The organism is Rhizobium sp. CFBP 8762, assembly GCF_014841565.1.
Taxonomy (GTDB): Bacteria; Pseudomonadota; Alphaproteobacteria; order Rhizobiales; family Rhizobiaceae; genus CFBP-8762.
On sequence record NZ_JACYUD010000004.1, the window covers coordinates 115,344 to 170,857 of the forward strand.

General features: G+C 54.3%; 58 protein-coding genes and 8 pseudogenes (2 of these 66 cut by a window edge). 33 read left to right on the forward strand and 33 right to left on the reverse strand.

Annotated elements, in window-relative coordinates; translation table 11 throughout:
• Positions 1–176, reverse strand: partial view of a LysR substrate-binding domain-containing protein gene (locus IFT84_RS11130; protein ID WP_192119345.1) — the beginning only. 742 nt of this gene lie to the left of the window's left edge; the window shows 176 of its 918 coding nt (coding positions 1–176); its start codon is at positions 174–176; the stop codon falls past the left edge of the window.
• 256 nt (positions 177–432) lie between these two features.
• Between IFT84_RS11130 and IFT84_RS11135 the strand changes: the two genes are divergently transcribed.
• Genes IFT84_RS11135 through IFT84_RS11145 form a run of 3 tightly spaced genes read left to right on the forward strand, consistent with a single transcriptional unit; the run spans position 433 to position 2,406 of the window.
• Positions 433–1,260: an alpha/beta fold hydrolase gene (locus IFT84_RS11135; protein WP_192119347.1), complete on the forward strand. Its 828-nt coding sequence runs from the start codon at positions 433–435 to the stop codon at positions 1,258–1,260.
• On the forward strand, positions 1,257–1,862 hold the full coding sequence (locus IFT84_RS11140) for a malonic semialdehyde reductase (RefSeq protein ID WP_192119349.1): 606 nt from the start codon (positions 1,257–1,259) through the stop codon (positions 1,860–1,862). The genes IFT84_RS11135 and IFT84_RS11140 overlap by 4 nt, the downstream gene beginning before the upstream one ends.
• Positions 1,863–1,881: 19 nt before the next feature.
• Positions 1,882–2,406 (forward strand): flavin reductase, encoded by a 525-nt coding sequence (locus IFT84_RS11145; RefSeq protein ID WP_446737589.1) that lies wholly within the window; start codon positions 1,882–1,884, stop codon positions 2,404–2,406.
• 487 nt (positions 2,407–2,893) lie between these two features.
• On the opposite strand, the gene IFT84_RS11150 is transcribed toward IFT84_RS11145, so the two are convergent.
• Positions 2,894–3,628 (reverse strand): SDR family NAD(P)-dependent oxidoreductase, encoded by a 735-nt coding sequence (locus IFT84_RS11150; protein WP_192119351.1) that lies wholly within the window; start codon positions 3,626–3,628, stop codon positions 2,894–2,896.
• An 83-nt stretch (positions 3,629–3,711) separates the two neighbouring features.
• Between IFT84_RS11150 and IFT84_RS11155 the strand changes: the two genes are divergently transcribed.
• Together IFT84_RS11155 and IFT84_RS11160 are read left to right on the forward strand one after the other, a co-directional pair.
• Positions 3,712–4,137: a winged helix-turn-helix transcriptional regulator gene (locus IFT84_RS11155; RefSeq protein WP_192119353.1), complete on the forward strand. Its 426-nt coding sequence runs from the start codon at positions 3,712–3,714 to the stop codon at positions 4,135–4,137.
• Between the two features lie 227 nt (positions 4,138–4,364).
• Positions 4,365–5,009, forward strand: coding sequence for a hypothetical protein (locus tag IFT84_RS11160; RefSeq protein WP_446737592.1), 645 nt, complete (start codon positions 4,365–4,367; stop codon positions 5,007–5,009).
• A gap of 126 nt (positions 5,010–5,135) precedes the next feature.
• On the opposite strand, the pseudogene IFT84_RS11165 reads toward IFT84_RS11160, so the two are convergent.
• Positions 5,136–5,360: pseudogene (locus IFT84_RS11165) on the reverse strand (Atu4866 domain-containing protein); the annotation flags it as partial.
• 23 nt (positions 5,361–5,383) lie between these two features.
• Positions 5,384–5,932, reverse strand: coding sequence for a hypothetical protein (locus IFT84_RS11170; protein ID WP_192119357.1), 549 nt, complete (start codon positions 5,930–5,932; stop codon positions 5,384–5,386).
• 99 nt (positions 5,933–6,031) lie between these two features.
• On the opposite strand from IFT84_RS11170, the gene IFT84_RS11175 reads away from it, so the two are divergent.
• The 3 genes from IFT84_RS11175 to IFT84_RS21775 all read left to right on the forward strand — a co-directional run bounded on the left by IFT84_RS11175 (position 6,032) and on the right by IFT84_RS21775 (position 7,562).
• The gene (locus IFT84_RS11175) at positions 6,032–6,919 is read left to right on the forward strand and encodes a LysR family transcriptional regulator (protein WP_192119359.1); all 888 of its coding nucleotides are present in this window, start codon (positions 6,032–6,034) and stop codon (positions 6,917–6,919) included.
• Positions 6,920–7,125: 206 nt separating this feature from the next.
• Positions 7,126–7,470: a transposase gene (locus IFT84_RS21770; RefSeq protein WP_446737593.1), complete on the forward strand. Its 345-nt coding sequence runs from the start codon at positions 7,126–7,128 to the stop codon at positions 7,468–7,470.
• Positions 7,425–7,562, forward strand: a complete 138-nt coding sequence (locus IFT84_RS21775; protein ID WP_446737594.1) for a hypothetical protein — start codon at positions 7,425–7,427, stop codon at positions 7,560–7,562. Before IFT84_RS21770 ends, IFT84_RS21775 begins: the two co-directional genes overlap by 46 nt.
• Positions 7,563–7,608: 46 nt before the next feature.
• Here IFT84_RS21775 and IFT84_RS11185 read toward each other — a convergent pair whose 3' ends face one another.
• Positions 7,609–8,145 (reverse strand): GNAT family N-acetyltransferase, encoded by a 537-nt coding sequence (locus tag IFT84_RS11185; RefSeq protein ID WP_192119364.1) that lies wholly within the window; start codon positions 8,143–8,145, stop codon positions 7,609–7,611.
• 332 nt (positions 8,146–8,477) lie between these two features.
• Between IFT84_RS11185 and IFT84_RS21435 the strand changes: the two are divergent.
• From IFT84_RS21435 to IFT84_RS11200, 4 genes and pseudogenes are all read left to right on the forward strand, one after another.
• Positions 8,478–8,763 (forward strand): annotated as a pseudogene (locus tag IFT84_RS21435) (arginase family protein); the annotation flags it as partial.
• A 625-nt stretch (positions 8,764–9,388) separates the two neighbouring features.
• Complete coding sequence (locus IFT84_RS11190; protein WP_192119366.1) at positions 9,389–9,817, forward strand: response regulator; 429 nt, start codon at positions 9,389–9,391, stop codon at positions 9,815–9,817.
• A 61-nt stretch (positions 9,818–9,878) separates the two neighbouring features.
• Positions 9,879–10,049: a hypothetical protein gene (locus IFT84_RS11195; RefSeq protein ID WP_192119369.1), complete on the forward strand. Its 171-nt coding sequence runs from the start codon at positions 9,879–9,881 to the stop codon at positions 10,047–10,049.
• Positions 10,050–10,104: 55 nt separating this feature from the next.
• Positions 10,105–10,422, forward strand: a complete 318-nt coding sequence (locus IFT84_RS11200) for a hypothetical protein (protein WP_192119371.1) — start codon at positions 10,105–10,107, stop codon at positions 10,420–10,422.
• Between the two features lie 154 nt (positions 10,423–10,576).
• On the opposite strand, the gene IFT84_RS21440 is transcribed toward IFT84_RS11200, so the two are convergent.
• Positions 10,577–11,137, reverse strand: coding sequence for a LysR substrate-binding domain-containing protein (locus IFT84_RS21440; protein ID WP_192119373.1), 561 nt, complete (start codon positions 11,135–11,137; stop codon positions 10,577–10,579).
• Between the two features lie 37 nt (positions 11,138–11,174).
• Between IFT84_RS21440 and IFT84_RS11210 the strand changes: the two genes are divergently transcribed.
• The 5 genes from IFT84_RS11210 to IFT84_RS11235 all read left to right on the forward strand — a co-directional run bounded on the left by IFT84_RS11210 (position 11,175) and on the right by IFT84_RS11235 (position 19,347).
• Positions 11,175–12,266 (forward strand): MFS transporter, encoded by a 1,092-nt coding sequence (locus tag IFT84_RS11210; RefSeq protein ID WP_342212868.1) that lies wholly within the window; start codon positions 11,175–11,177, stop codon positions 12,264–12,266.
• A gap of 36 nt (positions 12,267–12,302) precedes the next feature.
• Positions 12,303–13,130, forward strand: coding sequence for an SDR family NAD(P)-dependent oxidoreductase (locus IFT84_RS11215; RefSeq protein ID WP_192119375.1), 828 nt, complete (start codon positions 12,303–12,305; stop codon positions 13,128–13,130).
• A gap of 71 nt (positions 13,131–13,201) precedes the next feature.
• Positions 13,202–14,218, forward strand: a complete 1,017-nt coding sequence (locus IFT84_RS11220) for an LLM class flavin-dependent oxidoreductase (protein ID WP_192119376.1) — start codon at positions 13,202–13,204, stop codon at positions 14,216–14,218.
• Between the two features lie 549 nt (positions 14,219–14,767).
• Positions 14,768–16,345, forward strand: coding sequence for an FAD-dependent oxidoreductase (locus IFT84_RS11230; RefSeq protein WP_192119380.1), 1,578 nt, complete (start codon positions 14,768–14,770; stop codon positions 16,343–16,345).
• Positions 16,327–19,347 (forward strand): ATP-binding protein, encoded by a 3,021-nt coding sequence (locus IFT84_RS11235; protein WP_274603602.1) that lies wholly within the window; start codon positions 16,327–16,329, stop codon positions 19,345–19,347. Before IFT84_RS11230 ends, IFT84_RS11235 begins: the two co-directional genes overlap by 19 nt.
• Here IFT84_RS11235 and IFT84_RS11240 read toward each other — a convergent pair.
• The 4 genes from IFT84_RS11240 to IFT84_RS11255 all read right to left on the reverse strand — a co-directional run bounded on the left by IFT84_RS11240 (position 19,344) and on the right by IFT84_RS11255 (position 22,463).
• Positions 19,344–20,060, reverse strand: coding sequence for a hypothetical protein (locus IFT84_RS11240; protein ID WP_192119383.1), 717 nt, complete (start codon positions 20,058–20,060; stop codon positions 19,344–19,346). The two genes, IFT84_RS11235 and IFT84_RS11240, sit on opposite strands and share 4 nt — an antisense overlap.
• A gap of 133 nt (positions 20,061–20,193) precedes the next feature.
• Positions 20,194–20,775, reverse strand: coding sequence for a hypothetical protein (locus IFT84_RS11245; RefSeq protein WP_192119385.1), 582 nt, complete (start codon positions 20,773–20,775; stop codon positions 20,194–20,196).
• A 99-nt stretch (positions 20,776–20,874) separates the two neighbouring features.
• A complete protein-coding gene (locus IFT84_RS11250) occupies positions 20,875–21,540 on the reverse strand; it encodes a hypothetical protein (protein ID WP_192119386.1) in 666 nt (221 codons plus the stop codon).
• A gap of 233 nt (positions 21,541–21,773) precedes the next feature.
• A complete protein-coding gene (locus IFT84_RS11255; protein ID WP_192119392.1) occupies positions 21,774–22,463 on the reverse strand; it encodes a Crp/Fnr family transcriptional regulator in 690 nt (229 codons plus the stop codon).
• Between the two features lie 134 nt (positions 22,464–22,597).
• On the opposite strand from IFT84_RS11255, the gene IFT84_RS11260 reads away from it, so the two are divergent.
• A complete protein-coding gene (locus tag IFT84_RS11260; protein ID WP_192119394.1) occupies positions 22,598–22,834 on the forward strand; it encodes a hypothetical protein in 237 nt (78 codons plus the stop codon).
• Between the two features lie 45 nt (positions 22,835–22,879).
• On the opposite strand, the gene IFT84_RS11265 is transcribed toward IFT84_RS11260, so the two are convergent.
• Positions 22,880–23,839 carry a DUF4214 domain-containing protein gene (locus tag IFT84_RS11265; RefSeq protein WP_192119396.1) on the reverse strand — a complete coding sequence of 320 codons (960 nt, stop codon included), beginning with the start codon at positions 23,837–23,839 and terminating at the stop codon, positions 22,880–22,882.
• Positions 23,840–24,158: 319 nt separating this feature from the next.
• On the opposite strand from IFT84_RS11265, the gene IFT84_RS11270 reads away from it, so the two are divergent.
• The 4 genes from IFT84_RS11270 (at position 24,159) to IFT84_RS11285 (ending at position 26,517) form a co-directional block, all read left to right on the forward strand.
• Positions 24,159–24,425: a hypothetical protein gene (locus IFT84_RS11270; protein WP_192119402.1), complete on the forward strand. Its 267-nt coding sequence runs from the start codon at positions 24,159–24,161 to the stop codon at positions 24,423–24,425.
• 22 nt (positions 24,426–24,447) lie between these two features.
• Positions 24,448–24,888 (forward strand): helix-turn-helix domain-containing protein, encoded by a 441-nt coding sequence (locus IFT84_RS11275; protein ID WP_197975534.1) that lies wholly within the window; start codon positions 24,448–24,450, stop codon positions 24,886–24,888.
• Positions 24,888–26,150 (forward strand): type II toxin-antitoxin system HipA family toxin, encoded by a 1,263-nt coding sequence (locus tag IFT84_RS11280; RefSeq protein WP_192119403.1) that lies wholly within the window; start codon positions 24,888–24,890, stop codon positions 26,148–26,150. Before IFT84_RS11275 ends, IFT84_RS11280 begins: the two co-directional genes overlap by 1 nt.
• A gap of 109 nt (positions 26,151–26,259) precedes the next feature.
• Positions 26,260–26,517: a hypothetical protein gene (locus IFT84_RS11285; protein WP_192119404.1), complete on the forward strand. Its 258-nt coding sequence runs from the start codon at positions 26,260–26,262 to the stop codon at positions 26,515–26,517.
• 616 nt (positions 26,518–27,133) lie between these two features.
• Here IFT84_RS11285 and IFT84_RS11290 read toward each other — a convergent pair.
• Positions 27,134–27,544 carry a PIN domain-containing protein gene (locus tag IFT84_RS11290; protein WP_192119405.1) on the reverse strand — a complete coding sequence of 137 codons (411 nt, stop codon included), beginning with the start codon at positions 27,542–27,544 and terminating at the stop codon, positions 27,134–27,136.
• Positions 27,541–27,804 (reverse strand): antitoxin, encoded by a 264-nt coding sequence (locus tag IFT84_RS11295; protein ID WP_192119406.1) that lies wholly within the window; start codon positions 27,802–27,804, stop codon positions 27,541–27,543. Before IFT84_RS11295 ends, IFT84_RS11290 begins: the two co-directional genes overlap by 4 nt.
• A 255-nt stretch (positions 27,805–28,059) precedes the next feature.
• Here IFT84_RS11295 and IFT84_RS11300 point away from each other — a divergent pair, with 255 nt between their 5' ends.
• The gene (locus tag IFT84_RS11300) at positions 28,060–28,302 is read left to right on the forward strand and encodes a type II toxin-antitoxin system VapB family antitoxin (protein WP_192119407.1); all 243 of its coding nucleotides are present in this window, start codon (positions 28,060–28,062) and stop codon (positions 28,300–28,302) included.
• Between the two features lie 104 nt (positions 28,303–28,406).
• Here the strand turns inward: IFT84_RS11300 and IFT84_RS11305 are convergent, their stop codons facing one another.
• The 3 genes and pseudogenes from IFT84_RS11305 to traA form a co-directional block, all read right to left on the reverse strand.
• The gene (locus IFT84_RS11305; RefSeq protein WP_192119408.1) at positions 28,407–29,249 is read right to left on the reverse strand and encodes a DUF6118 family protein; all 843 of its coding nucleotides are present in this window, start codon (positions 29,247–29,249) and stop codon (positions 28,407–28,409) included.
• Positions 29,221–29,901 carry a hypothetical protein gene (locus tag IFT84_RS11310; protein ID WP_192119409.1) on the reverse strand — a complete coding sequence of 227 codons (681 nt, stop codon included), beginning with the start codon at positions 29,899–29,901 and terminating at the stop codon, positions 29,221–29,223. Before IFT84_RS11310 ends, IFT84_RS11305 begins: the two co-directional genes overlap by 29 nt.
• 64 nt (positions 29,902–29,965) lie before the next feature.
• A pseudogene (gene traA / locus IFT84_RS11315) lies at positions 29,966–32,672 on the reverse strand (Ti-type conjugative transfer relaxase TraA).
• 245 nt (positions 32,673–32,917) lie between these two features.
• Between traA and IFT84_RS11320 the strand changes: the two are divergent.
• Complete coding sequence (locus tag IFT84_RS11320; RefSeq protein ID WP_192119411.1) at positions 32,918–33,223, forward strand: mobilization protein; 306 nt, start codon at positions 32,918–32,920, stop codon at positions 33,221–33,223.
• Positions 33,224–33,409: 186 nt separating this feature from the next.
• Here IFT84_RS11320 and IFT84_RS11325 read toward each other — a convergent pair whose 3' ends face one another.
• From IFT84_RS11325 to IFT84_RS11345, 7 genes are all read right to left on the reverse strand, one after another.
• Complete coding sequence (locus IFT84_RS11325) at positions 33,410–33,616, reverse strand: hypothetical protein (protein WP_192119413.1); 207 nt, start codon at positions 33,614–33,616, stop codon at positions 33,410–33,412.
• 104 nt (positions 33,617–33,720) lie between these two features.
• Complete coding sequence (locus IFT84_RS21335; protein WP_197975536.1) at positions 33,721–34,347, reverse strand: Eco57I restriction-modification methylase domain-containing protein; 627 nt, start codon at positions 34,345–34,347, stop codon at positions 33,721–33,723.
• Positions 34,265–35,104, reverse strand: a complete 840-nt coding sequence (locus tag IFT84_RS21340) for an N-6 DNA methylase (RefSeq protein ID WP_197975537.1) — start codon at positions 35,102–35,104, stop codon at positions 34,265–34,267. The genes IFT84_RS21335 and IFT84_RS21340 overlap by 83 nt, the downstream gene beginning before the upstream one ends.
• 21 nt (positions 35,105–35,125) lie before the next feature.
• On the reverse strand, positions 35,126–35,380 hold the full coding sequence (locus IFT84_RS21345) for a hypothetical protein (protein ID WP_197975538.1): 255 nt from the start codon (positions 35,378–35,380) through the stop codon (positions 35,126–35,128).
• Positions 35,377–35,853: a hypothetical protein gene (locus tag IFT84_RS11335; RefSeq protein ID WP_192119415.1), complete on the reverse strand. Its 477-nt coding sequence runs from the start codon at positions 35,851–35,853 to the stop codon at positions 35,377–35,379. The genes IFT84_RS21345 and IFT84_RS11335 overlap by 4 nt, the downstream gene beginning before the upstream one ends.
• Before the next feature lie 194 nt (positions 35,854–36,047).
• Positions 36,048–37,583, reverse strand: a complete 1,536-nt coding sequence (locus IFT84_RS11340) for a hypothetical protein (protein ID WP_192119417.1) — start codon at positions 37,581–37,583, stop codon at positions 36,048–36,050.
• 2 nt (positions 37,584–37,585) lie between these two features.
• On the reverse strand, positions 37,586–37,927 hold the full coding sequence (locus IFT84_RS11345; protein WP_192119419.1) for a hypothetical protein: 342 nt from the start codon (positions 37,925–37,927) through the stop codon (positions 37,586–37,588).
• A gap of 490 nt (positions 37,928–38,417) precedes the next feature.
• Here IFT84_RS11345 and IFT84_RS11350 point away from each other — a divergent pair, with 490 nt between their 5' ends.
• Positions 38,418–39,386, forward strand: a complete 969-nt coding sequence (locus tag IFT84_RS11350) for a hypothetical protein (protein WP_192119420.1) — start codon at positions 38,418–38,420, stop codon at positions 39,384–39,386.
• Between the two features lie 110 nt (positions 39,387–39,496).
• Here the strand turns inward: IFT84_RS11350 and IFT84_RS11355 are convergent, their stop codons facing one another.
• The 3 genes and pseudogenes from IFT84_RS11355 to IFT84_RS11365 all read right to left on the reverse strand — a co-directional run bounded on the left by IFT84_RS11355 (position 39,497) and on the right by IFT84_RS11365 (position 41,615).
• Positions 39,497–40,006, reverse strand: a complete 510-nt coding sequence (locus IFT84_RS11355) for a helix-turn-helix domain-containing protein (RefSeq protein WP_192119421.1) — start codon at positions 40,004–40,006, stop codon at positions 39,497–39,499.
• 289 nt (positions 40,007–40,295) lie between these two features.
• Positions 40,296–41,107 (reverse strand): annotated as a pseudogene (locus IFT84_RS11360) (NYN domain-containing protein).
• 304 nt (positions 41,108–41,411) lie between these two features.
• Positions 41,412–41,615, reverse strand: a complete 204-nt coding sequence (locus IFT84_RS11365; RefSeq protein ID WP_192119422.1) for a cold-shock protein — start codon at positions 41,613–41,615, stop codon at positions 41,412–41,414.
• A 145-nt stretch (positions 41,616–41,760) separates the two neighbouring features.
• On the opposite strand from IFT84_RS11365, the gene IFT84_RS11370 reads away from it, so the two are divergent.
• Entirely contained in the window at positions 41,761–42,147 is a 387-nt protein-coding gene (locus tag IFT84_RS11370; protein ID WP_192119423.1) for a type II toxin-antitoxin system RelE/ParE family toxin, read from the forward strand.
• Between the two features lie 30 nt (positions 42,148–42,177).
• Here the strand turns inward: IFT84_RS11370 and IFT84_RS11375 are convergent, their stop codons facing one another.
• Positions 42,178–42,501: a helix-turn-helix domain-containing protein gene (locus IFT84_RS11375; protein WP_192119424.1), complete on the reverse strand. Its 324-nt coding sequence runs from the start codon at positions 42,499–42,501 to the stop codon at positions 42,178–42,180.
• Between the two features lie 547 nt (positions 42,502–43,048).
• Between IFT84_RS11375 and IFT84_RS11380 the strand changes: the two genes are divergently transcribed.
• From IFT84_RS11380 to IFT84_RS11405, 6 genes and pseudogenes are all read left to right on the forward strand, one after another.
• Positions 43,049–43,228, forward strand: coding sequence for a hypothetical protein (locus IFT84_RS11380; protein ID WP_192119425.1), 180 nt, complete (start codon positions 43,049–43,051; stop codon positions 43,226–43,228).
• A gap of 175 nt (positions 43,229–43,403) precedes the next feature.
• Positions 43,404–44,339, forward strand: a pseudogene (locus tag IFT84_RS11385) (DUF3991 and toprim domain-containing protein).
• A 132-nt stretch (positions 44,340–44,471) separates the two neighbouring features.
• On the forward strand, positions 44,472–45,077 hold the full coding sequence (locus IFT84_RS11390) for a DUF1419 domain-containing protein (RefSeq protein WP_192119426.1): 606 nt from the start codon (positions 44,472–44,474) through the stop codon (positions 45,075–45,077).
• Positions 45,078–45,216: 139 nt separating this feature from the next.
• Positions 45,217–46,727, forward strand: a pseudogene (istA, locus tag IFT84_RS11395) (IS21 family transposase).
• Entirely contained in the window at positions 46,717–47,511 is a 795-nt protein-coding gene (gene istB / locus IFT84_RS11400; RefSeq protein WP_192119427.1) for an IS21-like element helper ATPase IstB, read from the forward strand. The pseudogene istA and the gene istB overlap by 11 nt, the downstream one beginning before the upstream one ends.
• Entirely contained in the window at positions 47,508–47,975 is a 468-nt protein-coding gene (locus tag IFT84_RS11405) for an HlyD family efflux transporter periplasmic adaptor subunit (protein WP_244651189.1), read from the forward strand. Before istB ends, IFT84_RS11405 begins: the two co-directional genes overlap by 4 nt.
• An 88-nt stretch (positions 47,976–48,063) precedes the next feature.
• Here the strand turns inward: IFT84_RS11405 and IFT84_RS21780 are convergent.
• A pseudogene (locus tag IFT84_RS21780) lies at positions 48,064–48,174 on the reverse strand (type II toxin-antitoxin system VapC family toxin); the annotation flags it as partial.
• A 2-nt stretch (positions 48,175–48,176) separates the two neighbouring features.
• Between IFT84_RS21780 and IFT84_RS11410 the strand changes: the two are divergent.
• Positions 48,177–48,570, forward strand: a pseudogene (locus IFT84_RS11410) (transposase); the annotation flags it as partial.
• A 110-nt stretch (positions 48,571–48,680) separates the two neighbouring features.
• Here the strand turns inward: IFT84_RS11410 and IFT84_RS11415 are convergent.
• The 5 genes from IFT84_RS11415 to rfbD all read right to left on the reverse strand — a co-directional run.
• Positions 48,681–51,662: a class I SAM-dependent methyltransferase gene (locus IFT84_RS11415; protein ID WP_192119428.1), complete on the reverse strand. Its 2,982-nt coding sequence runs from the start codon at positions 51,660–51,662 to the stop codon at positions 48,681–48,683.
• A gap of 3 nt (positions 51,663–51,665) precedes the next feature.
• A complete protein-coding gene (locus IFT84_RS11420; protein WP_192119429.1) occupies positions 51,666–53,024 on the reverse strand; it encodes an ABC transporter ATP-binding protein in 1,359 nt (452 codons plus the stop codon).
• On the reverse strand, positions 53,014–53,832 hold the full coding sequence (locus tag IFT84_RS11425; RefSeq protein ID WP_192119431.1) for an ABC transporter permease: 819 nt from the start codon (positions 53,830–53,832) through the stop codon (positions 53,014–53,016). Before IFT84_RS11425 ends, IFT84_RS11420 begins: the two co-directional genes overlap by 11 nt.
• Before the next feature lie 115 nt (positions 53,833–53,947).
• Positions 53,948–54,811 (reverse strand): glucose-1-phosphate thymidylyltransferase RfbA, encoded by an 864-nt coding sequence (gene rfbA / locus IFT84_RS11430; RefSeq protein ID WP_192119433.1) that lies wholly within the window; start codon positions 54,809–54,811, stop codon positions 53,948–53,950.
• A 17-nt stretch (positions 54,812–54,828) separates the two neighbouring features.
• On the reverse strand, positions 54,829–55,514 hold the 3' portion of the coding sequence (gene rfbD / locus IFT84_RS11435; RefSeq protein ID WP_192119435.1) for a dTDP-4-dehydrorhamnose reductase. The gene runs 229 nt beyond the window's last position; the window shows 686 of its 915 coding nt (coding positions 230–915); its start codon lies off the right edge, out of view; the stop codon is at positions 54,829–54,831.

The window sequence follows — 55,514 nt, forward strand, 5'->3', positions numbered from 1 at the left end:
GGTGTCAGCTGAATGCCGGTATTCGTCCGTTCCAGAAGCATCGTGCCCAAGGATTGCTCAAGGATGGCAATCTGCCGGCTGATCGCCGATGGCGCCACATGCAGCCTGTCGGCCGCCCTTCTGATCGAACGCGTCTCGGAGACTTCGTTGAAATATTTGTAGGTGTTGAGATTCACGTCGCATTTCTCCAACTTCAGGCCGCGGGAGAAAAGCAAGCTTCGTGCCAAGGCGATCTTTCTGTCGTTCTAAAATAGGCAACAGGCAGAGAACCACATTGAACTACGGCAGACGTCAGTTGAGTTGCTATGCCTCGTCACTGTCACATTGGCCTTGGCCGACAAAAATCGGCTTAAGGGCGTGATGCGGCGAGCGATACAAAATTCGAGGCGGCCCGACTGCGCCTCAGTTTCCCTTGAGGGACCAGGAGTGACGATGCCTTTCGCTACAATCGGAAGCGACGAATGCTATTATGAGATTACCGGCCAAGGACCGCCGCTCCTGCTCGTCACCGGGCTTGCCGGTGTTGCATCCTACTGGAATCCAAATATAGAAGCCTTGTCCAGGCATTTCACCGTTATCAGCTACGATCACCGCGGCACCGGCCGCAGCACCCGCTCCGAACAGGCCTACAGCGTCGAACTGTTGACCGATGACCTGATCGACTTGATGGATGCGCTCGGTATCGAGATGGTAAGCCTGATTGGCCACTCGACCGGCGGTGCGATCGGCCAAGTTTTCGGCGCCCGTTATCCGGAAAGGCTCGCCCGGATGGTGCTTTACGCTTCCTGGGCAAGTCTCTGCCCGCAGATGATGCTCTGCTTCGATCTGCGTCGCCTCCTCTTGCAAGGCCATGGTAAGGAGGGCTATCACCGTGCCTCTCCTGTCTTCCTCTATCCTCCACAATTCGTTTCGGATGAATGGCCGAGACTGAAAAGAGACATGGCCGCTGCCATTGCCAGCTCGACGACCGAGACCATCCTCGATGCCCGCATCGAAGCCGTCATCAGCTTCAACGGGCTGGGCTACCTGCCAAAAATCTCAGCTCCGACGCTCGTATTGGTGGCGAAGGACGATATACTGACGCCGCCGCTCTGCTCAGAGGAACTTGCCCGCAACATCCCCGGTGCAACGCTGCAGGTTCTCTCCTATGGCGGTCACGCCGTCTCGGTTTGCGAACCGGAAACCTTCAACCAGGCAGTGCTGACATTCCTGCTCGGCGGCCATGCCCTGCCTGGCAGCACCATGAAAGCCGCATCATGACACCTCAGATCGAACTGACGCCACTCGATGAGCAGGCACGTGCTACGTTGTTCACCGACGCTCGCACACAAAACGGCTGGCTCGACGGCGAAATTTTAGACGAGACGCTCAACGCCCTCTACGATCTGGTCAAATTCGCCCCGACTTCGGCGAATTGTTCGCCCGCGCGCTTCGTCTTCATCCGCAGCCAGAAAGCCAAGGAAATGCTGAAACCGTCCCTATCATCGGGCAACCTTGGCAAGACGATGTCGGCCCCTATCTCCGTAATTGCCCCCTATGACACCGTATTCTACGACAAGTTGCCAGACCTCTTTCCACATGGCGATGCCCGCTCCTGGTTTACCAGCAGCCCGGAACTGGCGGAGGAGACGGCGTTTCGCAACGCCACGCTTCAGGCCGGTTATCTGATCCTGGCGGCCCGTGCGCTCGGCCTCGATGCCGGCCCGCTATCGGGCTTCGACAGGCAGAAGGTGGACGACGCCTTTCTCGGTGGCACGACCTGGAAGTCAAATCTTCTGATCAATCTCGGTAAGGGAGATCCATCAAAACTCTTCAGCCGGTTGCCGCGTCTAGGTTTCGATGAAGCCTGCCTGATCGCATGACGGAAAAGGATATGAATTAATGACAATGCTTGCAGCACCACATACCGTGCCTCCTCAGCCCAACGAAACCTTAAGAGCCGGCTTCCGCAATGCCATGTCGCGCCTCGGTGCAGCGGTTAACATCGTCACGACCGATGGTCCCGGCGGCCGCACGGGCTTTGCCGCGACCGCCGTCTGCAGCGTCAGCGATTCACCGCCAAGCCTTGTCGTCTGCATCAATCGCGGTTCGTCGGCTTATAAACCCGTGATCGACAACGGTGTTCTCTGCGTCAACGTCACCGGCGACACACACCGGCCTGTCTGTCAGCTTTTCGCTGGAAAGACACCTGCCGCCGAACGTTTCGCACTGGGCGAATGGACAGATATGCAAACCGGCTCTCCAGTGCTTCATGATGCGCTAGAAGCGTTCGACTGCCGCATATCTGAGGTTTATTCGAGCGGCAGCCACGATCTGTTGATCTGCGAGGTCATCGCGCTGAAACCTCGCAGCGAAGGACGTGGCCTTGCGTACTTCGATCGCGCCTACCACGCCATCGGCATCTGACCAGACCGTTTGCCGCGCCTTTATCGGGCGGACCCAGGAAGTAAGGTTCGGTCGCGCACCGTGCGCTCGCTGAAATATGTCTCCCCGCTTTTGATGGATTCAGCCCGCGACCCACAAACCTCGCAATTAACCATTGGCTGATAAAACTACTGACAGTGTCTCTTCTCGATCTGCGACTGCTGATAGGCAATACCGCCGTGCGTCTTATTACTGCAATATTGATTCCAAATATGCGGGAACAATGTGTCTTCGAGGATCCAAACTAACCGGTCTAGTTGAAACACCGGGGCACGCCCCACGAACGTCCGATACACAGTCGGCCAAGAACTCCAAAACACTATGCTGGATCGCTGATCAAGGTCATCAGCAGCACCCTCGCGCGCCAGAGCCCGTGCGTTCTCACGAACGCACGGTAATTTGCCTCTTTGATCCGACATATCAGGCTTATCGATAATCGATACCGATCTCCGAGCCGATGATCTAGTAATCAGACCTGTGCCAGTCCGCCATCCACGAAGACTTCGCCACCTGTCATGAAGCTGCTGTCGTCCGATGCCAGAAACGCAGCCACGGCGCCCGTCTCGGACGGCTCACCGACGCGGCCCAGCACCGTTGAAGCTCCAATGGCCGACATTCCTTCGTCGCCCAGAACCTTGAGCGCGATCTCGGTCGTGATCGGTCCCGGTGACATGACATTGACGCGGATACCCGTGCCGCGCAGGTCCAGTGCCCAGCTGCGGGCAAGATTTCGAACGGCGGCCTTTGTTGCACTGTAGATGCTGAAGGCGGGTGTACCCATAACGCCGGTGCTCGAACCGGTCAGGATAATGGAGGCCCCCGTTGCCATGAGCGGAAGGGCTTTCTGCACCGTAAACACCAGGCCCTTAACGTTCAGATCAAATATGTCGTCATAGTGCTCCGGCGTGATTTCGCCGAGAGCCGCAAACGCGCCGGTTCCCGCGTTGGCAAGCAAAATGTCAAGCCCGCCACGTTCAGCTTTTACGGTTTCATACAGTCGGTCAAGGTCCGCCATATCGGTGACTGATCCTTGAACAGCGCGCGCCGAGGACCCCAACTGTGCCACGGCGGCGTCGAGTGTTTCCTGCCGTCTGCCAAAAATGTAGACGAACGCGCCTTCATCAACAAACCTTTGGGCAGCCCCCAATCCAATGCCGCTTCCACCACCGGTGATTACAGCTGTCTTACCTTCAAGCCTTGTCATCATGAACTCCTTCTATGAACATGTGAAGAGTTGGTTGATAACAAACCAATTGACAAGTATGCACCTTTTGGTAAGTACCCTATATGATTTCAGAGCAAACAACCGTTCCGCCATCAGAGGCGCGAATTCTGCCATCGACACAGGCATGCACACCGATACTGCCCGGGTTTACTTGTGGGCTGGATGTATCGCTGCGCGTCATTGCGGGAAAATGGAAACCGTTGATCCTGTACTTCATCGCACAGGGGGGGCCCATTCGCTACGGGGCACTTCGCCGGGCCGTACAGGGCGTCAGCGACAAGATGCTGATCCAGCAGCTTAAGGAGTTGGAGGTCGACGGATTGGTCAAGCGGACCGACTACAAGGAGATACCGCCGCGCGTGGATTACGGCCTTACCGCGTTAGGCCGTAGTTTGGCTGAGGCCCTCGTGCCGCTGTGCTCATGGGGTACGCAGAACATGGAAGAGGTTGCCCGTGTCTTTGCTGAACGCGATCTAAGTGGACAGTAGACTGTCAACTTGCCTGTGAAGAACGTGCTGTTTAGGGCGTGCGATGCCTTCTCAGACGCGGAAGTTCACCTAAAAGCGGAACAGGCGAGACTTCTGATCAAAATATGATCCTGCAACGTGATGGTATCGGAGACTCTCGATCAGTACCTGCCTTGTCGATTCCAGGTTCGCAATGGCGCTCTTGCTGCCATTTCGTTGACCCCGCACGCAATACACCCCATTTAGAAATGATGCCGCGCAAAAACGAAATGACCGACAATGAACTGATCAGGACCTGGAGGCTGTCACCTGCAGCGACTATGGGCTCGGCCGTGCGCGCGAAAGGGATTGTGCAGGAGATCCAGGCTCGCCTCGCCGTCAGCGCGAAGAAGTCTATTTCCTTGGAAGGCAACGAGATCACCTTGGCGATGCCTGTCGCAGCGAAGGCCTCGTTCAATGCAGCAGCATCCGTCGTCACAAAGGCGATGAAGGAAGCGGAGACGTTCCCCGTCATCCCACGTGAGATTCAGGACATCCTGACCATCAAAAGCACCGAACGGCATCGCTGGCTTGCCGATGGACGCCTTCCAAGTGCCGGGACGAGAACTGTCCGGCTGAACGGTCGCGCTCGGCAAATTACCTTCCATGTCTTTGATCCCAAAGTCGTCGAAGACCTTATGGACCGGGGTACCGTTTACGAATGGCGAGTAGAGGACGCCGAGGCGAAGGCTGAAAGACGGCGAAAGGCTGCCTACCATGCCAAGCTGACGCGGTCGCTCAACAAGCAGCAGAAGTCGGACGAGACGTCCGACCACGGCCTGAATGATGAAGCGGCTGAACTGCGAAGATGGCAGGAGTTCGATCGTGACGGTTTCCTGTGGAGGCAGTCCTGACCCTTCTCAATCTGAAAATCGAAGAATGAACGCACCAGCCTCTCAGTCGGTCATCCCTCAAGACACCTACACGGAATTACGATAACCCCGTGTAGCAGACCAACTGCGTTTTGCAGAACGGCATCCCTACTCCCGACGATAAAAGACCATGCCTGCATGGTGGAGAACGTCATCGACGAAGTCACCATCGGCCGTGAACCCAGTGTCATCCCAATACTCGATGTGGTTGTCTTTGACTTCGTATCGGCCCTGATAAGCACTAACCCGCGTTCCACGCGCTTCATCGTAGCGACCGTTTGGTAGGAGATCGTGACGAATATGCCCATCGGATGTCACCCACATCCCCACATATGTCTTTGGCTTCTGAACGCTGGTCATTTCTGACCCAACACGGGTTCAATTGACTTCGGCTCTACAACCCAGGCATAATTGATCTCATGACGAATCTTCCATGCTCCGTCGACGCATGTCCATGCCAGCTGTGAGCGGGCATCAAAGGCAATGACCTCGCCGGTTAAACGCTCCAGCCGACCGACAAAACCAAGTGTTGTCGATGCGACATCATCGCCAACCAACGCATCTCCATCGCGGATACCATGACGGACCGAACGGGCAGCGTCCTGCAGGCTTTTCCAGTTGTCGCCATAGCGGGCGGCATCGTTAAAAAGCTGCGTATCTCCCGGTGCAAAATTGTCCCAGAAAACCCCTTTCGTGTTGTTTAGATCATAAAATTTACCAAGCTTATTGGCAAAATCATACGCGCTGTCGCCTTCGTCGCGTTCCCAGCCTTTCATGATCCACTCTTTGTGAAGAGCAAGAGGCGCATTTGCCCCTTCTTGCTGACAGGACGTAGCGTTTGCCGAAACGGGTGGAACAAGGGCGCTAATGACGAGTACTGCGGTTCGAAATGTCGTGAGTTTCAAGGTAACTTCCTTATTGATGTTGGAAAGCATCAGATAGACAGATCAGAATGTTCAGTGTAGTCTCTTTTTGGTAACGTCATTGGTTAGTAAATTTGTACAATGAAGCTTGATTTGAATTTGCTTCCTGTTTTTCTGGCGGTTGCTGAGGAAAAGAATTTCCGTGCGGCAGCTGATCGTTTAGGCGTTACCCGGTCGGCTGTCAGTCAGGGCATTCGTCGGCTGGAGGATTCATGTGGCGCTGCTTTGGTTGCGAGAACCACAAGGTCCGTCCATCTGACGGAGGTGGGCGAACAACTTCAACGCGACCTGGGTCGACCGCTCTCTGACATTATACAAGCGCTTGATTTTGGGGCAGTCGACAGCGAACCACGGGGACATCTCCGTGTGGCGGTGACCTCTATTGCGGAGGATTTTCTCTCCGGTCCTCTTCTTGCATCTTTTGCTTCAGCCTATCCCCATATCACGATCGACATAACCGTTACGGACGAGGAATTTGATATTGTGGCGGAAGGGTACGATGCTGGCGTCAGGCTTGGAGAGGTGATCGAAAAAGATATGATTGCTGTGTCGATCACGCCTCCGCAGCGCGAAGCAGCGGTTGCCTCACCTGCCTATCTTACCACCTGTGGAACGCCGGAACACCCGAGGGATCTGGCACACCATCGCTGTATAAATTGGCGACCTGCGCCCAACATCGCACCGCACCGCTGGGAGTTCGAGGAGGACGGAGTGCCGTTTGACATTGTGATCCACCCTTATATGACGACCAATGACCTTCGACTCATGTTGCGTTTGGCTCTCAGCAACGCCGGGATAACGTTCGGGGTCAGGGACACATTCCGTCCCTACATAGAGTCCGGGGAACTGACCCCGATTTTGGAAAACTATCTGCCGAGTTTTCCGGGCTTCTTCCTGTACTTTCCTGAGCGCCGCAACATGGCTCCGAAACTGCGAGCTTTGATCGATCACATACGAAGGCGGCGATAATGGTTTTTACACATTATCCAGATCTGAAAGCGGCTCCGCTTTTATTGGAAATGCTTTAGTGTCCAAACCCAATCAAGCTATTGATGATCTGCGTATGTCATGGTTCATTTCTGCTTTAATTGGAGATTGGGACCATGGCAGGAGAATTTGGCTTAACGATCGGCAGTGGGCGGTGATTGCTCCTTTGCTTCCAATCAACCAACCCGGTGCTATCGCACGGACGACCGCCGGGTCATCAGCGGGTCATTCATGTCCTACGATCCGGCTGCCAATGGCAAGATTGTCCAGCCTGCTGTGGGCCTCCAACAACCATCTACAACCGTTTCCATCGCTGGTCTGCCAAAGGCATGTGGCGGCGACTGTTTGAAGCCATGCTGCAAACGAGCGATAGAGACATTCACTTGATTGATAGCACCACTGCAAAAGCGCAGCGATCAGCTGCCGGCGGAAAAGGGAGGCCGATGCTGAAGCAATCGGTCGCTCGCGCGGCGGCGGATCGACAAAGATCCATGCTGTTGTCGATAGTCGCGGCCGTCCAATCGCGCTGCTGATTACACCTGGGCAGCGCGGCGATGCGCCTGTTGCCATTCCATTGCTCGAACCTCTGCCTCCCAGCCGCCTATGCGCTGCGGGGTTTGAGTAGCAACGGAACAGAAAACCTACATGAGGATCTCGTCGCCAGAATTTGATCATGTTTGATTACCGGCCCATTCCGCGCGCGTCACCTCATACCAGACTTCGCCATGCTCACTGCCGGAAAGGTTGCCAGGATTGCAGGGAACAGTGCGGGTATGTTTCATGCCGATCTTCTCCATGACCCGCCGCGATCCTTGGTTCACCATCATGGTGCAAGCCACCACCTTGTCATAACCGGCAATGTTGAACCCCCAGTTGACAAGAGCAGCGGCGCCCTCCGACGCTAATCCCTGGCCCCAATCTTGCCACCGTAGCCGATACCCGACTTCGGCTAGCTTTTCGCTCTCTGGGAAAAGACAGAACCAGCCGACGAACTCGCCATTTTCCTTCCGACGCGCCGTCCAAACGTAAGGCTCTTTTCCTCTGGGCATAAGGAATGTGACTTTGTTCGGATCGGTGTTCTCATGGTCGACTGCACCGCCATTTAGAAAGCGCATCACCTCTGGATCACGTTCCAAATCGATAAAGTCAGCGCAGTCAATTGGGCTGCAAGGACTGAGCAGTAGGTTTGCTGTTTGCAACACGGCCATTTCGGTATCCTCAAAGCCTACTTTTATTACCAGATTGCAGCTACGATCAGTACTACCGGATAGCACACTGCAGACGGAGTTTTGACAAGTTGTAGTCTGCGGGCGGACAAGGAAAGTTCGGGGCAGCACCCATGGGCCACGCATTGATGTTCAAGCCTGCGCTTTGGCGCCAAGCACGTCGACCAATATCCGCAAGAGGTGATGGATTGAGACGCAGTCCGGGGCAGCTTTACCATTGGAAAAACTAAAAGCTGTCCACCCACTGCCGTACACGCGACTCCTCCCGTCTGACGACGACCGGCTTATGTAGGTTTTCTGTTCCGTTGCTACTCAGACCCCTTCTCCAGATCGATGCCCACATCGATTGGCGCGACAAGGTGAATGGTAAACGCTACGGTTATTCGAGCCCAATGCGGCGGGCAAGCGAGATGCCGCATGTCACCGGTATCGTCTAGGTTGCGCTATGCTGTGTCGGAACAACCATGGTATTGAGGCCGCTCTGCAACAAATTCTGGACGGCGCGCGGGTCGTCATCACTCTCACTGTGACAGCATCGATCCTAGCATAATGCCAGGCCTGGCCGCGCGGACGCAGGGAGGCCTGACGTACACGCGGATATCGACGGAACCTCAGCTCTGTTTACTCATATAAGCTTTTTATATGCGATATTACGAATATAATTTTGCCAACGACGATGAACTGCCAAGCATGTCAACACAGCTATGGTACCCTTGCAGTAATAGGGAACGTCCGGCCTTACTGTCCGTCAGAGGCAATGGAGATCGCGAGCTTTCCGATTTGGTGACTTTCCCCTCATCGGGGCCGTCAGCCGCATCACACGTTGCGTTGATCATGCAAGGGAGCAGCTACCCCCACTTTTTCTAGCTCGACATTGCCGATCACGGCCGAGACGTCCTAATTATCGTTCCAACGGTTCCCTGAGATCGGCACAACCTCTGCCTCATATCGACATACTTTGAGTTCCATTTTTTACATTATCTGTTTTTTAAAATATTCTGATGTGGTGCGCTTAGCTGCCAGCGTAATGCAAGGTTTGTAAGTCGACGTCATGTTAGTCCTCTATAAAGCATTCCCGTGGAACGGCTTTGCGCGCTGTGAACTCCTGTTTTTGGCAGCGTAAATGCAGACGCAATAGCGTCAGTACAGTCGCCGTGTACGACAAGCACGCGGGATCGTTTTAGCGTGAATTGCGTTGTTCGTCGCACATCAAAGGGGACAACGCATGCAGGATAACTTGACACCTTACGCACTCGTGGCTGACGATGATCCGTTGTTGAGAATGGATGCGTCCGACATTCTGCAGGAAGCAGGCTTCAGGGTTCATGAGGCCGCTGGCTATGATGATGCTGTTTCGATCCTGAAAGAAGCCGGGGCCTCAATACAGTTGCTGTTTACAGACGTTCAGATGCCCCCAGGCCAGATGAATGGTTTCCATCTGGCAAGGCACTGCGCTCGGGACTGGCCGGATATCAAGATACTGGTCGCCTCCGGCCAGATCAAACCAGGGCCCGGCGACATGCCGGACGGTGCAGTTTTTGTCAGTAAACCCTTTTCCTCAAAGGTCATCCATGATCGTCTTCAGGAGCTTTTGCCAGACGGCCAGAAACCGGAGCCGCTTCTGAAAATGGCTCATAGGTCCACCCGAAGCTGATAAACAATCGGGGAACTAATGTTAGCCCTGCCGATTATGAGGGTCCACTAGGACCATCAACATGCCAGATATTCAGTCAGTCGGTAAAAGCACGGTTACGCGCGCCGAAGCCAAGGCTCTGCGAGAAATGAGTAAAGCGACTAGAGAGAAATGGGTGTTGCAGCGATTGCAAAGCGAAGCTGATCGTCACACGCGAGCGGTTGAACGGTTAAGCCGTATCAATACAGGATAAGGCCATCGAAGCCAGTCAGCCGTCATTATTCTGATTGACCATGCCGGGTTCTCCCATGAACATACAGCCAGCTGAATTTGTGGCACTTATTATTCGAAATGTGAATCGTCCGACACCTCTGTGCAACATCGAAATTAGACAGATGTTTCGTGTTGCAATCGCGATGATCCGCAGCATGAGGGCCGAGACGGGTATCCCATTTCTTCAATCCGAACTGCAAATCTTATCGCGCTTTGAAAAGCTGTCTGCGACAGCGCATCTCTGTCCCTATGATACGTTAATGACGGCTTTGCTCGATGCTGCTGAAGAAATTCGAACGTTGGCAATCGTGATTGATCGTCTCCAACGGCGCAATCAGACTGCGAGCCAGTGAGCCTCGACTGCCAGGCGAATGCAAGATTGATAATTGGTTTTGATGCCAGCGTCGTGGGCCGAAGCCAGCAACGCTTCTTGTGACACATCAATGACGGTGTCACGCGTAGGAAAGACGGCGCTCCCAAAGGTTCCGAACATCTTATTCGGCCAGATCAACGAACCAAAGCGACCTCGCTCATATCGAAACGCAAGCGCTCGGCAAGAAAGTTAACGAATGCCCTGATCCTCGGCGAGAGATGGCGACTGGTTGGCCAGAGCGCGGCAAACTCCCCTGTCTCTCGAATGTAGTCGTCCATAAGAGGTACCAGACACCCGTCGGCAATCTGGTTGTAGACGGCAAAAGGCGGCAGAAACGCAATCCCGAACCCCTTTTCCGCCAGATAGATCAACGGCTCGATCGTCGTCGCACTTATGGTCTCCGGAATCGTGAAATGGATACTGTTGGCCATCATGAGCGGCCATTCCGCAAGTTTGCCCGTCGCGGGCGACCTCTGTCGTAAGCAGGCATGCGAGGCGAGTTCCTCGGGCGTTTCGGGACGGCCACGCAACTCCAGATATTGCGGAGAAGCGACTATTTGCCCGCTGAACCGTCCAAGGCTCCGGCGCACCAGGCGGCTGTCCGTAGCTGCCCCCGTCCTGATCACCACGTCGAAGCCTTCCTCAACCACGTCTACGATCCTGTCACTGTAGTCGAGATCGAGCTTTCTCACCATCCTGACCGAGGCACTTCCCGCCGGACTGCTTCCCCAGATCGCAGCCGGTCTTGGGATAGATGAGTCGGCGGCGGGGCAGCTCGTCACCGTTTACGCGATCGGTTCCTTCCTGGCAGCCATACCCTTGACGGCCGCAACCCGCACCTTGCGTCGCCGTCGGCTTCTCATCTCGGCGCTCATCGGGTTCCTTCTGGCCAACTCGATAACAGCGGCCGTGGACAGCTACGCCGTCGTCCTTGTCGCCCGGTTCGTCGGCGGCGTATCTGCTGGATTGCTGTGGGCGCTAATGGCGGGCTACGCCTCACGCATGGCGCCTCCAGGAATGGAGGGACGCGCGATGACAATCGCGCTGGCAGGAACGCCCGTCGCGCTGTCCATCGGCATTCCCGCCGCGACCTTCGTCGGCCTTGCACTCGGTTGGAAGTCAGCATTCTGGCTGATGAGTTCCATCTCAGTTCTCCTGATACTGTGGGTGATGTGGAAGGTCCCGGACTTCGCAGGGGAAGACAAGGACGGCGACAAGCCATCCCTGCTCTCCGTCTTCACGATGCCCGGCGTTCGACCGTCGCTGTTCGTGACACTGGCCTTCGTCCTTGCGCACAACATCCTTTATACCTACATCGCACCGCTCCTTCAGTTTCTCGGGACTGTCGGTCAGACCGACCGAGTGCTTTTGGTGTTCGGCCTCGTTGCGCTCGCCAGCATCTTCATCACGGGCGCGCTGATCGACAAGTTCCTCCGCCCACTCATCCTCGTTGGCCTGGCGCTGTTCATGGTGGCATCCGTGACACTGGCCTTCGCAACCGGATCGACGCTGGCGGTCTACGCAGCGGCAGCGATCTGGGGTCTTGCGTTCGGCGGTTTTGGGCCGCTCATCCAGACTGCAACGCTCAGGGCTGCAGGAAGCGCCGCCGATGTCGCCACGTCCATGATCGTCACGCACTGGAATGTCGGGATCGCTGGCGGAGCCGTCGCAGGCGGCCTGGTTCTCGATCACCTCGGACCCGCCGCCCTCCCATGGTCGCTTCTCCTGCTCCTGATCCCAGCACTGGCCATGGTCGCCTTGATCAGAACTTTCGGCGCCCATGGTGCGGGTTTCAATCCGACAAAACCAGTCGCCGCTCACTAACTAGCAATCTATCCAGCAAGCATGACAGGAAAGACAATGACGACTTCGACAAAGACCTGGTTCATCACAGGCGCATCGCGAGGCTTCGGCCATCTTTGGGCCAAGGCGGCACTCGAACGCGGTGACAAGGTTGCGGCGACCGCACGCAACACAGCCGCGCTCGGTCCGCTCGTCGAGCGGTTCGGGGACTCCATTCTGCCGATCTCGCTCGATGTCACCGATCGGAATGCTGTCTTCGAGGCGGTCGCCAAAGCCCATCAGCACTTCAGCCGTCTCGACGTCGTCCTCAGCAACGCTGGCTACGGCCATCAGGGAGCGGTCGAAGAGATCACCGAGCCCGAGGCGCGTGCCCAGATTGACACCAACCTGTTCGGCACCATGTTCGTTGCACAGGCAGCCCTGCCGTTCCTGCGTAAGCAGAAGTCCGGACACATCATCGCCGTGTCGAGCGTCCTTGGCGTGTTCTCGCTCCCGAACTTCGGCATCTACAACGCCTCGAAGTTCGCGGTCGAAGGGCTGCTCGATGCCCTGTCACAGGAAGTCGCGCAGCTCGGCATCAAGGTCACACTCATTGAGCCAGCGGGCTATGCGACAGACTTCAACGACCCGTCGTCTGCCAAGACTTCGGAGCCGAACCCCGCTTATCAGGGTGTCCGCGACGGTCTCGCTGCTGCTTTCGCGAACTACGTGATGGGTAAACCCGAGGCGACCCCGTCGGCAATCCTGAAGCTGGTAGACAGCGACACCCCGCCGCTTCGTCTCGCCCTCGGCGCAAGCGCCGTCGGTGACATCACGGGTGCCTATCAGGGCCGCCTGGCCACATGGGAATCCTGGCGCGACGTTTCGGAAAAAGCGCAGGGCTGACATGGGAAACCGCGCTCGCCGTTCATACATGGATAGCGAGCGCATATCATTCAGGATTACGGAGCCGCATCATGACCAAGCTATCCATTCTCGAACACGTCAGGGTGACGACCGAGACCGACGCTGGTCAGGCGCTGAACAACGCGCGTGATCTCGCCGCTCATGCGGAACGCTTCGGCTATCACCGCATCTGGGTCGCCGAGCATCACAATATGCCGACTGTCGCGAGTGCCGCGACCGCCGTCGTCATAGGTCACATCGCCGGAGGCACGAAAACCATCCGTGTCGGCTCAGGTGGGATCATGTTGCCCAACCACGCCCCCTACGTTATCGCCGAGCAGTTCGGCACCCTCGCCCTGCTCTACCCCGGCCGCATTGATCTCGGCCTTGGCCGCGCGCCCGGGACGGACCAGATGGCAGTACGCGCACTTCGCCGCCCGCCCGAAGCCTCGGATCAGTTTCCGCAAGACATCCTTGAGCTGCAGGCCTACTTCGCAGAAGCGAGTCCGAACCAGCGCCTCCAAGCGGTGCCAGCCGCAGGGACGGATGTACCGCTGTGGATATTAGGCTCGAGTAACTTCGGTGCCATGCTGGCGGCCCAGCTCGGCCTGCCTTACGCCTTCGCATCACAGTTCGCGCCCGACTATCTCCTCCCCGCTCTCAACATCTACAGGAACGCCTTCCAGCCGTCCGAGCAACTCGACCGTCCGTACGTCGCCATAGGCATCAACATCATCGCCGCCGACACAGATGCGGAAGCCCGCAGGCTGGCGACATCCCAGCAAATGTCATTCGTTGGCATGTTCCGAGGTAGCCACGAGCTCACGCTTCCACCGATTGATGACATTGAGACTTACTGGTCGCCGTCGGAAAAGGCCCAGGCAGGGAGGATGTTGGAAAGGTCGATCATCGGATCGCCCGAAACCGTCCGCAAGGGCATCAACGCGGTCATTGCGGAGACACGGGCCGACGAGTTGATGATCGTGTCCGACATGTTCGACCATAAAGCCAGAATACGATCTCTGGAACTTATTGTTGAAGCTGCGGGCACGGACAAAACATCCGCACCGGTAGCAAGGAAGTTGTAAGACGCATTACCCGTCTAAACCAATCTACGGGAGCCCTTCGCCGACCGGAACCATTGAGCGTCTGCCATGTTCAGTTACCAAGAGAGACTAGGAACATGGCAGACGGACTCAACGATACTCCTACTGATTACAGGACAAAGCACAACAACTCTCCACGGACGGGGCGCGGACGCTCAAGGTGGACGATGATGGCGCTCGCTGTCTTTTGGTGTCCCTCGTGGGATGAGCTCTCATGAATCCGGGCGAAGAGAGCGGATCTGCTCCGCCCTCCCCGATTGGCAAAGAAAACACCAACGCCGGTCCCGTTCTCTATTTGATCCGCCTGCCGTATATCTGTGCTCCTTTTATGTTCAGGGGCGATGAAACCTCAAACCTCCGCTTGTTCAACAAAAATACTTTAGCCGATCTATCTGGTGACATGGGGTGCACTTCATTTTTTTGTTTCTGAATATATTAGAAATTAAAATATTAAATCGCTGCGGTTGTTTTATTTGTGCCTTTAGCGTGGCATGATCGCGTGAAGACAAACTATGTCGAAAGGGGAGACAAATGCTTTGGTACGACAGCCGCGCCCGTGATCATTTCATAAAATTTAGTACGTGGGATACTCTTAAAAGCTGGACTGGTGACGAGAAAACGTCAGCGTTCAATGATCTGAAGAGCTTGCAGATATCTATTGTCGGATCGGTCGTTCTGCCTGGTGATCCTGACTACGATCAAGCGCGCATGTTATCTAATCCCAGGTTCTCGGCATTTCCCGCGATTATCGTCTATTGTGAGGTGGATTCCGATGTTGCCACCTGCCTGTCATGGGCGCGGATGCGGAAGTTGCCCGTGGTTGTCCGCTCGGGCGGACACAGTACGGGCGGCTTTTCGGCGCAGAACGGTTTCCTGATCGACGTCAGTCGCCTTAATGATGTTGTCGTCGACGTCAGCGAACGTACCGTCTGGGCGGGGCCGGGCACCACTTTCAGGAAGTTCAATGCCAAGATTGAAGCTTTCGGGCTGCATACACCGGGCGGCGCATGCCCTGACGTCTGCGTTGGTGGCTACATGCAGGGTGGAGGTTATGGCTTCACTGCAAGAATCTTCGGCATGAACTGCGACCAGGTGATAGCGGTGCGTGTGATGTTAGCGGATGGTCGCATGGTTTACGCGGATGCGACGACTAACCGCGATCTATTCTGGGCTGTTCGTGGCGGAACCGGAAGCAACTTTGGTGTCCTGATGGGGGTCAAATACCGGCTCTATGAAGGTGAGAAATTCTCCGGCTTTTCAATTGTCTGGTCGCTGGCAGATAACGCTGCAGCGGAAAATGCTGCAAAAGCACTAAGCTGGCTGCAGAAGAATTTCATGCGCGCCCATGCGCCCCCAGATGTCGGCTATCAAATGATATGGGCGTTCGAGGGGCCGCAGCCTACAGGCAAACAACCCGTCATGATGATGCGTGGCATGTATCGCGGATCGCATGAGAACCTACAGGCAATACTTCATCCGGTACTGGCCTTACCCGGGGCTACGCTTCAGGCACTCTACAACAGCCAACCATATTCGTCGCTCAACAAAATGTTGCTTACCGAGCCCTATGAGGTTCCGGACTTCCCGCCCAACATGACACCGATGCCGCCCCCTGAGGCAAAACTAAGCCGTTACATCGATCGCGAGCTAGCACCGGAAGAATGGCTGAAGCTCCTTCAGTATTTTTTGACATCCGCGAGTCCATATACGATTGCTGCTATGGAAATCTACGGAGGTGCCATCGAAAGCCAGCCGGCGCTGGGTAATGCCTTCATCCACCGAGCGGTCTATTGTGATCTGTTCCTTGACGTGTTCTGGTCGAACGAAGCGGAACAGGCGGAGATGTTGCGTTATATCGAGGGCTGGAGCCAATTGATTGCCCCTTTCTGGAGTGGCTTCGTCTACCAAAACTATCCAAGTCCTGTCGATCTGGAGTTCGGGACTCATTATTGGGGAGCCGTTTATCCTCTGCTTGGGATGGTCAAGTTAAAGTATGATCCCGATGCCGTTTTCTCCTATCCACAAAGTATCGTGCCGGTAGTAGATCCCACTTGGAAGGATCACGACATTGGATTGTCGGATCCAATCGAATGCGAGCCGTCTTGGTGAAAAGCGCCCGAAATCGGCGAGAGGTCCGCGCTTGGTTGCAAGACCTCGACCTGGAGCAATACACCGAGCGTTTCGGTGCAGCCATCGTCGATCTCGAGGTCCTGCCTCACCTACGCGAGTCCGATCTCAGGGAAATTGGAATAAGCGCACCTGACCACCGGCGGAAAATCCTTCACCATTTGCCTGAACTGTCTCGGGAGCACGAGGCGGGTCCTGGCGCCGAACTACGCTATCTCACCGTACTCTTCTGCGACCTGGTAGGCTCCACACAACTGGCTGAATGTTTGGGTGCTGAAGCCTTTTGGGATTTGTTGGTCCGTTACTATTCTGCAGTCGAGGCCGCCGCCGTTCCTCTTGGTGGATATATCGCCCAACATCATGGCGACGGGGTGTTGGTCTATTTCGGGTACCCGACTTCCATGGAGGATGCTGCCTTGCGCGGTGTTCTCAGTGCCTGCCGCATGATAAAGGAGGTTGCCGCGCTGAAAACCTTGCGCAGTCAAAGGGTGGAAGCACGCGTAGGCGTTACAAGCGGCCTGGTTGTGGTCGACAAGGACCTGCCTTCGGGTAGTTTTGGAGCAGGTCACGCCATCGGCCCGACCGTAAATCTCGCCGCGCGCCTGCAATCGGTCGCCAAACCCGGCCACGTAGTTGCCTCGGAAACGACCGTCTCGCTCGTTGGACACCATTTCCGTACCAGATCGCTTGGAAAACACCGCTTGAAGGGCATCAAATCTCCCTTGGCAATATTCGAAATCGAGGGAGAGCGTTCGGGGGATCTGTCCGCCGCGATAACGAGTCAGCCCATCCGCGTTCCCTTTTTTGGTCGCACGCACGAGTTCAGAAAGCTTGAGGAGGCATGGTCCGCCGTCAAAGCGGGTGGCTCACGCGCTGTCCAAATCGTCGGCGAACCAGGAATTGGAAAATCTCGACTTGCGACTGAATTTGTCGCCTCTATCGAGCGTTCCGGGTATACGGTACGCCGGATATCCTGTCAGCCACAGAGTGAAGCTATTGCTCTGCATGCATTTCTCGATTCGTTGCGGACCGACAAACCAGAATCGTCTTTTTCGATGCGGTTTCTCGACGCGTTTAACACGCATAAGGACCAAAACGCGATCACCCGCCGCGCGCGCCGTAGCGCCCTGATTGACGAGCTTATCGATCATTTTGTTGCCGGGGACCGGCCGCGTATTTTCTGGTGCGACGACATCCACTGGGCAGACCCTTCGAGCCTTGAGGCACTTTCCAGACTGCTGGCGAGACGGATGCCGGGTCTTCTGGTAATCACGGGCGCACGTGATGAGGCCGGTGCCAAATGGCGAGGCATCCAACAACACCCAAATGATATGGATTTGCTTGAACTCGAACCATTGCCGCCCGCCGATACAAAAAAGATAATCGCTCACCTCCTGTCCGGGGAAAGGGCTGGAAAAACGCTTATCAGCACCTTGGCGAACCGCTCCGAAGGAGTGCCCCTGTTTGCCGAGGAATTGGCCCTCGAACTCAAGCCTTCTAAAAGCAGGCGCCATGAGACAACCACCAAGGAAATCCTCCCTTCCAGTTTGCAACAGCGCTTGCAGGCGAGGATCGCGCGCCTGACTGTCGGGCGGCCTCTCATGCGGCTGATGTCATGCATTGGACGATCGGTTTCCTTGCCGCTTCTTCGCGGCTTGTGTTCGGACGATGAGCGTATCGATAAAGCGCTTGAAGAAATAACATCCGTCGGGCTAGCGGAGGTTCGGCTTTCGTCTGCAGATGGAGAGGAGAATCTTCTCATCTGCCGGCATCAGCTGATACTCGACTGCGCCTACGAGATGATTTTGCGTCGTGACCGGGTGCTCTTGCACGGGCGCATCGCCGACGTTCTCTCAGAGAGAGCTGCCGATGGTATGCCTGTCCACCCCTTGATCCAGGCCGAACATCTGGAACGGGCGGAAAGACTAAAGGAGGCCGCTGTTCTTTTTGGCGAAGCTGGACGGCTAGCTGCCGCCCAGTCCGCCGATGCCGAAGCGGCTTCGCTGCATCGTCGCGCGCTGGATCTTACCCGGCGATTACCGCCGTCTGCGGATGGCTGGCAACTGCAGTTTGAAGCCGACACGCTCCTCTTACTCTATCCCGCAATAGTCGGGGCAGCTGGTTACAGCGCGGCGAATGCCGAGGTTACCAAACGAATTGAGGAACTTGTCCCGCGGCTCGAAGGCTCCGACCGTCTTCTTTCCTCTGTCTTTATCCGTTGGCTCGATCATCTCGCGCAGGGCGACATAGACACGGCACATGGTCTTACCCTCGGACTTGCAGATGCAGTACCCGCTGCCACAAACAGCCTTCAGTCTCTGATTGTCAATCGCATGCTCGGATCGACGTTCATGTTTCGCGGCGAATTTGAGCAGGCTCGCGCCCATCTGGACAGTTTCCTCAAGGAATTTAGGGATGACCAGCATATTCCAGCGCTCAGTCAGTTTGGCGCAACTGACAATTACATTACAGTCTTGTGCTGCCTTGCTGCTATCTCAGCTTTTGTTGACGATGCGGATACTGCACTTCAAGCCAGCCAGCGAGCGGTTTCCGCCGCTGAAACGCATGGGCACATACACACCCTCTGCCATACGCTGTGTTTCGGCGCTGCGTTACCGGCCGGTCTGCGACAGGATTGGAAACAACTCGCCGGTCATCAAAGAAGACTCCGTTCAATTGGAAAAAAGCATCAGTTGGGCTTCTGGGAGTGTTTTGCGGTCATGCTGCAAGGCATATCTGTCGCTGCCAAGGGCGATGTGGAAAATGGCAGCGCCATATTTTACCGCGCTCGAAACAAGCTCGCCGGACAAGGTTTTTATTTTATGGGGCCGACATTCCGTTTGCTTTTGTTTCTTGCCTGCGGCAATGCGAGGCCACCGGGGAGCTTGGAAATGTTGGAGAACGAACTGCTCAGCGGTGAAAGGTGGGGCCTGCATCTTTTACGAAAACTGCCTACCGGTACAGCCGTATTGGGAGGCCGCTAGTAGCTTGCCCTGACTGAAAAACTTCCATTGGGCCCATAGCTGACGGTATACGTCGTATAGCCTGCGGAGAAGTCGCATTCTGCGGCCGAGGACGTTGCCGTGGCGTAATCAATCACGCTACCGGTGGGGTAGGCGTATGCAGCGACGTAAAAGATCTGCAACACTGTAATAGAGACGAGCTGGTTGGGCGGCGCCTGAATAAAGCTGGACAGGATGACGGAACCATCCTGATTGACCGCCGCATTCCCGATTTTATAAGATGGAACAGGCGGTGTGTAGGCCGGGACCGAGATGCAAAAGGCTCCCGGCGAAATATTCTCTCTTGCAACGGCAGGCGACAGCCCGACGGGATCCACCGACATGATCGTGAAGTTGGCTGAACTGCTGCCAGTGCCTTGCGTCGGGCTCACCTTTTGCACTGCAGTTGTCTGAGAGGCGGCCGCGGCCGCAAGCGATCGCGAAAGGAGGTAACTTTCGGTCGTTGAATTTGAGAAACTGTTGGGCATCGTTTCCTGTGCGCCCGCGTACACTTGTGGATCGACTGAAAATGACAGTGCTGTTCCTGCTTGGCTAAAGGGCCTTAAAGGCTGGCAGTCGAGGCTCGTTGAAACAACTTCAGCGGGACTGTCGTATCTGGACGCGGCTTGAAATAGTGAGAAGGGCAGGGACTGCGAAGAATTGTTGATCACAACAATTTTGAAAAGAGCTGACATTGTCACGATCCCTCCTGTGTGCACCATAGTCTATCGCCGACTGCCCAAGTTGAACTCCGCCCCGGCTTCTGCGGGACGGTAAATATTGCACGCTTCTTGCGAAAGCTGATCGATGAAGCTGGAGTTTATCTCTTCAAGGGCACGGAGGCGGAGGATTGTTGCAATTGTTAACGTAAAACGTTGCCGTAGCCGGGTCGATCCTGTTGGCGGCCTGCGCGTTGACAAAGCTCGTCTGGCAGGTCGGCGGTGCAGCTGATTGCGGTTGCGCGTTAAGTCTGGCGACGTAGTTCTGAACATTGACCCCGCAGATGACCGTCGGCTGACCAGCGGCGAGCGTGAGATTTGCGGGCCAGGCGCCCGCGAGATATGCGTTGCCTTCGCAAGCCGGCGTGCGGACGGTGATGTGAAGAGCCGTTGCGTTATTCAATGTCAAGTGGATATCAGGGTTGTCGGCGAGTGCGCAAACCCAATGGTTGCCGGTACTGAGCGACTTGCAAAGGCCGGTTTGGGCGGCATTGCCGTAAAGCGTCAGAGCCTGACATTTGGCCACCTGCGCCAGCGTCTGCCCTGCAAAGCTGCAAGTGGCAGCCGAGATGAGCGCAAGAAATCCAATAAATTTTTTCTTTTGCGACATAAGTTTCTCCTTCATTACAACGGTGCGGAACATTGTTAGGGCACGGCTTAACAAAAACACGATACACGCGTCAGGCGGCATTGGCCGTGTTGCCAAAGCTCTTCAACCAGGGAGGTGGGCTGCATCCCGACGAAAAGGCCATTCCGATAGAGACCTCTTCGAGGGGAGCAGTTGATCGGTTTAGTTCATGTTGACGGTCCAGTTGCCATCAGTGTTGTAGGCGACATTGGCGACGGAATAACCGCCGGTAAAGTCGCAAAGAGCTGCGTTCTGCGAAGATTGCGTGAAGTTCATGTTCACGCCTGCAGTGTAGGTACCGGTTCCCACATAAAACTTCAGGACCGGCTGGCAATCGATGTTCTGCTGCGGCTGTGCCAGCACGAAGTTCGAGAGAACGATCTGTCCATTGGCACTCATGGCCGAGCCGGCGTAGAATTGCTGTGCCGGTGGCTGGTAGATACCGGTCGTGATGCGAAACGCGCCCTGCTGGACGCCCGGGGTCGGGCTTGCCTGCGTTAGGCTGAGCGGGGTCGGGGTCATAATCGTCGAGTTGTTGGATGAGCCGGTGGCAGGCGTCAGGTCGATCGGCTGAATTGCGGACGAAAAACCATTGATCTCGCCCGGAATGGGAACTGCATTGTTTGTCTGCTGGACCCCAGCATAGAACTGCACATTCGTCTGGAACGTGAGAGACGATCCCTTGCTCGCCGGTGCCAGTACTTGGCTGAAAAGGCTGTTCGAATAAACTGCGGATCCGCCGGTGTAGCTGGCCGGTTGCTGGAAGAAAAAGAAGGTGTTGTTGACCGCCTGATTGTTAACGACATTGATCGTGAGAAGAGTCGACATATCCTGTATCCTTGCTTTTGGGGTTGCAGTATCTTCAAGCAAGAGCTGCGTTCTCTCAGCACTGAAGATGCTCGGAAGGTAGGACATGTAGATATTTCGGAATGTGCAAAACCTCACAGACCGATGACAAGGCTTTCCAATAGTACCGCTGTAACTGGAATATTATATCACCATACGGCATCTGAGAGGCGTAGTTTTGGCTTGCACTGCCGGTCTTCACCGGTTCCCGCAGTCTATCCATGCAGCGCTTTGTCAAGATAGAGTTGAAGCTTGTTGCGGTCGGTGAGCAGAAATGCACCTCGGTTGCGCGTCACGAGGCCATTGCGAATGAGAACATTGAGTTCTCGAGTGACAGCCTCCCGGTGGCTTCCAATTCGGGCCGCAAGCTCGGTGTGAGTGGGAGGCGGTGTTATGACGTGAAGATTTGTGGAGCGCGAGGGCCTCGATAGTCGAAGCAGTTCAGCTACCAATCTATGCTTCATCGCAAGCGCGGATGTTTCATTGACACGATCAGTCAGGGTGCGCACCAAATCGGTCAGCGACGTGAGCACCTGCATTGCTACCGTCGGATGAGTGTGAAACGCGTTCAGGAAAACCTTTGCAGGCATTGAGGCGACCAGTACATCGGTGAGGCAATGTATATCTGCGGACCTGGGCCGGTTGTCTATGGCCGCGACTTCGCCGAAATATTCACCAGCTGAAATGTCTCGCATGATCGATGCCTGCGCGGCGATACAAATGCTGGCTCTCACTTTTCCGCGAATGACGAAGTAAACGCTGCTTCCGGCGTCAAGGGTGTCGATGATGACTTCATGAGGCCTGTAACTGCGCCACTTGCACTGGCGCTCAATAGCCTGCCGATCCTGCTCGTTGAGAGAGGAAAACAGCTTAATTGTAGAAAAGTCAGCTCGTCTGCTTTGCATTCCGAAATTCTCTCTTGATCCCCACGGTCAGCGGGCGTCTAGATAGAGTATAAAAGAGTATTCGTATATTAGAAATTATCCTCTAGCTGTATTCAGGACCATTTGAGGCTATCGCGTTGGTTTCCCGCTGAACAATGGATGGCGTCAACATTGGATTGTCGATCTCTGGCCAGCCCAGGCTTCATCCTACCTTCGTTCACCTGACCGACCTCCACATTGGAGCGCCGGAGCTCTTTGATGACCATCTGCTTTCCGATACGTCGTCAACGCTTGCGACAATCCTTGACGATATCAAAAGCATCGTTCCACAGCCTGACTTCATCGTGGTCAGCGCCGATCTGGTCAGTCGCGGAGAGAGCATCGATCTATGAAGAGCTGCAATGGATAGTTAATAATGCCGGCCTGAAGCCGTAAGCTTAAGCGATGAAGTGCGCGTCTGTGAATGCGGAAACGTTGGAGATACCTGTGATCGTAATTAAGGTATCGCCTGCGTCCAAAGCGCCATTAGCGCTTTCCGCAAAGACGTATGCGTCTTCCTCGTATGTTAACAATGCGAAGTCATTAGCTGGTGATGCAACAAGCAAGTCGGCGTCAGCTGTAATGTTACCGCGTTGAACATTGTTCAAATCGACTGTGTCATCTAGAGCACGGAAGTCGAAAAAGTCCGCAGTGCTGCTGAATTCACCCATCGTTACTAGCGTCTCGATAAAGTCGGCATTGATTGTCGTATCATCCACCGTGCCCACCGTACCAGGGTTATCAATGGAGAACAAATCGTTACCTGCGCCAGCATTAACCGTCAGGTCGTTCGCCTGGTTTGTGTCCACCGTGATCTCGGTTACCGTGCGAAATGCTACCTTCGCATTGCTCGCTATCACCATCGTTTTAATAGCAGCGTCTACATCAGACTTTGTAGCTGCAGTTGTCGTTATACCTCTAAGGAAGGCGCGGGCAGCGTAAGTAGCACCCAAACCAGTGTAGGAGGCAACTTCAACGGCTGTATCGAGCGACTGTGTGAACATATCAGCAGCAGCAATTTTGTTGGTGACGATGGCCTTGTCGGTGCTCCATGCGGCGCCGTCAAGGATCGCGATAGCAATGTTGTTGATCGTCAGCTTGCCTCTGTTCAGCTCTCCAGTGAAATACTCAAGGCCAGCAGCATCAGCGTCGCGATTAAACAGCGTCTGGTAGATCGTGTTGATAACCTGTGCGTTGTTCAGACCCGTGAAACGGTCCGTATATTCTGGCTGACCGGCCAGGTTGCCGATTGCTCTGAGGTCTGCTCCGTTGTTGGTGACGCTGTTAAAGTAAGCGAGGCCTGCTGGGTCAGCCGGGCGACCGAAGAGGGCAACATATATACCTTGAATAGTAGCCACTGAACAAGGATCCTTCTGGTTAGACCGTTGGGTCACGCTGTTGCTATACGTTATAGTTGCATATCAATATAAGAATATTCTTATTTTAATAGTTATCTGCTGTTTATAGCTGTTGGAGGGATCAGTTTGAAAATAATAAAATCAATAAATCAAAAAAATACGACTGAAAAACATTAAAATTTTTGAGGATATTTTCTGATTTTTTACTACCGCGAAGGTTGATATTTGGCAACTGACCTAGCGTTTTCAACGAATCCCGCGTTAAGATGTTCACAAATCGCTAGACAGCAGTACACAACCAAATTATTGATTCTCTAATATGAAATCCGGTCGCTACATTCGCACTAAAAATGAAATGTTCGAGTTGCCGCAACTGTCGGCCACCGTCCGCCAGGATTTCAATGCGAGCAAGGGCGTCAAGCACCGGGCTGATGTTTGGTTTGATGAACCTTCAACTGAATTCTGTTTCCGTGCAGATCGGTACGAACAGGAAATTACTTTGCTACACTTCGACAGTCTGGGGCCGCGATTTCAGTCGGAGGAAGTGGTTGAAGATGTATTTGACCGGTTCAATTTGAGCCAGTAACGGATCAGTCAGCGGTTAATATATGTTTGCCTTCTCTCGTTTTAGAGAATATACGTGTTTCATTATGAAAAGCGCGTCCCTTCCATCACTAGCTGCAACCAACGGCTTGATAAAGCTGGGCGAAGACATCAGTGCAGCAAGAAGACGCCGCAAGATCACGCAAAAGCGTCTGGCTGATGGTGCTGGTGTGTCGTTGCCAACCATCCGACGTCTCGAAAACGGCGATCCCGGCGTCTCACTGGCCACATTGGCTATGGTCCTGGTCGTGCTTGGCGAAGGTCAGCGTCTTTCAAATCTTCTGGATGTCCGTGCAGATGACGTCGGCTTGATGCTTGCTGCGCAGCAACTCCCCCAACGTATCCGTTCACCGCGCAAGAAAGCATCCGTACATCAGTCCGAACAGGCGACAGGGACGGTAGCAGGCCTTCCTCAAACCAATGAGGAATTTGGAGAGGGATTCTGATGGCCAGAACCTACACTGTCTGCATCGGCAACGGTGGTATTGAGGTTGGCACGCTTCGATTTGAAGCTCAGGGCAATCGTGAGTTCAGCAGTTTTGAGTATGCCGACACGTGGATGGCAAACGCACGCGCATTCGCTATTGCGCCATCAATGCCCCTTGGATCGGGGCCATTCTTCTTCAAAAAGGAGTCTGATTATGTATCGGCGCTCCCTTCCCCATTGGTTGACACAACGCCGGATTCATGGGGTCGCAATCTAACCCGTAGGGATGCCCGAGAAAACCGCCAGGATACAGCACCGCTGACCGACCTGGACTATCTGCTGGCCGTCGACGACTTCAGCTGCATGGGTGCTCTACGGATCAGAGAGGTAGCAGACAATGCCCCTTTCTTGGCCGGCCAACCAGGCGGGCGACATGAAATCCCACCCATTATCAAGCTGAACGAGCTTGGCCAGTCGATCGCCAATCTGGAACGTCAAAACCCGATGACAGCCGCCGCTCTGAAGCGCTTGCGGCAAATCGGAAGTGCTCTTGGTGGCGCTCGGCCCAAATGCAGTGTGATTGACACCGATGGGTCGCTGCTTCTGGCAAAGTTTACATCACGCTATGACACCTACAACGTTGAACGGGTCGAAGTCCTTACGCTCAATCTTGCGCAGCAGTGTGGCTTGAATGCGCCCTCAGCGCGCCTCGATGTCAGCGACGGCCTGCCCGTGGCCCTGATCCGACGATTTGACCGCAACAGCAACGGGCGAGTGCCCTATATCTCGGCGCAAACAATGCTGGAGGCACGCGATGCCACGTCCGGCTCCTACACGCAGCTCGCCGAAGCCATCCGCATACACTCCGACGATCCCAAGCGTGACATGACAGAACTGTTCAAGCGGGTGGCGTTCACGATCCTCGTTTCCAACGTCGACGATCATCTCAAAAACCATGGCTTCCTCTACACCGGCAACAACCAGTGGCGATTGTCCCACATGTTTGACGTCAACCCTGCCCCAGAGCGACACCGCGAATTGAAGACGGCCATCTCGGAGCTGTCCGGTTCAGAAGCCAGTATCGAAGTGCTGGTAGAGCATGCCCCATTCTTTGACCTCAGCAACGATCAAGCGGCACGGTCCGTGTTTGCGATGGCAACGACAATATCCGAACAATGGGAAACGCTCGCCGTTCGGCTTGGCATGGATCGAAACGACATACGGACATATCGGCCAGCCTTCGAACACACTGACATGAAAAATGCCCGTGCGTTGGGGTAACGCCGAAACTTATATAAGGGTTGAAATAGGATGCCGAGTTAAGAAAAGAAATCCTTTTTTGAAATGACTGAACTATTCGCTCCAAGCTTGGCTCAGGAAGGATACAGCGATGCTCAAAACCAATACCCGCCAGGCAAACTGGCGTCGCGCCAACCCTGGCAAATATGATGCGCATCTTGCGGTTCAGCGGGCCGTGAAGGCGGGTGAGCTGACAAAACAGGCGTGCGAGGTCTGCGGAGACCGTGCCGTTGATGCCCATCACGATCGCTATGAGGAGCCATTGAAGGTAAGATGGTTATGCCGACGTCATCACATCAAGCTACACTTTTACGGCGAGGATATGTTTCCGATCAGGACTACCTTGTGAAAATCGAAAGCCTATACCTGATGGATTAAGCAGTATCAGACAATTCTTCTTGTCCATCTGTTATCCGATCGACTGGGCGGAGCTGTCAATCTCCATCCGGTTTCGTCGGGCAAAAGGGCGCTGCGAGCATTGTGAACGCCCACACGGCAGACAGATCTGCGCACTGCCCGACGGGCGATGGTTTGACGCTGACATTTCCAGATGGAGAGACAACCGAGGCAGACGGGTTCGCACCAACCTTCCCTCTCCGCCTGACCTACCACCTGAGTTTCAGGCGAAATGGACAAAGGTGTTTCTCGCCTGCGCTCATCTCGATCATAACCTTTCCAACAACCAGGCTGACAATCTTGCGGCCCTCTGCCAGCGCTGCCATCTGGCCAATGACCGCACGGAGCATCTGGCGAGACGCAGGATCACCTACCGCAAACGATGGGCGCTCGGGGATTTGTTCACTGGCACGTATTCGGCTTGATCTGTGATTTCCGCGACGTTTGGTAATACGAATCTTGCCCGGCCCTGCGGCAAGGATAAACAGTTCATTGGGATCAGTTGATGTCGCGATGCTAGATGACAAAGTTCTTCGGTTACACATGAATCTTAGCAAAGCCGATTGGCCTCAAACATCGATGATCCAATTTTCGACACGCAGTCCATTAACGCGCGAAAATTCCTTTGTATTGGCTGTCACGAGCACAGCTCCCAAAGCATACGCGTGAGCCGCGATCAGAAGATCATTGGGTCCAATAGGCTTGCCAGCAGCTTCCAGTTCCGCTCTGATACGACCATATTTCTCATCTGCAGGAACATCGAGCGCAAGCACGTTGACGCTGCTCAGGATTGCTTCGATCTGGGCCAACAGCTTAACAGATCCTTTTTTGGCGCAACCATAGCGTAACTCTGATGCGGTTATAATGCTAACGCAGACACCATCAGGTCCAACGTCAGATATGCGCTTGGAGACATGCCCTTGCGGATAGCGTGCAAGTTCGGACACAATGTTCGTATCCAACATAAACAGATCTGTCACAGATCAATGTCCTTTGAAGGCAGCAAAGAATCGTCAATCTCTGGGAACTGATCTTCCGGGCCAAGAGGCTTGAGCTCGGCTAGTACTTGAAGAAGGTTTCGACGGCGTACCGGCTCAATGATAAGCCGGTCACCGTCGCGATGGATTGTAACCCTGTCACCAGGCATCTCGAAATCAACGGGGATACGAATTGCTTGGCTTTTATTATTGCGAAACAACTTGGCTTCGCGTGGTTCTGAATAAGACTGCAGGTTGGACATAGGCATCCCTCAACATGTATATGTTTTTACATATACATGTTATCAGGAAATTTCAATGCCTCAAATTTTCCAGATCGGAAACCAAACCAAGCAATACACCAAACTATCTGAGCGTGGTCAAATCGAATAAAACGGGAAGGCAAGCTCATTACAAACGAGCAACTTGGCCAACACCTGACATCGGGCTGTCTCAGATTATAATCTATTTTACCGGATACGATTGCCAATAGGGATTGGATCGTCTTCAATACGGCCATGGTCATTAACGTCAAAAACAAAACCGCCGACAGGTTAACCCGCGAGTTTGCAACGCCGGCGAATGTGAGCCTTACTGATGCTATTATTATCGCAATGCGCGAAGCTATTGGGCGTCGCCCAACTGCCGAGACACATATCCAAACAGCGGCTCGCATACGCGAAAAATATAATCTCAAACTTTCGGATGAGGCAAAAAATCCTCTTCCGAAAGAAGTCTTCGACAAGATGTGGGAAGCATGAGCAGCCTATTATAGAAGCCTACGCATGCGATCCTTTACCGAAAGAACATTTTTTTGACGTCGGTAAATTTGGACAAAACAGTCAACACAAAACCGGCTTTGCGGCTATTTTGGATCGTATGGTATGACGATTGTGCATTCCTGCTGTTTCTGTGTTGTCTCCACTTTTTTCCGGCACTCAGCCACGTCGGTTTTGTTGGCTTCGTTGCCTTCAATCAGGTGATGCGCGTCCCGAAACATCCCCCAGATTTGCGGTTCGGTAAAATGCATGAGCCTTGCGCCTGCACGCCAGGTCGTATCGGCCATGACGACGCTGGCAACACGGGGTGCAGCTGAGGTTGGAAAGAGCCGCGGGGTGAACAACGTGAACATGATACCAAAACCAAAACACGCGATAGCAACCGCAGTTAGCCACCAGGTCTGTTGCCGATGTTGGCGCGCACTGGGAAGGCTGGAAGCAACCACCAGACTGGCCCTTTGTAGCTCCCTGGCCTGCGTTTCCAGTTGCCGTACCGCGTTCAGGACAAGCATTTCGCCGCTGCGCTCTATGACATAGGCATAGTGCTCGGCCGATGTTTGAAGGAGTTTCAAGCGCTCGATTGCTTGCAACCGTTTGTTGATGTCGTTGAGGTTTTGAACCATGTGCCCAAGATCGGCACTGTAGTCGATGGGGTTATTAAGCCCGTCGAACTGACCCAATGCGGTCTTCACATTGGATCGGATCTGCGCCATCTCTTGCCTCAAGCCAACAGCCATATGCTCCACAGTGGCCCGCAAGGCATCGAAAGCTGCCGCTGGATCGCCATCCTCATGCTCATCGTTCATCGTTTCATGGTTCCGTCTGTCATGACATGTCCAGCTTAAGCATTTCCAGTAAGGCGGAATCGCTTTTACGTCTGGAAATGCGTCAAAACAAAAGTTAGAGACCAAAATCAAAGCTTGGGCCACGACTGCGCACAGGTCCGCGCTCAGGCTTCTCGGCAACAGGCCCCGGTTTGGGTTGAGGTGTCGATTGCCGTATCCCGAGCTCCGCCTTACGATCGCGCAGGATCGCGTCAACTTCAGTATCCTTTGCCAGTGCCTGAAGAAGGCTGGCCTTCTGGCTCTGAATGGTGTCTTCGGCTTGTAAAGTTTCTCGATCAGACAATCCATGGGGTTGTATCTTCAGCTCTTGCCACTGTTTGACAAAGCGATCGGCACGAACGGCCGGATCTGCCAGTGCCGCACGCTCCTGATGGATGCCGGCGACAAGCTGGCTGCTACGGGCACGACCGGTCATCTGCTTCAGCGCCTGCGCCATCCGCCGGTCATGCTTCACCGCTGAGCGCAGGAGATCGACCGATCCGGGCTCAACCTTGTCAAGCGCCTGAGTGGCGGCCAACATTTCCCGTGTGTGGCCCATGAGAACAGGCAGGTCCCGGTCCTTCTGCCGCTCTATCGCATCACAGGCCCGTGCGTAACGGTCAACGGCCTGCTCGAATGGACTAAGCAATTTGGCGTCTTGTGCCAGTACGCCATTGCCTTTGGGTGCCTTGCTTCCAACGGTTCCAATACCTTTACCAATACCTGGACCGATACCCAGTTTGAGCCCGGCAAACATTGTGCGTCCTGGTTTGTCCGTCTTGCGTTGCACACCTGGCGCATCCCCGGGCTCTCGCTGGAGGTCAGGACGCAGGACGCAGGACGATCTCACTGTCAATGCCGAACATCTGCGCAATCCCGCGACGCTCGGCAAAGGCCTGGCTATAATCCAGCGTGGTCTCCTTGGCACCCGAGCGAGACAGGCGGCTTTCGAGCTGGCGATACACCATGTCCTCTGCATCAAGCACTGTCCAGGAATGACGCTCAATCGTGCGGCCACTGGCAAGGAGCACCGGCGTCGATCCGTCCTCCACCAGAGAGATCGTTTGACCAATCGCAGGCTGCGCCTGTTTCATGGCCCGCTCCAGATCGACGCCCCAGACGGTTTTGCGCTGCCCTTGCGCTGTTTCTAGTGTCACAAAATAGCTGGCACGGTTGCCCGCCTTATGCTGGTAAGGCGCAACACCGTGAGCTACCAGAACACCGGCGTTGCGATCGCCAAATTCTTGCCGACTGGCATAGAGACCGACACTGTCGCGATGGCGGGTCATGGCAACGTAGGTCAGATGACGATCCATCGTTCCGGACGCCAGAACAAATGCACGATCCACTGTCGCACCCTGATTTTTGTGAATAGTCGTAGCATAGCCATGATCGATGGCTTGATAGGCGTCCATGTCGACAGTAACGAACGAACTGTCACGACCATCAAGTTTGACGATCATTTGAGACCCAGATCCCGATTGATCGGCGCTGACCTGATGGACTGTGCCGAGAACGCCGTTCTTGACACCGAGATCACGATTGTTTTCCAGAAACACGATGCGATCACCCGGTGCGAAAGCACGGGCCCCGTCGCGGGTCGCAAAGGTCAGTTCTCCGTTTTCGACTCCCTTGGCAAGTTCACCCTTCTCCTGAAGGCAAGCACGAATATCCTGGTTGAGGGCACACACATCGACACGGCGATGCGCCATGGCAGCCCGGGTGCCACCGGAACGGCTCTCCAGATCATGGATGTAATCGCGCACGATCTGCGCCCGTGCGGTCTCATTGGTCTCAGCCATGTGGATATGTCCATGGCTGCGGTAAGCAAGGCCCTCGGCCGTCTTGTGGGTTGCAAAGGCAACCGATGCCTGCCCTTGCCACTGTGTGCGCTGACGGCGAATGGCGGAAAGCTCGGCGTAACCGACCACTTCGGTGATCGCCCGAAACGGCACCCCTGCCCCAATGGCCTGCAACTGCTCATGGTCCCCGACCAGAACAATCTTGGCGCCGCGCTGTTCTGCTTCTTGGACAAAGCGGGCAAGCTGGCGGCTTCCCACCATCCCCGCCTCGTCGATCACAAAGACATCCCTCCCCCAGCATGGACCTGCTTTTGCCGTTCGGGTTCTTCCAACTGTTCGACCAGGATGCCAATGTCCGCGAGACAATCCCCGACGAGTCCTGCAAACCTTCTGAAGCCTTGCCCGACAGAGCTGCACCATGGACCCGGTACCCCTGCGCCTCCCACGCCTCCCTGGCGGCCGCCAGCATGGTGGATTTGCCAGCGCCGGCAAACCCCACCACAGCCGCAATCCTCTGTGGCCCGGTGATGTGCAGGATTGCCGAGCGCTGTTCAGGCGATAGTCCGGCTGTCTTATCCCCGGTGCTGGCCTGAATGGCCCGGTCCTGCCGTTCCAGCGCCATGGTCACATGCCGCCGATCGACACCATGCGTGCAGGCCTCATGGAGCCTGGTTGCCGCCTCCCCCATGTCGTGCTCGACCGCAACCATGTCACGCGTCGAATACCTTGCGCGTTGCACCTCACCCGTATGGCTGTTGATGGATTCCGGTTGCAGCTCAATCAGTGACGCAGACGCCAGCACCGTTGCAAACGCATTCTGGAAAGCCTGAGCATCGTCGTTCAAATACCGGTGGAGCGTACGGGCAATATCATGGCGATCAAACACGCTTTTCTCACCCGTGATTATCTCCAGAACCTGCTCTGATTGCTCGCGGATAATGGCAGCATTGCGCTCGGCTGCCTCATCGGTCAGGCGTGACCGTTCCACCTCCGCTCCGTTGCGCGCCATCTGTGTTGCATGGAAACCCATATGGGTGGTTGGCTCGATCTCAAGACCACGGTCTGCATGCGAGCGATGATCGATGAGAAGTTCAAAACCCGCTTTTGCCAGATAAGTGTTGGCAATACTCTCCCAGCATTGGCGAATGTCGCGCAGTTGCATATCGGTGGTCGCCAAACCCTGTTCCAGCAGCCAGCCATTCTTGCGCTCCAAGTTGGTTTTGTCACCGAGACCAGTTGGCGTGACCTGCCGTGTGGTCATCATCACATGGGCATGATGGTTGCGTGGATCGCCTGCCCTCGTTGCGCCTCCCTCCTTCGGTGGAGCATGAATGGCAAAATCGACGGCAGTGCCATAGCGATTGGCAAGTTCACGGGCAAACTCTCGTGTCATCGCCAGCCGCTCATCCGATGACAGTTCATGCGGCAAGGCAATCTCGAACTCGCGCGCAACCCGGGCATCTCTGCGGTGCTCAGCCATCTCTGCTGTATTCATGAGCACAGACCGATCCAGCGCCCAGGCAAACTGCTGCTTGCGGTCCGCACCGCCGGCAACATCGCTTAGAACGATTTCGCAATGCTTGATCCCCTGTTTGCGGGTATAGTCATGGGTGAGACCGTTGCGCTGATTGGTCAGACACACGCCACAGCGATAGGCAGCCGACGCCACGGCGCTGCGCCCGCTGGCGCGCGCAATCGGCTTCATGCTGCAGTGATAGATTGCCAAGCGTGTCTGCCTTCTCAGTCAACGACTCATGCATCTGACTTGGCCCCCAAGTCGTAAGTGCGCCCTTGTAACCTCATTCGCTTCACTCAATCGGCCACGGTGTGGCAACTGATCGACACTTAGAGATACACAAGGCTAACAATTAGCTCATACAAATACTATGTTCAATGCATATCTAATACGATAATAATACCGACGCTCTGCCGCAGTCAGCGACACACCAAACGACCCGCGAAAGGACGAAAATGGCGCGCAAAAGTATCGAGCAGCGACTGGCTGAGATTGAAACAAGACGAGCTGATCTAAAGGCGCGTCTGATCAAACAGGAGCGTAGCAATGATACGCGGCGAAAAGTTCTGATCGGTGCCTTTGTTCTCCATCATCTGAGCAACGACAAGGATCCAGAATTTACAAAACGGTTGTCAGGTTGGTTGCGGCGTGAACTCCCGACGTTCTTGACGCGGGATAACGACAAGGCCTTGTTTGACGATCTGCTCAAGCCTGAAGATACCACCGTAAAGAACAATCATGTTGGCCACGATCTGATCTAGCGACTGCAAGCTAGCAATGGCTGGGGCATAGCGTATAAGAAACATATGGTTATTGTTTCGAGGGGCCAACACCATAACGCGTTACGCTCCCGATCGTCATTCCCACAAAATCAAACAGTGCTTTAACGTGATGCTGAGTGGCTGCACGCTACTGTGCAGTTGATCAACTGCATCAGATCACCAGATTCAATGAAAATCGGCCAACGATGTTGCCAGATCCACCAGTTTGCGGCGCACATCCGGGGAGTGGATTCTGGTAAATGCCAAATTGAGTTTTCGCCCCTCATCCGTCGTCAGGAAGTCAATAACAGACTGAAGCGTGAAGGCGTTTGTGTGCTGATGATCGACTGGTAGATTCAGATTTCCAAACAGGGCAGCGACAGGAATATTCAATGCGACTGCAATCCGGTCAAGCCTACTGGCGCCAACCCGGTTCAAACCGCCTTAGCGCTGCCGTAGATGATCAGAGCGGTAGGACGATGGGCTTTCTCAAAAAGCTAAAATCGAAGGTCGGCGGAGTTGATGACGCGGGTGACCTGAGATTTCCGGAAAAACGCATCACGTGCTTCAACCGTGTTTTTGGCGTGGTTGTGCAAAAATCCCATCGCTGGCAGCAGGAACGCTATCAGTCCGCCTTCGGCGAGATGCGACAGCGCCTTCCAGCTAAATGCCCAGGCATCCTCGCCGCCCGGCATGGGATGGCCTGTTTTCCTGCTCCACTGCACGGACGAACGAGACGGACCGCGTCGGCTGGTCCACGGCGGATTGCCGATGATCACCTCGTACCGGGGGCCATCAGGCGGCACTTCGAAAAAATCTCGGCACACAAGGGTCTTGCCCCAGAGTTCTGGAAGCAGTTTTCCCCGGGTGATGAGTTTGCGGATGTCGCGTGGGGATACCTCTTCAAGGAGTGCTACGTAGAGCGAGAACACGGCGACCCGAACGGCGCCGCTATTCAGATCCCAGCCATGGATCTGACTGAGCAAGGACAGCAGTGTCTTCCAGGCAATCGACTGTGTCTTGTGCTTGGCGCGCCAATGTTCACACAGCCTGGAACGAGCGGACGAGGAAAACGCCTGAACCGCAAGCGGGGTCGAGGAAGTTTCCGGTCGTCCGTGTCGCATCCGGCAACATTTCCCAGGCTTGGGAAACGACGGTGTCGGCGAGGAACATCGGGGTATAGTAGGCGCCGTTGGCGCGGCGTTCAGCCTCGCGCTCACCCAGGAAGCGATCGTAGACGGCGCTGACCAGTTCGATCGGGATATAGCGGAAGTCATAGCCCCAGAACCGTTGCTGGCCTGAACGTGCCATTTCTTCACGGCCTGATCGGAACCGCGCCAGGATCGTCAGATGGGCAGACGTGACTTCGGGTGTCTCGCCCATGGGCTCGAAAGAGCATGGCGCAACGAACAGATCGCCGTTGAAATCGGCATGCAGCGTCCGGAAGAAGGAACGGAAGAGGCCGGCGTCTCCGGTTTCCAGCAGCGCCGAGAAACTCTCGGCGGTCTTATCGGATACGGCCGCAATATAGGCGGGGGTTACAATCTCCCGGTCTTCAAGATAGGCGATAAACATCGCCTGTATGAGCAAGGCTTGCGCCGCATCGGGGGCGAGCGCGGCCTTTTGCAGGAGGTCGTGGGACGCATTCAGATTGTCGAGGAGAACCTGATCGATGCGTTCCTTTGGCGGGAAATACTCGCCGTACTCTTTCCAAAGACGTCCGGATTCCGCGCCGTAAATGAGATTCTGAAATCTCAGGGCTTCGGTCGTCAAGCTGAGGCTGTCGATAAGGCAGCGGGCCTCAAAGGCGTCGCCTGGATCGCTAAGCGGAGTGCGAGCGAGCGAAAACGCTCTGAGCGTATCGTCGGCGATGACCAGCAACAGGCTTGCCAGGCCCTGATTCTACAAAGCGCCGTGAAGGTCGACTATTGCGGCACGATCATAATTATCGGCTTCCAGGATTGCGACAGTCGGGACGCCCTGAACGCAGAAGATCGCTGATACACCCATTTCTGTGAGGGCGGCTCGGATGGCCGGCGCATGCGGCACATTGCTGACGGCCTCGGCTGACTCGTAGAGTTCAGGCGAGCGCCTATGTGTAAGCCCCAAGCGGTCTTTCCATTCCGGTGCCAACGTGGATGGCAAAATGGTGGTCATGCTCGTTTTCCACGTCGTTCAGTTTGCGGGCCGATCGCAGTGGGGGGAAACTTCAAACAGCCTTGACCCAGATCGGCTTCGGTAGCCGTAAGCGCCGACTGCAAGCGCGACACGATGGGTCCACAAGGAACGCATAAGGTGGCGGCGTCTGGCGACGGACGCGCAGACGACCCAATGTCAACGAGACGGATGCTATCAGCCTCGATCAGCGCAACACAAGTTTCCAGCGCGAGCCAAGACTTGCCGCGACACTCCCTGATCAGTTGATCGAAACGGCCCCCAACCGTGCCGACGCGGATGCCGAAATCTCTGACCAGTTCAGCCACGATCGCCATCGCGACGACGTCGCCAGGTGTGAAGCTTGGGGCATGCCCCTTATGGGCGGCTAATGCTGGGATGGCATCCCGCCACGTGCGAAAGGCGTCCACTGAAATGGAAAGTAGCTCGCGAATCTGGCTTTGAGTGTAACGCATGTGCCCTACTTAGCTCGGAAAGCTCCCCATATCAATACGGGGTAAGCCCCGCATCTGTGTTTGGTTTGTTCTTGCCGAAAATACTCTTCATCGCAGGGCGCACGGCTGTAGTTGCAGTCGACCGGAGCCGAATGCCACCTCCGCCGATCGAGGTGGCTATCTTCTCGTTAATCCAAACTGCTCAAACACCTCATTCAAACGACACGAAGTAGTTCTTTTCCATAATGCTCGCGTACAAATTGACGAATTATTGTCTCGTCCAGCGCACTGACTTGCTCAGGCTCAACCAACGTGTCGAACAGACGAAGCTGATGTTGATGTTCGACAACTGGGGAAAGAGGCACGCGGGTGGTCCCAGAGAAGAAGGACTCGATATACACATCACCAACCCAAAGCTTGGCGCGATCCTCGTCAAGGTGGGTAAATGAATTGTAGATCGCTTCCGGTGGAAAGTTAGTGAACTGGTCGCGATGAATACCCATCCGGACAAATCTAAGGTGCACCGGGCACTGAGGCCAAGCGTTTAGGTCCAACATCCATTTCGTGGGATCGAAAAACTGTTCAGGATCCTCAATCACTCGATTTATGAGATCGAGGCGACATTCCAGCACGTCGGCGAAACCGGAGACAGTCTTCAACTGGGACTTTGCCTCATTCGGATTTGATCCATAAAGGCGCAAGGCCGCCTCAACATGTGACGAGAGTTCTACATGCCCAGCCCTCAGCGCATCCTGGTGTTTGGTGACGCCCATCTTGCTTTCGAAATGCGCCAAGAGTTCAAGCGGCCCCATGTGGTTGGGAAAGACATCATCCCAGTCCTGTCGAGCCGCCTCGATTAAAGTGCTGAGGCGGGCGGGTGCGCTGCCTTTCGCGCCATCATTTTTACATCCCGTCATTATCCAGAACGCCACTAGCTTCATCTTTGGAAAGTCAATTGCTTCAGGCGCAAATCCTTCGTATCGGCCGCGACTACCGAAAAACGTTAGCATTTCAAAGAAAAACCGCGTGAAGACTGTTCCCTCTTCCGCAAGCTGCCAGGCGAACTCGAAGCCCTCTTTAATCCCGTAAGTCTTGATAACCGCCTGCAATTGCGTGTTCAGAGCCGAGAACTCCAAAGCGAATCTGGGGGTAAACCGCAGCTGATCGAGTGCTGTTGGGTCTGGTCCATTGCGCAGCGGAACGAGTGCTGCTTGGTCTGCTTGGACTACCTCGAGTATGAGGCGTTCTTGCTCGTCGGCCTGCGCTTTGTTCACCGCAACCAGCATTGCCCTGTTTTCGTTCAGGCAATGCCTCTTTCGCAGCATCCTCGGGAACCAAAACCGGTTGCGGTCTAACGGGAAAAGCGGTTGCAAATCGTCGCGGATGCGACCGCGACTTTGAGTCGACAGGCCTGCCCAACCCGTAAGCGGGAACGGGATGACGTCATGATCTGGAGAACGCAGTAACTTGGAGACAAGTGGCGCGGCGTTCATGAACATGCGACGGCGAAACCAACTGGCGAGGAGGAGATCCCGATTGAGAAGGTAATCGTGGAAATGTCGCAATTCATGTTCGACGATCGTTCCAGCGGACATCAGATTAAACCGTGTCTTGCCATCTCCGGAGAGCGCCGGCGGGCGCCCTACGTGACGCCACGCTGCCTCAAAGTGCTCGAATTGCTCTGGCGAGAAAAACCGGATGTCGATAGCCGGTAACGTCGGTGTAAAGCCCCCATAGTTGTGTTCAGCCATTGCTATCCCAGAAAGGGCAACGCTTGTTTCACCGCTTGTGCGACTTCTTCGTCCGTCTTATCGGCCAAGTCGATCAGAACTCGTCCTGTAGGACCGATCACCTCAATTTTTTTATTCTTCGCGCCTGACGCCGCCTTCAGCAGAAGCTTGGCCAGATTGAAGACATCGATTGCTGCGGTGATAGCACCTACGATCGTGAGAATATCGTTTAGGTCGAAGCCAAGGCGCTCCACTTCTGCGGGCGTGCCGACCGCCTCGGTAACGTCACTAATCAAGGCCTGCTCGGTGAGGTCTTCGCGAAGCTTCCGAATAGTTGTGATTTCTCCGATAAATGAGACGCGCATTAATTCTCCTTCACATGACCTTTGTAGTGCACATTTGTTCGCTTGGCATAGTTATAGATCGGTTTAAAAAATGACAACATGAACAGGGTCAGCCCGGCGCCGGCGGTTTCAGACGCCATGGCCGTCGCATCTGCCCTTTTACGATTCGGATTGAACCCGCCTTTATTCACATCCGTCCTGATCGGATTCAGGATGAACCGTGCGACATCTTCATTCCTTACCTTATGCAAAACCCTTTGGGTGCAATTAAAACGGTGCAATGCGTCCGGCCCGCATGAAAACGGAACTGCATGATCATTGACAGGCCGATAGAGGGGAAAGCGGGCATCCGCTGCCTGTGCTCCAGGCCATGCCTTGCCGAGGCGAAAGCATCATTCCACACCGAATTTCACAGTTATGCGTGGGTGCTGCGTCAAATGTTAGCTAATTTTCGAACCCTCCGATTTAGTTAGATCGTGCGGACGGATAACAAGAAAGGAAGCCAAACAGCATGAAGTCAATAATAATTGATGCGGCCACTATTTTTGATCCTGCTAGGTTGATAGCCGTATTAGCATCTGTGGACATCAGGCACTCGGAAGTTTGGGTGTCACAGCGCTATGACCATTTCAAAGAGAAAGATTTTATTACTGGGTTCGGGACTAAGAGCAAATTTGCGCTCCTTCCAGACGAAAATGGAAGCTTCAAAGCTGACCCCTTGGGTGTACCACAGCCCAACGAAAAATTAGACCCGAACTCATATATGACGGGTCCTAAGATACTGCGCTGGGCTCTTAGTAAAGGAATGGTCGTCCCGAAAGATCTTTATAAGTATGAGGAACTCGCCGTTGAACTGGAACGAGAAAACGACATTAGCAACTTGTCCGAGGCAATCATGCTTGGGCCGCCGTCTGAATACGACATTCGGGCAGGAAAGGAAGAAACTGACAAATACCTCAAAAGGATAGGAAAGGACTCTTTAGGGCCTGAACATGCTTGGCGATTGGAGCCGTATGGAATAGGTCACGGCTTAGGGCTAATTTTAGCCGCAGCTAAAGAGGGCAGTGTCGAGCCCTTCATTAGTCATCCAAATTTTCGTGACAATATCTCGTTGCACAACTACACGTATTTTAAGCGCGAAAAACAACTTGGTTTAGCAACTGGAGAACCGGCTAAGAGACCCAGTTTTGCTCTGGACGCGTCACTCAATGAAGCCAAGAAGCTCCTTTCAAGCCCCGAGCCGGTCGATATCTCCCAAGTAGCCTTCTACATGGATCAGAAAGAAAGAGTAGAGCATATTACGGGCATTATTACAGCGTCCAAAGATCTAGAAAATAGAAATAAAGATTTGGGAATTATTACCAGCAAGTTCGTTGGAACGTATGCTTTTGACGCTTTGTTTTTTGCAGGCCTCCCCGTAACAACTGGGCTAGTATCACTGTATGATATTGGAGCTCGATTTATGCGGCCAAAGAAATAAATATTTGACGCTAAACAAATTTGTCACGCGGCGCTCCGTTGTGCCCAACAGCTGAGGATCAGTACAGCGGACAGCCCTGCCAAACATCGCTAAAAATGTTCTGGTGATCCTCATGCTTCGTCGTCCTCAAGCCCGGGCGGATCGCCTCTGTGTGAAGGCGCCGACGCCAGGTGCATGACGATATCGATCAGGCTCGGTAAAACATCAGCCGGCACGTCCCTGACCAGTAGCGCCAGCTTCGTGCGATCGTCCGCCTCTCTCTTTGTCTTTACCCAAAGATGAGGGGCGACATCGTGGAGCAGCCTGATCGGTTCGATGTCCAGCAGCTCACACAGATGGATCAACCGTGTTGCGGTCAGGTGGGATGCAGCACGCTCGTAGCGTCCGTAAACCTGTTCGGCGATCCCGACCATGCCGGCCAGTGTTTCCCGCGACAGACCGGCAGCCTTCCGCTCTCTTTTGATACTGGAGGCAAGAGCTTTCTCCAGCTCGGTGAATTGCTGGACGCCTGCAAAGCCGGGTTTCCGAAAAACCGGTTTGTTGTTGCCAGTCTCACGACTTTCGACCAACCCTCTTGATTTGATTTCCTCTGCAAGTCTCTCGGTCTTTGATGGCGTCATGCCTGCAGATCCTCTGATAACGCTTTGAGCAGACCGGCGAACCGGTCCTTGTTAGAATGGTGCGTCAGGTAGCCGGGCGGCTCGCGGCGCAGCCATTCCCCGCGGCGCTTGGAGAACTTGCAATAGCGGTCCTCGCCGAGGCGATGTGGGACAGGGGCCCCAGCAGGACCTTGTGGCGTTCATCATCCCTGCGCTCCTGTTGGCGGAGACGGGCTTTAAGAGTTTGCGCTGGACCTCGATCTGGGCGAGGCGTTCCTCAATGCACTTGCGTGCCATCGAAATGCTCCTTTCACTTTCTGGTCGCGGTGGATGCCGGTTTGAGATGGATGAGGACACCTTTCTGCGTCTTACCGGATCGGTCGATGTCGAATTTCCCTGTCGCCTCGACGAGTTCGCTGAGACGGGCAAAGCCGTAGTTTCTTGAATCGAATTCGGGTGACTGCTTTGCGACATGACTGCCGACAGCACCGAGATTGACCCAGCCTTCTTCGTCGGCGGCGGCGATCACGGCTTTGGTCAGCATATCGATCAGGATCTTGTCGATCTTGCTCTTAACGGGGGTGACTGCGACAGCCGACGCAGCGCCTTGGACCGGTGCCTCCTTCTTGACGACTTTCCGAACTGGATCTGCTGCTGCAACGACGACAGCCGGTTCGTCGATCGACGCATTAAGGACGTCGAAATAAACGAACTTGTCGCAAGCAGTGATGAAGGGACGAGGGGCTTTGCGTTCGCCGAATGCGTAGACGGTCACACCCTGTTCGCGGGTCCTCGCTGCAAGTCTGGCGAAATCACTGTCACTGGAGACGATGCAAAATTCTGAGAATCGTCCGGTGTAGAGCAGGTCCATGGCGTCGATGATCATCGCGCCATCGGTGGCATTCTTGCCGGTGGTATAGGCGAACTGCTGGACCGGCTGGATCGAATGTTCGAGCAGGCAATCCTTCCAGCCGTTGAGATTGGGCTTGGTCCAGTCGCCATAGACACGTTTGACGCTGGCGGTTCCGTAATTGGCGATCTCAGCGAGTAAGCCTTTGACGATTTCGGCGTTGCGTTGTCGCCGTCAATGATCATCGCCAGTGTTGCGTTCGCCTCTGCCATTGTATCGTTCCTTTTCCATAATTTCATTCAACAGCTTTGCGGAAACAGACGACACGACCGGTTTGGAAGAAGCCGCAGTCAGCGTCATCCTAGTGGGATCGTTTGTTTCTGATACCAGCGTCCGACCGGAAATCTCGCGTCTTATGGAACGGGCTCTGCATAGACTCCAACTCGGTATAAGTGCCCGACTTGCACTTCGATACGTTGAAGGTGAAGTGCCGCAATTTCCAGTAAGCCCCGTAGAGCGCGGCCGAGACCAGCTTGCCCAGATTTGACGATCAGGCTGGTCTCGCGGCCCAACAGGTCAGAGCACGCTAACGTTCTCAGCCTTCGATTTTCCAGTCTTGCGGTCCTGGCCATGTTCGAAAGTGACCTTGTCACCTTCTCTCAGCGACCCGCCATTCTGCAAAGCGGACACGTGAACGAACACGTCCGTTCCGCCCGTCTCCGGGGTGATGAAACCAAATCCCTTATCATCGTTGAAAAATTTTACGGTACCGGTTGCCATGACAGTTCCTTTTCAATTTTCGCAGCCTTCTGGCTCAAAGCTGTGTTAAAGTTTGCATGTCTGGGTGTGCTTTGCATCCAGGCAAACCCAACCCCGCTTAGCGGGAGAAAGAGAGTCCTATAAGCAATGAGGAATTTGAAACTAGATGTCCAAGAAATTTAAGTTTGTGAACGAAGGCGCCAAACGCGCTTTTATGGATCTGCCAACAGATATTAGAATCAATTTTTCAGGCGAGATCCGGAGAGTTCAGGAGGGCGAGGACCCGCTGGATGATTTCAAGGTTCTCAGAGGCGAATGGAAGGGCGTCATCGAGCTGCGCGAAAACGGTTCGCCCGCCTATAGAGCCGTCTACTGCGCAAAACACCTCAACACCGTCTACATTCTCCATGCCTTCACCAAGACCAGCGAAAAAGCTGATCAAAAGGAAATGGACACTGCGCTGTCCCGCTATAAGGAGATGATGGCCGAGGTCCGGGAAGCGACCCAGGCTGAAGCGAAGGCGGCTAAAGACAAAAAATCGACGAAGAAATAACACTCCGAAACTGGAGCAAGGAGAGGCCGGTTATGCGGCCTCTTTTTGTTTTTCTTCGACACGGCAGACCACGTGATGGTTGCCATCGAGCGACGGCTTGAAGCGATAGCCGAGGATTGCCAGGTAGCCAAAAAGCTTCTGGACAGAAAGGACGGCGATCTTACCGCGCACGAGTTCACTGACGCGCGACTGCGGGATGTCGAGTGCCGTGCCGATATCGGCGTTCTTCCAGCCCCGTTCCTTGAAGATAGCGACAAGCGTGTTGACGAGATCCGATCGCAACGTCAAATCCGCAGCTTCGATCGGATCGTCCGTGATCGCTTCAAAGATGTTGTCGTATTCAAGCTTTGTCATCGCACAATTCCAAACTTCAAAATTACAGAATTCTGTAAATAGGCCAAAATGACGGAGCCGTCAAGTTGGCGACGCTGGATCGTGCGAAGCGGTGCGGAACGCTGCAAGGCCCATCGCCCTTTGGCGGCCAGGTGGCTGCGCTAAAGTCTTGCTGCCAGCAAGCCCTCATCGTTCAAGCTTTCTTCCTTATGCCCGTCTCTGCGGGGTCGTTCGCAGTGCATCAGAAGCGACTTTGGCCATCCGCTGTCATGCAGAACGCAGACCCACCTCATTGGTATCCGGGGGTTTTGATCGCGGACGGATCGCGTGATCGGATGGTTGGCCTGCAATTCGGACCGGATCGACGAACGCTCCAACAATTGGCGTTTCCGACCCCGCTCTCTTGTCTGGCATCCCTAATCCAGTCCCGTCCTTGGACGGTCAACCCGCAAGGGGTTCGCAGCTCCTGCGACCTCTCTGGCTGCGCCGCCGAGGTGACCGCGGCCAGGCCCAGATCAAACGGGCGCCATCGAGCGGGGATCGGCCCCGCCAACGGATGGAGCCTCACATGTCGGATCTCAGCCTTGCACAAAACCACGCATTCGATTTTGCCCGGACCCTGATGGTCCCGGTCACCCTCTTCGAAATCGATGGAGAGATCGGCGTCATGCCTTCCGCCGAGTATGACGGCGATGAAGACGCCATCATCAACGGATATGACCCCTTTGCCTATGGATCGGCTCATTGAGCCGATCATCCCTTCGGGGGAGCGCGTGCCGCTCGCGCTGAGGCGCGCGCAAGGGAGGCTTCGCCGCGAACCTTCTTGGCAGATCTGCACATTGCGAACCGCGCCCTTGCGCGCTTCCATCTTCGCGGCCTGGGCGCTGCCAGTCCGAAAAGTCAGGAAAGCTAAAGGAAGTGAAATGGAGAAAAATGACATAGAGGAGCTGCGCGCCCGGGTGGGCTGCGCAGCCCTCCTTGAGCATGAGGGCTTCGCGATAGACCGGAAAGAGAGCACGCGCCGGGCGGTCAAATTCCGGCGCGACGACGATATCGTCATCGTGATCCACGACGACAGGGGCTGGTTTGATGCTCGCTCCGACGCAAAAGGCGACGTCTTCGCACTTGCGAGCTATCTGCATGGGATCGGTTTTGCCGAGGCCCTGGCGATGGTCGGCGATCTCGTCGCGTTTCAGCCAACCGCAGCGACCTGGGAGAAGCCTCTTCGTCAAACGCAAACAGGGGCTTCGATCCCTGACCGCTGGAACCATAGAAAACGGCCGTGGCGAGCATCGGCGACATGGAGGTATCTTCGACAGAACCGGGCGCTGCCATGGCGGGTCATCTCTGCGGCGATCGAGGCGGACGTTCTTCGGGAAGGCCCATATGGCTCGATGTGGGCAAAACATGTCGATGAGGCTGGCGCCGTCATCGGCTGGGAGGAGCGCGGTCCGGACTGGCGCGGGTTTTCCACCGGCGGGGCCAAGGCGCTCTCCCGATTTGGTAACGCCGGTGCGCCCCGGATTTGCGTCACGGAGGCGGCGATCGATGCACTCAGCCTCACCGCAATAGAGCACATAAGATCCGACAGTCTCTATGTCAGCACCGGAGGCGGGTGGTCTCCGTTGACCGCGCAGGCGTTGGAAAACCTGGCTTCCGGGGAGGGCGCATGACTGGTGGCGGCGACCGACAACAATGTTCAGGGTGAGGTCTTTGCCGATCGCCTGCGCCAGATGGCGGACCGCGCCGGTTGCGATTTCTCGCGGCTGAGGCCGCAATGTAAAGATTGGAATGAGGAATTGAAGGAGAGGAGGGAGAAAGGAGAGCTGCCGCATACGCGTACAGCGCATCAAGGGTGAAGCTGCCGCCCGCCTGACGGCGGCCCTTGACCCGCTGCCCGCGAGGCGCCGGCTGAGGAGGGGTAATCAAAGGACTGAAAGAAGAGGTCGATCAGCTTCCGCTTCGGTCCTCAACCCCAAAAGGAGCAGCCGATGTTCAATCCTCCCACCATCCGTAAAGTGTTCGAAGGTGTGGCCAACCGCCACGAAATGTACGCCCTGTTCAATCGCCATAGCCAGTCGCCGTTCGACGATGACCGGACAAATGGCACGCGATATGTCGGCGAGTGGTTCGAGATATCCGAAGCCGACCACGACCACATGTTCGAAATTTTGCCACCGCTCTTCTATCGAGGTGACATGTTCGCGATGCGGGAGTTTCTGGCCGCCAGCGTCACTAGCGTATTCTTCGCGCTGACGATTGACGATCGGTCTCGCTGGTTCCACGGCTATTGCGACCTGAGCGATAGTCAGTCGCCAGACCGGCTGCGCGGCGAGATCATCGCCTGGGAATCCCGCCCAGTGCGCGCCATGAACCGACAGGAAAAGCTCGATCATATCTGGAGCGCGACCGGTCCCGATTTCCGCGGCTATGCCGACGCTCGCTTTCCAGCCGATCTGCGCAATCGCCAGATCGTGCTCGTTTATCCCTCAGCTCAAGGCAAGGTCTGGAAGCTGCTCGACGATCTGACCGACGAGGAGATCGCCGCCAAGCTGCCGGTGCAGTTCCGCCTCCTGCCGGAAACCATCGCTGCCTGACGGCATCCGTCACTTCCCAATCTCACCTGTTGGTTTCCACGCAGAACTGAGCCGGTTAGACGCATAATTTCCATTAAGAATTGAGCCATGTGAACCTTCCCCTAACGCGGTGAGCGACGGGGGCAACGGAGTGATCCACATGGGACTTTTAAACATCATCCGTCGGATAAAGCTGCGCGAGAAGCAGTCGATCCGCGAGATCAGTCGGCATACCGGTTTGTCGCGTAACACGATCGCGAAGTATTTGAACGCTGGTACGATCGAACCGACGTTCACGGTACCGGAGCGGCCGGGCAAGCTTGATCCTTTTGCCGACAAACTGGCGGCCTGGTTGAAGACCGAGGCCGGAAGGTCGCGCAAGCAGCGCCGAACGCTGAAGCAGCTTCATGCCGATCTGGTGGTTCTCGGCTTTACCGGCTCCTATGGTCGGGTCGCCGCCTTTGCCCGTGAGTGGCGGGTTGAGCAGCAGACGACTGGCCGCGGGATATTCGTTCCGCTGTCTTTCCGCGCAGGCGAAGCATTCCAATTCGATTGGAGTGAAGATTATGCCGTGATCGGCGGCGAGCGCACCAAGCTTCAGGTCGCACACATCAAGCTATCGCACAGTCGGGCGTTTCTGGTCAGAGCCTACCTGCTGCAGACGCACGAGATGCTGTTCGATGCCCACTGGCACGGCTTCCGTGTGTTCGGCGGCGTACCTGGTCGTGGCATTTACGATAACATGAAGACAGCAGTCGATCGCGTCGGTCGCGGCAAGGAGCGGCAGGTCAATGTCCGCTTCCAGGCGATGACGAACCACTATGTTTTTGCGCCCGAGTTCTGCAATCCAGCGGCAGGATGGGAGAAGGGTCAGGTCGAGAAAAACGTTCAGGATGCCCGACCACGGCTGTGGCAACAGATGCCGGACTTCCCGGATTTGGCAACGTTAAATATCTGGTTGGAACAGCATTGCCAGGACCTGTGGCGGGAGACGGCACATGGCACCTTGTCCGGCACAATCGCAGATGTTTGGGCTGATGAGCGGGCAGCATTGATGGCGCTCCCCGCCATGTTTGACGGCTTCGTCGAGCAGAGCAAGCGCGTCTCGACGACATGCCTGATCACCTTCGAGCGTAATCGTTACAGCGTGCCAGCATCATTTGCGAACCGGCCCGTCAGCCTGCGGATCTATCCTGACCGACTGGCCATTGCGGCCGAGGGCAATATCCTATGCGAACATGTTCGGATCATCGAGCGGAGCCGCCGCGGACGATTTATGACTGGCGGCATTACCTTGCCGTCATCCAGCGCAAACCCGGAGCCCTGCGCAATGGCGCACCTTTCCTGGAATTGCCGCTGGCCTTTCGACGACTGCAGGACCAGATGCTGCGCCGCCCTGGCGGTGATCGCGAGATGGCCTATATCCTCGCTCTCGTCCTCCATCACGACGAACAGGTCGTCGTTAGAGCTGTAAAACTGGCTCTGGATCAAGGCGTAGCAACCAAAACGCATGTGCTGAATCTGTTGCATATGCTGATTGATGGCAAGACGACAGACGGTCCCGACATCGATACGCCACAGGCACTGACCTTGCTGCGGGAGCCCAAGGCCAATGTCGAACGTTACGATGGCCTGCGTGTCCGGATCGTGGGAGGTCGCAATGCGTCATGATCCCGCCAGCGCCGCCGTCGTCATCATGCTGCGTAGCCTGAAGATGTATGGCATGTCTCAAGCCGTCACGGACCTGATCGAGCAAGGTGCTCCGGCTTTTGACGCGGCCGTGCCGATCCTGTCCCAGTTGCTGAAAGCCGAGATGGCCGAGCGTGAGGTCCGGTCCATCGCCTATCACATGAAGGCTGCCCGCTTCCCGGCCTACAAGGACATCTCCGGATACGACTTCGCCGCCAGCGAAATCAACGAAGCGACGGTGCGCCAATTGCACAGATGCAAGTTCATCGACGGGGCGCAGAATATAGTGCTTGTCGGCGGACCGGGCACAGGAAAAACACATGTCGCGACCGCCCTCGGTGTCCAGGCGATCGAGCATCATCGCCGCAAGGTCCGCTTCTTCTCGACCATCGAACTGGTCAACGCGCTCGAGCAGGAGAAGGCTAGAGGCAAGGCAGGCCAGATCGCTGAGACGCTGGTTCGCCTCGATCTGCTGATCCTCGATGAGCTCGGATACCTTCCATTCAGTGCCTCAGGCGGAGCGCTGCTCTTCCACCTGCTGAGCAAGCTTTATGAGCGCACCAGCGTCATCATCACCACCAACCTCAGCTTCAGCGAATGGGCAACCGTCTTCGGCGACGCCAAGATGACGACGGCTCTTCTCGACCGTCTCACCCACCGTTGCCACACCCTTGAAACCGGGAACGACAGCTTCCGCTTCAAAGCCAGCTCGGCCGCAGCAGCGCAAAAGAGAGGAGAAAAAGCCAGTCACTTGACCCGAGCTTGATCAAAAAACCATACTTAGAGGTGGCTCACTTCTCGGTGGAAAAACCGGCTCAGTTCCGCGTGAAAACCAACATGATCGCAGCGCGGGAAACGGTAATGCAGATCGTACCTGTGAATGATCGTCTTGTCGTCGAAGCGCGCGTTCAGTCGGCCGATATCGACCAGTTGCATGTTGGCCAACAAGCTGTACTTCGCTTCTCGGCCTTCAATCAGTGTACAACGCCGGAAATCGTAGGGCAGATCAAGACCGTTGGTGCTGACCTCGTGCATAACGCGCAAACGGGCGAAAGCTGGTATACGGCGAGCATCCAAATAGAACCCGACGAGATGTCAAAGCTCGGAAATCTTACTCTGCTTGCAGGCATGCTAGTTGAGGCCTTCATCAAGACCAGCGAGAGAACAGCGTTGTCTTATTTGATCAAGCCGCTCGCTGATCAGATCAACAAGGCGATGAGAGAAGACTGAAACTAAGAAAGTGTCTGCTAAAAGGTTCCCGACAGCGGTTTACCTAGAAAATCGGAACAAGATGAGCGAGTTAGCAAAAGCAGTATTCAGTCCACAAAACCGTTCGTTTATCGAGAAGAACAGACGCCAGTAAATGAGCGTCGGTGTACCCAATGCCCATGCTAAAAACCCCCTGCTGTTCGATCATCGCCATGACTTCCCCTGCAAATGGGCTTTCCTTACGTCCACCGCAAGACCACGGCACTGGTCGCGGGCCTGCGCAGTACCGGAATGGTCGCGGCGCTTGTGATCGACGGGCAATCACCGGAGACTGATTCGAAGCCTATGTCGATCAGGTACTTGTGCCCACGCTCAAGCCTGGCGATGTCGTCATTCTTAACAATCTCCCCAGCCATAAGCGACCGGCCGCTCGCGCAAGGATCTAGGCCGCCGGAGCACGCATGCTTTTCCTGCCGCCTTTTACAGCCCAGACTTCAACCCGATTGAGAGGGCATTCTCCAAGCTGAAAGCACTCTTGCGGAAAGCAGCAGAGCGCACGGTGATAGCATTCTGGGACAGAATCGGAAAACTGATCGAGCTCATCAACCCTCAATAATCACAAAACTTCTTCAATTCCTGCGGATATGATCCAACTTGAATGGGAAACACTCTAATTCAAAATGCATCCCCACAAACCCTAATCGCCATATTAAATATTTAAAAGAGTCACAACGATTTATGGTTAGAAACAGACAACCATTCATACGAAAGTTGGCGGATTTTACTTTCAGCTTCGTCTATCATTTTCGAATAGTGATCATTTTGAATCCCCCAAAGGGTCGACATCATTTCTTCTCGGTGTCCCACCAGGAAAGGAAGTGTGACAACGGTCTTAAGTTCTACCTGATTTTCAAGGTAGCGGTCTATAGCGTTAGAATCTACATCGTTATTAGTGGGATCCCACTGAACCATTAGATCGATGGCACGACGATTGTAAATATTGAAAACCATGCTGGTCATACGGTCTAATTTAACAAAAGTAAGTCCATCCACCTCCTGCACGTCCAATATGCGCGTATCATTGTGAACTGAGGCAATCATACCGGAAAAAATATCCCACCCATTAGTAGATTCTAAATAGACTCGTATCTTACGCAACCGTTCAAGATGGTCCTCGCGAAAAACCGCATCGTCTTCGAACACCGTCAGTTCAGTCAGTCCATTGCGTTGAGCATGTCGCGCTAGCGCACTGTAGCTCGAGCCGCATCCGATCCAGCCCTTCACGTTCCGGATACCATCGAAGACGCACGACAAAGGCGGCTTTGTTTCCTGGAAGAGGCGCCGCCGCTTTATTGTTTCTGGCAAAGAGAGAGCTATTTGCGGATAGGTGTTAGGCAAGTAAATTTCATCATTAAGGATCGTGTCCGGCGGCAAAACGCCCAGAGACGTTAGAAAACGGTCGAACATGAAAGTGAAACGATGGGCGCTTTTCGCTGTTGCTTGAACGACCTCCGGTTCTAGGGCGGATGCCGCTTGTAACGTGGATTCGGCAACACGTAGCATTTCTTCGATGGACCCCTCCTCGAAAAAGTGAACCGCTCCAGCAAGCTCGGGATAGTCTTCTTGGTCTTGAGCTGACTCGGACACGACTGGAACGCCTTGGGACAGGCACTCTTGAATACGTGGCATCTCAAGAAGCGCATTTTCGTAATAATGAATATTGATAACGACACGAGCTTTGCGGATTAGCGCATGCATCTCCTCGCCAAATGCGTTGTTGCAAAGCTTAACTTGGAATTGCGCCTGTAGCGCGTCGATCATCTTCGCCCGCCGTGGTGAACTATAATAATCACCGTAAAATAAGAAATCATACTCCTTTTGCGCGGAGGGCAGCGTGTCCTTTATCTCCAGGGACGTTCCAATAGGTAAGTAGAAGACATGTGGATAGGCGATTCCCTTGCCAGTCAAAAAGTCAATATTAACAAGGGAATACTCTAAAACCGCCAGAGAATTCTCGAGCATCGACAAATAGCCGGGCGTAAACCAGCGGGATGAGACAGATTGTTCTAGCTGGAAAATAACGCGTTTTTCGCCAGGCGGTAAACGTTCGAACATCTGAGCACATAGAACAATGTAAAGATCATTGTTGAAGGAACTGGGGGCTTCGGTCATCACGACTGTATTTATGCCGTGAAGTGCCAGCCGTTCAACCATGCACTGTGCAATAAAAAGTGTGTGAGGCGTTGTAAGAATTCCCCAAATCCGTCCCTCTGCGCTTGATAGGTTTTGCTGAATGACTTCAAGCTGGGTTTCGCGCCTATAGTGACGCAACCTGCCAACAAAACCGCTAAGATCGCGACGGCGCAGATAGTTAAGGGCATTTTTAGACCTTAGCCCAAGTATGCTGCGTGAGATTGGTTGTACCAAATTGCTCAGCCCGAACAGCGATTCTAAGCGGCGACGTGACGCTCGAAGAGGTGCTGTCAATGTCCAGGATTTCGATGCAAAAATAGTCTGTGTCATAGTTGTAAGTTCATCGAATCGTCGCTTCTCGTTGTCGTAAGCGTCTTTCAGTCGCTCTAATTCGTGATTGTCAGCATCACGTTCCTGTAAAAGATCTTTAAATTTTTGCTTCAAAGAAAAAAGGTGTGCGAGCTGCTCGTTCAGATCATTGCTCTGCGTCGCCAAACGGGCATTCGCATCGCCTAATTCCTTGCTTTGCTCCAATAAGCGGGCATACTTTTCGGTCAACTCCTTGCTATGCCTTGTCAAACCGGCATTCTCTTCGATTAATTTTTTGCTCTGCGCTGCCAAACGGTCATTCTTTTCAGCCAGTACCTTGTTCTGCTCGGCCAAAAGAATTCTTTCAGTAGAAAGCCGCGCGTTTTCACCAAACAACTGTTCCGCTTCTTGACGTAACCCATCAAGCTCCCGATCGCGTTCTGCCATTACGCGTTCCCAAGACTGGATAACCTCAGTGTCATTAATGGGTTGTTCAAAAACACCGCCCTCAATTGTCACTAGTGGTGCATCAGATGCCAAAGCCAGATGGTAATACGGTTCTACAACACCGGGTGACGAGATGATATTACCGTCGCGCAACAAATAGCTGCACAGTTTGGCCGATCCCGAAGCTGGAAGAAGGAAAGAGCCGAAAGCAATCCGCTGAGAAAAAAAATGTATCTGTCGAAAATGCCGCTGCAGTAGATTATGGAACTCTTCCTCGTAGAGTTCACGTACATGGAACGGATTGCGGAAATCACGTAGATCGGAGTAGTTTTTCTTGTCTGGGCTGGATATAAATAGTGTACCATCAGGACGCAGCACGCGTTTAAACTCGGACATTGACTCTTCGTGCTGGTCATGATGTTCAAGCGTCTCAAAACTTACAATGACATCGACGCTGTGGTCGGGCAACGGGATGCTAGCGCAGCTACCAACTATAAACTTTAAATTAGTGCGGGCATATTTGTCGCGAGCATGCTGAACCGCCTCTGGAGCTATGTCCACACCGTAAACTTGCATAGCACAAGACGCCAAAAGGTCACTTCCATAGCCTTCCCCACTGGCAATGTCGAGAACAGTTTTCCCCACCACCAGAGGCAACGCACTGTAATAGCGATGGAGGTGCTCAATAACGATATTACCGGTTTCCTCCGGAACAAAACGTTCACCGGTGAATGCCATTTTTTTATTAGTATCCGACATAGCTCAGGCTTCCGCTTTCAAAGTAATGCTAGACATTGGGACACCGACTAGACCTGTAGCAACGAGTGAGGTTTCTGATCGTATTGCCAATGCCTCATGTATCCAATGATGTTGCACATGCGCCTCTTGTGTTCCGTCCGCAATAGCGGCGCCTATTGTGTAGTTACCAGCGGGGAGTATCGGCATGCGAAAGACAAACTCCGCCACAAGAATTTTGCCTGCAGAACAGAATTTATGATCGTCAATAGTGCTTAGAAAAGTATTATCGCCAAACAAAGTCTGGCCTAGCCGATCCTTAAACATAAAGCCGATAATGGGCGAGGCAAGATTGGTGTGAGTTTTGACTGTAATCTTCACGGTCACCCTCTCGCCACCCACAACCCAACTCAGCGAAGAGCCCGCCATGTCGTGAATGGTAACACCAATGATCTCAGCTCGCCTCTCGCCAAAGCTGTCGCTATTCGGATCGAACTGGAAAATCTGAAGATCGTTTCGCAAGTTAGAGGCGTTGACGAAGGCGAGACGTCCGTCAACAAAATCTTCTTCCTGGACCGCAAAAGCTTCCGCAGAAGCTTCAACTGGAGTTTCTGAAGCGGAATTGCTCTCGCTGTAGTAAGCTTTCAAATACTGATTACACACATCCTTTGGGATTCCATCCATCAGCACAGTCCCTTTGTCCAGCCAGATAGCTCGAGAACATAGACCACGTACTGCCGCTGTGTCATGGCTGACAAAAACAATGCTACCTCGCTGGATGAAATCGTGCAGAAAGCGCATGCACTTTTGTGTAAAGAAAGCATCTCCAACTGCTAGGGCTTCATCAATGACAAGAAGATCCGCATCAATATGGGCAATAACTGCGAAGGCAAGGCGTACGAACATTCCGCTAGAATAAGTCTTGACCGGCTGATTAATGAAATCTCCGATATCGGCAAATGCGGCAATGCTATCGTAACGCTCTTCAATTTGTTTTTGGCTTAATCCAAGTAAAGTGGCATTGAGATAAACATTTTCGCGCCCGGTGAATTCAGGATTGAATCCGGAACCAAGTTCAAGCAGTGCACCTATACGACCCGCCGTTTTCACGGAACCTGTGGTAGGGTGTAGCGTTCCACAGATCATCTGAAGCAGCGTAGATTTACCACTACCATTACGCCCTATGATGCCAACGGTTTCACCTTTTTTAATCGTAAAGGAAACTTCTTTCAAAGCCCAGAATTCTCGAAAGTAGTTATGTGCGGTCATGCCAAGCCGCGACTTCAGCCGCGGAATCAGCATCTGTTTCAACCGGTTACGAGGGTGATCATAGATTTGATAGCACTTTGCTAGAGATGTGACAGTAATCGCATCATCAAATAACATCCGCAAAGCCTTTACGTGTTTTCTGAAACCAGATGAATCCAAGCCAAGCAATCAACAACGCGCCAGCAAGTTCCACCGCATACAGGAACCAGTTAATAGCCTGTCCAAAAAACAGAACTTGACGCATTTGTTCTACCACCAGCGTTAGCGGATTGAGCGACACGAAGATCCTGTACTCCTCAGGCAATGCTGACAGTGGGTAGAAGATCGGCGACATGAACATCGTCACCGCAACGAGGATCGTTACAAATTGTGCTACGTCGCGCACAAAGACGCCAACTGCTGAAACGAACCAAGAAAGCCCCATTACAAACAGCAAAAAGGGTAAAATAACAATTGGAGCAAGCAACACAGTGAGTGAGGGAAGACCAAAAAATACAACGTAGGCGACCAACCAGACGGAAAAACTAATACCTGCGTTTACAGCTGAAACAGTAAGATTTACCCAAGGAAGAACTTCCAGCGGGAACACCACTTTTTTGACGTAGTTGGCATTGTTGATAATCAGGTTCGGAGATTGGTTGAGACATTCCGCAAAAAAATTAAAAAGAATCAATCCGATAAACAAAACAAGTGCAAATTCCGTTTTAGAGTCAGATCCTGTTCCCCAGCGTGCCTTGAAAATTACGCTAAACACAAAGGTATACACGATCAGCATCAAAACCGGTGTCATAAAGGCCCAAATGAAGCCAAATAGCGAACCGCGGTAGCGCGCCGAGAGATCACGCTTTGCCAGTGACAGCACCAGCCGCCAGTGATCCGACAAACTGCGCATGACATCCAACGGGTAGGCATGATAAGTGTTCATTGATTACTCCTAAAGCACGTCACGCGGAAGCGAAATTGCTTTTACGTTCAGGGATGCTCACCTACAATAGATTAAAGCGGTAATCGGCTGTTTTCTCATTGGATTCGTCATTCCGCTACTTCAGTAAATGCCTTAAATACCGCCCATAGTCGCTTTTCCCAAAATAGCTGGCAATTCTTTCTAGTTGACCTGCATCAATAAAACCTAATCGATAAGCGATTTCCTCTGGGCACGAGATCTTAAACCCCTGCCTACGCTCTAGCGTCGCAACAAATTCTGACGCGTCTAGTAGGCTGTCAGGCGTTCCCGTATCAAGCCAGGCATAGCCACGCCCTAACTCTTGAACTGAAAGCTGACCGCGTTGCAAATAAACGCGGTTTACGTCGGTAATTTCGAGTTCCCCTCGCGCGGACGGCTTTAGGTTGGCTGCGATATCGACGACTTCTTTGTTATAGAAGTAAAGACCAGTCACGGCCCAGTTCGATTTGGGCTGCTCCGGCTTTTCTTCGATTGATATTGCCTTTTTTTCCTTGTCAAACTCCACTACGCCATACCGTTCCGGATCGCTGACGTGGTAAGCAAAAACAGTTGCGCCATCGTTTTGGGCGATTGCGGATTTGAAGAGATCATTAACCCCATGTCCGTGGAAGATGTTGTCGCCAAGGATAAGGCAGGAGGGGCTATCCCCAACGAAGTCTGCACCGATAATGTAGGCTTGTGCCAATCCGTCTGGACATGGCTGCTCAGCATAGGACAGGGAAATGCCCCATTTCAAGCCGTCGCCAAGCAAGGCCTGGAAGTTTGGTAGGTCCTTTGGTGTAGAGATGATTAAAATGTCGCGGATGCCTGCTTGCATAAGAGTCGACAAGGGATAATAGATCATCGGTTTGTCATACACCGGCACCAGCTGCTTCGACGTCACCAGTGTCATAGGATGCAGGCGCGTCCCGCTCCCACCCGCAAGAATGATACCCTTCATTTTTCGTCCTCAAAGATTCACAGGTATGATCTGGTGGCGACCAGACGCTTGATCATGTTTTGTGTAGAATCCTGCCAAGGTGGAAGCTGTACGCCATGGGTGGTCCGCAGTGCTCCGCTGTTCAAGCGAGAATTCGCGGGGCGTTTGGCAGGTGTGGGATAGTCAACTGTTGATATATGGCCAACACCTGCGGTCGGCCCACCGTTTGCAGCAGAGATACGGAAGATTTCTGCTGCAAAGTCAGCCCAGCTCGCGTCTCCTTGCCCGGACATATGGAATACGCCGCGAAGATGAGGGGCTGAGCTTTCAATCAGGTTGCAAGCAACCTTCAAAACGCCATCCGCAATATCTAGTGCTGATGTTGGATTGCCAATCTGATCGGCAACGATATTGAGCGCATCACACGTTTCGCCCACGCGCAGCATTGTTTTGGCAAAATTCTTGCCAAACGGACTGTAGACCCATGCCGTGCGCAGGATCACAACGTTGTGTGTTGTCTCCAGCAGGTAGCGTTCACCTTCCAGTTTGGTGCGCCCGTAAGCGCTGACTGGCCCAACCGGATCGCTCTCGACGTAAGGCGCGCTTTTTGTACCATCAAAGACATAATCGGTAGAGAGATGGACAATTGGGATATTTCGTGAGGTCGCACTCTCAGCCAGCGCCCGCGGACCCAAAGCATTCACCCGTCGCGCCGTCTCTTCGT

Coding starts and splice junctions, on each gene's coding strand:
- IFT84_RS11420 (WP_192119429.1), bottom strand. CDS start 53,024: ATGTTATTTGATGATGCGATTACTGTCACATCTCTAGCAAAGTGCTAT.
- rfbA (WP_192119433.1), bottom strand. CDS start 54,811: ATGAAGGGTATCATTCTTGCGGGTGGGAGCGGGACGCGCCTGCATCCT.
- IFT84_RS21335 (WP_197975536.1), bottom strand. CDS start 34,347: ATGCGACACGGACGACCGGAAACTTCCTCGACCCCGCTTGCGGTTCAG.
- IFT84_RS11245 (WP_192119385.1), bottom strand. CDS start 20,775: ATGCCGCCTGACGCGTGTATCGTGTTTTTGTTAAGCCGTGCCCTAACA.
- IFT84_RS11425 (WP_192119431.1), bottom strand. CDS start 53,832: ATGAACACTTATCATGCCTACCCGTTGGATGTCATGCGCAGTTTGTCG.
- IFT84_RS11275 (WP_197975534.1), top strand. CDS start 24,448: ATGTTTGCCTTCTCTCGTTTTAGAGAATATACGTGTTTCATTATGAAA.
- IFT84_RS11145 (WP_446737589.1), top strand. CDS start 1,882: ATGACAATGCTTGCAGCACCACATACCGTGCCTCCTCAGCCCAACGAA.
- IFT84_RS11280 (WP_192119403.1), top strand. CDS start 24,888: ATGGCCAGAACCTACACTGTCTGCATCGGCAACGGTGGTATTGAGGTT.
- IFT84_RS11295 (WP_192119406.1), bottom strand. CDS start 27,804: ATGTCCAACCTGCAGTCTTATTCAGAACCACGCGAAGCCAAGTTGTTT.
- IFT84_RS11270 (WP_192119402.1), top strand. CDS start 24,159: ATGAAATCCGGTCGCTACATTCGCACTAAAAATGAAATGTTCGAGTTG.
- istB (WP_192119427.1), top strand. CDS start 46,717: ATGCGTCATGATCCCGCCAGCGCCGCCGTCGTCATCATGCTGCGTAGC.
- IFT84_RS11285 (WP_192119404.1), top strand. CDS start 26,260: ATGCTCAAAACCAATACCCGCCAGGCAAACTGGCGTCGCGCCAACCCT.
- IFT84_RS11340 (WP_192119417.1), bottom strand. CDS start 37,583: ATGGCTGAACACAACTATGGGGGCTTTACACCGACGTTACCGGCTATC.
- IFT84_RS21345 (WP_197975538.1), bottom strand. CDS start 35,380: ATGACCACCATTTTGCCATCCACGTTGGCACCGGAATGGAAAGACCGC.
- IFT84_RS11235 (WP_274603602.1), top strand. CDS start 16,327: ATGCGAGCCGTCTTGGTGAAAAGCGCCCGAAATCGGCGAGAGGTCCGC.
- IFT84_RS11300 (WP_192119407.1), top strand. CDS start 28,060: ATGGTCATTAACGTCAAAAACAAAACCGCCGACAGGTTAACCCGCGAG.
- IFT84_RS11190 (WP_192119366.1), top strand. CDS start 9,389: ATGCAGGATAACTTGACACCTTACGCACTCGTGGCTGACGATGATCCG.
- IFT84_RS11195 (WP_192119369.1), top strand. CDS start 9,879: ATGCCAGATATTCAGTCAGTCGGTAAAAGCACGGTTACGCGCGCCGAA.
- IFT84_RS11390 (WP_192119426.1), top strand. CDS start 44,472: ATGTTCAATCCTCCCACCATCCGTAAAGTGTTCGAAGGTGTGGCCAAC.
- IFT84_RS11200 (WP_192119371.1), top strand. CDS start 10,105: ATGAACATACAGCCAGCTGAATTTGTGGCACTTATTATTCGAAATGTG.
- IFT84_RS11260 (WP_192119394.1), top strand. CDS start 22,598: ATGGATGGCGTCAACATTGGATTGTCGATCTCTGGCCAGCCCAGGCTT.
- IFT84_RS21440 (WP_192119373.1), bottom strand. CDS start 11,137: ATGGTGAGAAAGCTCGATCTCGACTACAGTGACAGGATCGTAGACGTG.
- IFT84_RS11375 (WP_192119424.1), bottom strand. CDS start 42,501: ATGACAAAGCTTGAATACGACAACATCTTTGAAGCGATCACGGACGAT.
- IFT84_RS11140 (WP_192119349.1), top strand. CDS start 1,257: ATGACACCTCAGATCGAACTGACGCCACTCGATGAGCAGGCACGTGCT.
- IFT84_RS11250 (WP_192119386.1), bottom strand. CDS start 21,540: ATGTCGACTCTTCTCACGATCAATGTCGTTAACAATCAGGCGGTCAAC.
- IFT84_RS11155 (WP_192119353.1), top strand. CDS start 3,712: ATGATTTCAGAGCAAACAACCGTTCCGCCATCAGAGGCGCGAATTCTG.
- IFT84_RS11230 (WP_192119380.1), top strand. CDS start 14,768: ATGCTTTGGTACGACAGCCGCGCCCGTGATCATTTCATAAAATTTAGT.
- IFT84_RS11220 (WP_192119376.1), top strand. CDS start 13,202: ATGACCAAGCTATCCATTCTCGAACACGTCAGGGTGACGACCGAGACC.
- IFT84_RS11310 (WP_192119409.1), bottom strand. CDS start 29,901: ATGTTTGCCGGGCTCAAACTGGGTATCGGTCCAGGTATTGGTAAAGGT.
- IFT84_RS11185 (WP_192119364.1), bottom strand. CDS start 8,145: ATGGCCGTGTTGCAAACAGCAAACCTACTGCTCAGTCCTTGCAGCCCA.
- IFT84_RS11240 (WP_192119383.1), bottom strand. CDS start 20,060: ATGTCAGCTCTTTTCAAAATTGTTGTGATCAACAATTCTTCGCAGTCC.
- IFT84_RS11135 (WP_192119347.1), top strand. CDS start 433: ATGCCTTTCGCTACAATCGGAAGCGACGAATGCTATTATGAGATTACC.
- IFT84_RS11380 (WP_192119425.1), top strand. CDS start 43,049: ATGTCGGATCTCAGCCTTGCACAAAACCACGCATTCGATTTTGCCCGG.
- IFT84_RS11160 (WP_446737592.1), top strand. CDS start 4,365: ATGATGCCGCGCAAAAACGAAATGACCGACAATGAACTGATCAGGACC.
- IFT84_RS11415 (WP_192119428.1), bottom strand. CDS start 51,662: ATGTCGGATACTAATAAAAAAATGGCATTCACCGGTGAACGTTTTGTT.
- IFT84_RS11255 (WP_192119392.1), bottom strand. CDS start 22,463: ATGCAAAGCAGACGAGCTGACTTTTCTACAATTAAGCTGTTTTCCTCT.
- IFT84_RS11175 (WP_192119359.1), top strand. CDS start 6,032: ATGAAGCTTGATTTGAATTTGCTTCCTGTTTTTCTGGCGGTTGCTGAG.
- IFT84_RS11320 (WP_192119411.1), top strand. CDS start 32,918: ATGGCGCGCAAAAGTATCGAGCAGCGACTGGCTGAGATTGAAACAAGA.
- IFT84_RS11215 (WP_192119375.1), top strand. CDS start 12,303: ATGACGACTTCGACAAAGACCTGGTTCATCACAGGCGCATCGCGAGGC.
- IFT84_RS11150 (WP_192119351.1), bottom strand. CDS start 3,628: ATGACAAGGCTTGAAGGTAAGACAGCTGTAATCACCGGTGGTGGAAGC.
- IFT84_RS11355 (WP_192119421.1), bottom strand. CDS start 40,006: ATGACGCCATCAAAGACCGAGAGACTTGCAGAGGAAATCAAATCAAGA.
- IFT84_RS11370 (WP_192119423.1), top strand. CDS start 41,761: ATGTCCAAGAAATTTAAGTTTGTGAACGAAGGCGCCAAACGCGCTTTT.
- IFT84_RS11335 (WP_192119415.1), bottom strand. CDS start 35,853: ATGCGTTACACTCAAAGCCAGATTCGCGAGCTACTTTCCATTTCAGTG.
- IFT84_RS11365 (WP_192119422.1), bottom strand. CDS start 41,615: ATGGCAACCGGTACCGTAAAATTTTTCAACGATGATAAGGGATTTGGT.
- IFT84_RS11350 (WP_192119420.1), top strand. CDS start 38,418: ATGAAGTCAATAATAATTGATGCGGCCACTATTTTTGATCCTGCTAGG.
- IFT84_RS11345 (WP_192119419.1), bottom strand. CDS start 37,927: ATGCGCGTCTCATTTATCGGAGAAATCACAACTATTCGGAAGCTTCGC.